This window comes from Streptomyces sp. NPDC102402 (assembly GCF_044765765.1).
Taxonomy (GTDB): Bacteria; Actinomycetota; Actinomycetes; order Streptomycetales; family Streptomycetaceae; genus Streptomyces.
This window is the reverse complement of the sequence record NZ_JBIWKR010000008.1, coordinates 170,286-227,796: the sequence shown is the minus strand read 5'-3', so window position 1 is coordinate 227,796 and position 57,511 is coordinate 170,286. Positions and strand designations below refer to the sequence as shown.

Here is a 57,511-nt window from a genome sequence, read left to right as displayed (position 1 = left end):
GCCGCCGCAGGTGGGCGCCGTCCGGGCCGGACCGCGGCCGGACCGCCGGGAACGCTCCGAGAAGGCGGGGGAACCCGGCGCGCCGGACCCCTGACCCGCCCGCCTAGACTTGCCCGCCATGAGCAGCGAGCCCGTCGTACAGGCCAGGGGCCTTGTCAAGCGGTACGGCACGAAGACCGCGGTCGACGGCCTCGACCTGGAGGTCGCGGCGGGCGCGGTGACCGCGGTCCTGGGGCCCAACGGCGCCGGCAAGACCACCACGATCGAGACCTGCGAGGGATACCGCCGCCCGGACGGCGGGACCGTACGGGTCCTCGGTCTCGACCCGGTCGCGGACGCCGCCGCGCTCCGCCCCCGCATCGGCGTGATGCTCCAGTCCGGGGGCGTCTACCCGGGCGCCCGCGCCGACGAGATGCTGCGCCACATGGCCAGGCTCCACGCCCATCCGCTGGACGTCGACGCCCTCGTCGAACGCCTCGGCCTCGGCAGCTGCGGCCGTACCGCCTACCGCCGCCTCTCCGGCGGCCAGCAGCAGCGCCTCGCGCTGGCCATGGCCGTCGTCGGCCGCCCCGAGCTGGTCTTCCTGGACGAGCCGACGGCGGGCCTCGACCCACAGGCGCGCCGCTCGACCTGGGACCTGATCCGGGAGCTGCGCGCCGACGGGGCGTCGGTCGTCCTCACGACACACTTCATGGACGAGGCCGAGAAGCTCGCCGACGACGTCGCCGTCATCGACGCGGGCCGGGTCATCGCCCAGGGCAGCCCGGAGCAGCTGTGCCGCGGGGGCGCCGAGAACACCCTGCGCTTCACCGGCCGCCCGGGCCTGGACCTCGGCTCGCTGCTGAAGGCGCTGCCCGACGGCAGCGGGGCGGCGGAGCTCACCACCGGCGCCTACCGCATCACGGGGCAGATCGACCCGGAGCTGCTCGCGACCGTCACCTCCTGGTGCGCCCAGCACGGCGTGATGCCGGACGGCATCGCCGTGGAGCGCCACACCCTCGAGGACGTCTTCCTGGAACTGACCGGCAAGGAGCTGCGCGCATGAGCGCCGGTACGTACACCCCGCGCCCCGGCGCCGCCCCGCTGCCCCGCATGATCGCCGCGCAGGCCGCGCTGGAGACGCGGATGCTCCTGCGCAACGGCGAGCAGCTGCTGCTCACGGTGGTCATCCCCACGCTGCTGCTCGTGCTGTTCAGCGCGGTCGACATCGTCGACACCGGCGCGGGTGAGCCGGTCGACTTCCTGGCGCCCGGCGTCCTGGCGCTCGCGGTGATGTCGACGGCCTTCACCGGCCAGGCCATCGCGACCGGCTTCGAACGGCGCTACGGGGTACTCAAGCGGCTGGGGGCCTCTCCCCTGCCCCGCTGGGGCCTGATGACGGCGAAGACCCTCTCGGTGCTGGTCACGGAGGTCCTGCAGATCGTCCTGCTGACGGTGATCGCCTTCGCCCTGGGCTGGTCGCCCGAGGGGAACCCGTTCGCCGTGCTGCTGCTCCTGGTGCTGGGCACCGTGGCCTTCTCCGGGCTGGGGCTGCTGATGGCGGGGACGCTGAAGGCGGAGGCGACGCTGGCCGCGGCCAACCTGGTCTTCCTGCTGCTGCTGGTCGGCGGCGGCGTCATCGTGCCGCTGGACAAGTTCCCGGACGCGGCGCAGTCCGTGCTGGGCCTGCTGCCGATCTCGGCGCTCTCCGACGGACTCAGGGACGTCCTCCAGCACGGCGCGGCGATGCCCTGGGGCGACGCGGCGGTCCTGGCCGTCTGGGCGGTCCTGGGGCTGGGCGCGGCGGCCCGCTTCTTCCGCTGGGAGTGAGTGGGCGGGGCCACACGGATGTCCGGCCCATCCCGAATGCCACCCCTCGTGAAAACATGCACAAGCCGTTCCTTACGATGGTGCGCGTGGAAACCCCCATCTCCTACATCGCCAAGCGCTGGACTCCGTCGGTGAGGACGGCCAAGCGCGCCGCACTCACCGCGGTGGTGATGAGCGTGTTCATCATCATCACCGGCGGCGCGGTCCGGCTGACCGGTTCCGGCCTGGGCTGCGACACCTGGCCCAAGTGCACCGACGACAGCCTCTTCGCGACGCCCGAGCAGGGACTGCACGGCGCGATCGAGTTCGGCAACCGGATGCTCACCTACGTCCTGTCGGCCGCGGTCGGCTGGGCGATCATCGCGGCGCGCTCCCTGAAGCCCCGGCGGCGCGGACTGACCCGCCTGGCCTGGTCGCAGTTCTGGCTCGTGATGGGGAACGCCGTCATCGGCGGGATCACGGTCTGGGCCGGCCTGAACCCGTGGTCGGTGGCCGGGCACTTCCTGCTGGCCAACTGCCTGCTCACGGTGACCGTCGTCACCTGGGTACGGATCGGCGAGGGTGAGGGCGCCCCGCGCCCTCGCGCCCCGAAGCCGGTGCGGCAGCTGTCCTGGGCCGTGGTCGCCACCTCGGTCGTCCTGATCGCGCTCGGCACCACCGTGACCGGCTCCGGCAAGCACGCCGGCGACAGCAGCGACGTGCCGCGGATGCCGTGGGACTGGAGCGCCGCCGCCCACGTGCACGCGATCGCCGCCTGGGTGGTCTGCGCCCTGGCCGTCGCGATGTGGTTCGCCCTGCGCGTCGTCGACGCGCCGGCCGACACCCGGGCGCGCGCCCGTGACCTGCTGGTCGTGCTGCTCGCGCAGGGCTTCATCGGCTACGTCCAGTACTTCAACGACGTACCGGAGATCCTGGTCGGCCTCCACATGCTGGGCTCGTCCCTGATGTGGATCTCGGTGCTGCGCCTGCTGCTGTCGATGCGCGAGCGCCCGGCCGTCGGCACGGGCCCGGTGCCCGGCCAGGCGGCCGGACTGCCCGAGCCCGTGACGGCGGCCGGCTGAGCCGGTCCCCCTGCCGGGCGGTGACCCCGCCCGGCTTCAGCGGTCCCCCGCCCACTCCCGCGGCGTCGCGTCCAGCAGCCCGGCGATCCGGTCGGGGTCCGGCAGCGGGCCGTGGTCGCCGGTGACGCCCAGCGCGGCACCGGCGGTGATGTGCCCGAGCCTCAGCGCCCGGACGGTGGACTCCCCTCGGAGCAGCCCGGCGAGGAACCCGGCGGCGAACGCGTCGCCCGCGCCCACCGGCTCGACCACCTCGACCCTGCGCGCGGGGACCCGGTGCACCCCGGTCCCGTCGAACGCGGTGGCGTCCGTTCCGCCGTCCTTGACGACCAGGACGCCCGGCTCGGGCAGCAGCGCCCGCACGGCCTCCGCGTCCTCCAACCCCTCGCCCCACAGGGCCTGGGCCTCGTCGAGGCCGACGAAGGTGATGTCCGCCCGGCGGGCGAAGTCCAGCAGCACGGCCGGCGCGGTGCCGTCCGGCCAGAGGGCCGGGCGGTGGTTCACGTCGAAGCTGACCGGCCGGGGCCGCTCGGCGGACGGGGGGTCCAGCAGTGCGGCGACCAGCTCCCGGCAGCCCGGTGAGAGGGCCGGGGTGACGCCGCTGAGGTGGACGAGCCCGGCGGTGCGCACCGCGTCCTCCTCCAGCACGTCCGCCGTCAGGGCCGAGGCCGCGGAGCCACGGCGGTAGTAGTGGACCCGGGTCCCGTCGGGGCCGGGATCCTTGACCAGGAGCCCCGTGGGCCGGTCCGGGTCGGTGCGGACCCCGCTGACATCGACACCTGCCGCGGCGACCTCTCCGCGGATCCGGCGGCCGAACGGGTCGTCGCCGAGAGCGGAGACCCAGCGCGCGGGCACGCCGTGGTCCGCGAGGTACACCGCCACATTGGATTCGGCACCCGCGATCCGTACGCCGAGCGCGGCCGCCTCCTCCAGCGGGGCGGCGGGATCCGGCACCAGCGCGGCCATGGTCTCCCCGACGCAGGCCACCGGAGGCGACACGTGGGATGCCGCGGTCATGCGGGACCTCCCCGCCGGCGGGCGGCGGCGCTCATCGCCCGGCGTCCGGGGCGAGGCGTACGGCGTCGAGGAAGGCGCGGGCCCGCTCGCGCAGCGCGTCCAGGCCGCCCCCGTCCGCGGCGTCGCCGATCAGCGGCGATCCGACGCCCACGGCGGTGGCCCCGTGTGCCAGGTAGGTGCGCGCCAGTTCGGCGTCCACTCCCCCGACGGGCACGAACGGCGCGTCGGGGAACGGCCCGCGCAGCGCCTTGAGGAAGCCGGGCCCGCCGGCCTGGGCGGCGGGGAAGATCTTGTACCCGTCGGCGCCGAGCCGCTGCGCGGCGACGATGTCGGTGGGGGTCATCACTCCGGCGAGCACCGGAAGCCCCAGGCGCTTCGACTCCGTGACGCCCTCGCAGACGGCGGGGGTGACGACGAAGTCGGCGCCGGCGTCGGCGACCGTCCGGGCGTCCCGTGCGGTCAGGACGGTGCCCGCGCCGAGCGGCGCGGCCGGCCCGAGTTCGGCGCGGGCCCGGCGGATGACGCCGGGGGCGTCCTCGCCGCTCAGGGAGACCTCGATGAGCGCGATGCCCTCCTCGGCCAGGGTGAGGACGGTCCTGAGTGAGGCGTCCGCGTCGGTGCCGCGCACGATGGCGACGATCCGGTGGGTACGCAGCGCGGTGAGCAGTTCCACGTCCGGGTTCCCTCCTTCTTCTGGGGTGCGTGTGGTGCTGCCTCCATGGTGGTCCCCGCAGTTCCGAGGGCCACCGCGGGGTACCCGGAGGCCGGAACGGCCCGCGGCCGGACACACGGAAGCGCCCCGCGGCACGGAGCCGCGGGGCGGACGGGTGACGGGGCTCAGCGCCTGCCGGACGGCCCGCCGACCTGGATCCCGGCCATCCGCGACCACTCGTACGGGCCGGTGCGGACCTTCGCGGCGAACTCGCCGTCGAAGTCCTCGTGCATCGTGATCCCGGCCTTCGCCGCCGCGCTCTCGGCGACCGCGTACGACGGGGCGACCAGGTCGCCCCAGCCTCCGTCCTCGCCGACGAGGACGATGCGGGTGCCGGCCTGGCCGAGGTGGGCGAGCTGCCCCTCGGCACCGCCGTGCGCCTTCGCGAAGGCGCCGATCTGCTTGGCCAGCCGGGCCGCCCTGCGCTCCGCGCGCGCCGCCTGCTTGCCGTCCACCTGGTGGGTCTCAGCCGTCTCTGCCATGGACAGGATGCTACCGACGGGTAGGAGACGTGGCGACGGGCGGGGTGCGTGGCGTGGGCCACGCACCCCGCCCGTCGGCGGAGCTCCGGTCGTGCGGGACTACCTCAGGAAGGGGTCCACGGCCACGGCGACGAAGAGGAGCGAGACATAGGTGATGGACCAGTGGAACAGCCGCATCTCCTTGAGCCTGGCACCGGTGACGCCGGCCTTCGCCCGGTTCTGCAGGCCGTGCGCCTCCCAGAGCCAGAAGCCGCCGGTCAGCAGGGCCACGGCCGTGTAGAACCAGCCGGTGTAGCCCAGCGGGGTGAGCAGCAGCGAGACCGCGACCATCACCCAGCTGTAGACGACGATCTGGCGGGCCACCACCCGGTTGGAGGCGACCACGGGCAGCATCGGGACGCCGACGCGGGCGTAGTCGTCCTTGACCTTCATCGACAGCGGCCAGTAGTGCGGCGGTGTCCAGAAGAAGATCACGGCGAAAAGAATGACCGCGGCCCAGCTCATCGAATTGGTCACGGCGGACCAGCCGATGAGCACCGGCATGCACCCGGCGATTCCGCCCCAGACGATGTTCTGCGAGGTGCGGCGCTTCAGCAGCATCGTGTAGACGACGACGTAGAACAGGAGTGCGCCGAGTGAGAGCGCGGCGGAGAGCCAGTTGACGAGCAGTCCGAAGAAGACCGTGGAAATCACCGCGAGGGCGATTCCGAAGGCGAGGCACTCCCTGGGGCTCACCATGCCGGTGACCAGCGGACGCTGGGACGTACGGTCCATCAGCGCGTCGATGTCACGGTCGATATACATGTTGAGCGCATTGGCACCGCCCGCGGAGAGATATCCGCCGATGGTGGTGGTCACTACGAGCCAAAGATCGGGCACGCCCTGAGCCGCGAGGAACATCACCGGAACGGTGGTGATCAGCAGCAGCTCGATGATGCGCGGCTTGGTAAGAGCCACGAATGCCTTGATGCGGGCCCCGAACGGGCGATGGCCCCTTGGGCTCGGAGTCAAGGCGACCCCTGCGGGTCGGGACTCGACGGCCGTCACGCACACCCCTGACAGAGAAATCCCAGCAAGCTCCGGGCATGAAGGCCCGGTAAAGACTTGCGCGAACCAGACCACTGTAGACGTTGGGCACACGCCGCTCTTCGCGGGGGTGGGGTCGTGTTGGGGTGGCGCAGAAGTGAACGGGAGCGCTCATACGGGAGGCGAACTCCGCAGGTCGCCCGCACTGTGGAAAGGGCAGAAGTACGGCCTTCCGGCGGGGGTAGGCTCGACAATGCCCGGTGCGGTTACAGCCACCGGTTTACGAACAGTGGAGAGGAGCCCTGACTCAGGGTGAGCACCAAGCCGACCACCACAGACCTCCAGTGGACCGAATTGGACCAGCGGGCCGTGGACACCGTCCGCGTCCTCGCCGCGGACGCCGTACAGAAGGTCGGAAACGGCCACCCGGGTACGGCGATGAGCCTCGCTCCTGCCGCGTACACCCTCTTCCAGAAGGTGATGCGCCACGACCCGGCGGACGCGGAGTGGACCGGACGCGACCGGTTCGTACTCTCCGCGGGCCACTCCAGCCTGACGCTGTACATCCAGCTCTACCTCGCCGGGTACGGCCTGGAACTGGACGACCTCAAGGCGTTCCGCACCTGGGGCTCCAGGACGCCGGGCCACCCGGAGTACGGCCACACCACGGGTGTCGAGACGACGACCGGCCCGCTCGGCCAGGGTGTCGCCAACGCCGTGGGCATGGCGATGGCCTCCCGCTACGAGCGCGGTCTCTTCGACCCGCAGGCGGCCCCCGGCACCTCCCCGTTCGACCACACCGTCTGGGTCGTCGCCGGTGACGGCTGCCTCCAGGAGGGCATCTCGGCCGAGGCGTCCTCGCTCGCCGGGCACCAGAAGCTCGGCAACCTGGTGCTGCTGTGGGACGACAACCACATCTCGATCGAGGGCGACACGGAGACCGCGGTCTCCGAGGACACCATGAAGCGCTACGAGTCCTACGGCTGGCACGTCCAGCGCGTGGACCAGCTGCCCAACGGTGACCTGGACCCCGAGGGCCTGCACCTCGCGCTCCTGGCCGCCAAGGCCGAGACGGAGCGCCCCTCGTTCATCGCGGCCCGCTCGATCATCGCCTGGCCGGCGCCGAACGCCCAGAACACCGAGGCCGCGCACGGCTCGGCGCTCGGCGACGACGAGATCGCGGCCACCAAGCGGGTCCTCGGCTTCGACCCCGAGAAGACCTTCGAGGTCTCCGACGAGGTCATCGCGCACACCCGTGAGGCGCTGGACCGGGGCCGTGAGGCCAAGGCCGAGTGGGAGAAGACCTTCGCCGCCTGGCGCACCGCCAACCCGGAGCGCGCCGCCGACTTCGACCGGATCGCCGCGGGCGAGCTGCCGGCCGGCTGGGAGGACGAGCTCCCCGTCTTCGAGGCGGGCCACGGCGTCGCCACGCGTGCCGCCTCCGGCAAGGTCCTCCAGGCGCTCGGCGGTGTCATCCCCGAGCTGTGGGGCGGCTCCGCCGACCTCGCCGGCTCGAACAACACCACGATCGACAAGACGTCGTCGTTCCTCCCGGCCGGCAACCCGCTGCCCGAGGCCGACCCGTACGGCCGGACGATCCACTTCGGCATCCGCGAGCACTCCATGGCCGCGGCCATGAACGGCATCGCGCTGCACGGCAACACCCGCGTCTACGGCGGCACCTTCCTGGTGTTCTCCGACTACATGCGCAACGCCGTGCGCCTCTCCGCGCTGATGCACCTCCCGGTCACGTACGTGTGGACGCACGACTCGGTCGGTCTCGGTGAGGACGGTCCGACCCACCAGCCGGTCGAGCACCTCGCCTCGCTGCGCGCCATCCCGGGCCTGAACGTCGTCCGCCCCGCCGACGCCAACGAGACGGTCATCGCCTGGCGCGAGATCCTCAAGCGCGGCAAGAAGGACTTCGGCACGAGCGCCCCGCACGGTCTGGCGCTGTCCCGCCAGGGCCTGCCCACCTACGCGGCGAACGAGAACACCGCCAAGGGCGGCTACGTGCTCCTCGACGCCGAGGGCGGCGAGGCGCAGGCCGTTCTGATCGCCACGGGCTCCGAGGTCCAGCTGGCCGTCGAGGCCCGCGACGAGCTCCAGGCGGCCGGTGTTCCGACCCGTGTGGTCTCCATGCCGTGTGTCGAGTGGTTCGAGGAGCAGGACCAGGCGTACAAGGACAGCGTGCTGCCGCCGTCCGTGAAGGCCAGGGTCGCCGTCGAGGCGGGCATCGGACTCACCTGGCACCGGTACGTGGGTGACGCCGGCCGGATCGTCTCGCTGGAGCACTTCGGTGCGTCGGCCGACGCCAAGGTCCTCTTCCGCGAGTTCGGCTTCACCGCCGCGCACGTGGCGGAAGCCGCCCGGGAATCTCTCGCCGCCGCCGCGCGCTGACGCGGTCATACGACTAGTAGGAGATGCAATTCTCATGACAGACGCACTCAAGCGCCTCTCCGACGAGGGCGTGGCGATCTGGCTGGACGACCTGTCGCGCAAGCGGATCACGTCCGGCAACCTCGCCGAGCTGATCGACCAGAGCCACGTCGTGGGCGTCACGACCAACCCGTCGATCTTCCAGAAGGCGATCTCCCAGGGCGACGGTTACGACCAGCAGCTCACCGACCTCGCCGCCCGCAAGGTGACGGTCGAGGAGGCGATCCGCATGATCACGACCGCGGACGTCCGTGACGCCGCCGACATCCTGCGCCCGGTCTTCGACGCGACGGACGGCCAGGACGGCCGGGTCTCCATCGAGGTCGACCCGCGCCTGGCCCACAACACCCTGGCCACGGTCGCCGAGGCCAGGCAGCTGGCGTGGCTGGTGGACCGGCCGAACACGCTCATCAAGATCCCGGCGACCAAGGCCGGGCTGCCGGCGATCACCGAGACCATCGGGCGGGGCATCAGCGTCAACGTCACGCTGATCTTCTCGCTGGAGCGGTACCGCGAGGTCATGGACGCCTACCTGGCGGGCCTGGAGAAGGCGAAGGCCGCGGGCCTGGACCTCTCCAAGATCCACTCCGTGGCGTCCTTCTTCGTGTCCCGCGTGGACACCGAGATCGACAAGCGCCTGGACGCCGTCGGCAGCGACGAGGCGAAGGCCGCGAAGGGCAAGTCCGCCCTCGCCAACGCCCGTCTGGCCTACGAGGCGTACGAGGAGGTCTTCGGGAGCGACCGCTGGGCCGCCCTGGACAAGGCGCAGGCCAACAAGCAGCGCCCGCTGTGGGCCTCCACCGGCGTGAAGGACCCGTCCCTCAAGGACACCCTGTACGTCGACGACCTCGTCGCCCCCAACACGGTCAACACCATGCCGGAGGCGACGCTGGACGCCGTGGCCGACCATGGTGAGATCACCGGCAACACCGTCGCCGGACGTTACGACCAGGCTCGTGCCGACCTCGACGCGATCAAGAAGCTCGGGGTCAGCTACGACGAAGTCGTCCAGGTACTGGAGGACGAGGGCGTCGATAAGTTCGAGGCCGCCTGGATCGACCTGCTCAACTCCACCGAGGCGGAGCTCAAGCGCCTCGCTCCTTCGGAGGGCTGACCACCTTGTCTGGTGTTCCCGGAGCCAACCCGCTCCGTGACGCACAGGACCGACGGCTCCCGCGTATCGCGGGGCCGTCGGGCCTGGTGATCTTTGGCGTCACGGGCGATTTGTCCCGCAAAAAGCTGATGCCCGCTGTCTACGACCTGGCCAACCGCGGCCTGTTGCCGCCGGGCTTCTCGCTCATCGGCTTCGCGCGCCGCGACTGGGAGGACGAGGACTTCGCCCAGGTCGTACACGACGCCGTCAAAGAGCATTCCCGCACCCCGTTCCGCGAAGAGGTCTGGCAGCAGCTCAGCCAGGGCATGCGCTTCGTCCAGGGCACCTTCGACGACGACGCGGCGTTCGAGACCCTCAAGGGCACGATCGAGGAGCTCGACAAGGCACAGGGGACGGGCGGCAACTTCGCCTTCTACCTCTCCGTGCCGCCGAAGTTCTTCCCCAAGGTCGTCGAGCAGCTCAAGAAGCACGGGCTGGCCGACCAGAAGGAAGGCAGCTGGCGCAGGGCCGTCATCGAGAAGCCGTTCGGTCACGACCTGGAGAGCGCGCAGGAGCTGAACCAGCTCGTGCACGACGTCTTCCCGCCGAACGAGGTCTTCCGCATCGACCACTACCTCGGCAAGGAGACGGTCCAGAACATCCTGGCGCTGCGCTTCGCCAACACGATGTGGGAGCCGATCTGGAACAGGTCGTACGTCGACCACGTCCAGATCACGATGGCCGAGGACATCGGCATCGGCGGCCGGGCCGGCTACTACGACGGCATCGGCGCCGCCCGCGACGTCATCCAGAACCACCTGCTCCAGCTGCTGGCGCTGACGGCGATGGAGGAGCCCGGCTCCTTCCACCCCAAGGCCCTGGTCGCCGAGAAGCTGAAGGTGCTCACCGCGGTGGAGCTGCCCGAGGACCTGGGCAGGCACACGGTGCGCGGTCAGTACGCGCACGCCTGGCAGGGCGGCGAGGAAGCGCTCGGCTATCTGGAGGAGGACGGCATCGACCCCAAGTCGAAGACCGACACCTTCGCCGCGATCAAGCTGACGATCAACAACCGCCGCTGGGCGGGCGTGCCGTTCTACCTCCGTACGGGCAAGCGCCTCGGGCGCCGGGTCACCGAGATCGCGGTCGTCTTCAAGCGTGCCCCCTACCTCCCCTTCGAGTCCGGTGCGACGGAGGAGCTCGGCGGCAACGCCCTGGTCATCCGGGTGCAGCCGGACGAGGGTGTCACCGTCCGGTTCGGCTCCAAGGTGCCCGGTACCTCCATGGAGGTACGGGACGTCACGATGGACTTCGCCTACGGCGAGTCCTTCACGGAGTCCAGCCCGGAGGCGTACGAGCGGCTCATCCTCGACGTCCTGCTCGGCGACGCCAACCTCTTCCCGCGCCACCAGGAGGTCGAGCTCTCCTGGAACATCCTCGACCCGATCGAGGAGTACTGGGACAAGCACGGCAAGCCCGCCCAGTACCAGGCCGGCACGTGGGGCCCGGCCGAGGCCGACGAGATGCTCGCACGCGACGGACGGAGCTGGCGCCGGCCATGAAGATCGATCTCACGGAAACCACGTCCAGCAAGATCAACCAGGCGCTGGTCTCGGCGCGCCGTTCCATCGGCACGCCGGCCATCGGCATGGTGCTCACCCTCGTCATCGTCACCGACGAGGAGAACGCCTACGACGCGCTCAGGGCGGCGAGCGACTCGTCCCGCGAGCACCCGTCGCGGATCATCGCGGTGATCAAGCGGGTCAGCAAGTCGCCGCGCGCCCGGCGCGACGCACGGCTCGACGCCGAGATCCGGGTCGGTTCCGACGCGGGCTCGGGCGAGACCGTCGTACTGCGTCTCCATGGTGAACTGGCCAACCACGCCCAGTCGGTCGTCCTGCCGCTGCTGCTGCCGGACGCCCCGGTCGTCGTGTGGTGGCCCGAGGACGCTCCGGCGGACCCGGCCAGGGACCCGCTGGGCGCGCTCGCCCAGCGCCGTATCACCGACACCTACTCGGCCGAGCACCCGCTCGACGAGCTGTCGGTGCGCGCGGCGACGTACCGGCCCGGTGACACGGACCTGGCCTGGACGCGCATCACGCCGTGGCGCTCGATGCTGGCGGCGGCGCTCGACCAGCAGCCCGCGCAGGTCGTCTCGGCGACGGTCGAGGGCGAGTCCGACAACCCGAGCTGCGAACTGCTGGCCATGTGGCTCGCGGACCGGCTGGGGGTCCCCGTGGAGCGCACCCTGTCCGGTGGTCCCGGCCTGACGGCCGTGCGGCTGGAGACCAAGAACGGCGTGATCGTCCTGGACCGTCCCGACGGCTCCCTGGCGACGCTGAGCATGGCCGGCCAGCCGGACCGCGCGGTCGCTCTGAAGCGGCGGGAGACCGCCGAGCTCCTCGCGGAGGAGCTGCGCCGTCTGGACCCGGACAACATCTACGAGGCCACGGTGAAGTTCGGCGTGGAGCGCCTCGGCGGGCCCGCCGAGGCGTCGTCGGTCGGTACGGGGCAGAAGCGGCCGGAGCCCACGGGTTCCGCCGCCCCTGCCGCGAAGAAGGCGGCGGCCAAGAAGGCGGCGTCGAAGTGAGTGCACCGCAACTCGTCGTGCACCGCGACAAGGAGCTGATGGCACAGGCCGCGGCGGCCCGGCTGATCACGAAGATCGTGGACGCCCAGGCCGCCCGCGGTTCCGCCTCGGTGGTCCTCACCGGGGGCCGCAACGGCAACGGCCTGCTGGCCGCGCTCGCCGCCTCCCCGGCACGCGACGCGATCGACTGGTCGCGGCTCGACCTGTGGTGGGGCGACGAGCGGTTCCTGCCCGAGGGCGACCCGGAGCGCAATGTCACGCAGGCCCGTGAGGCCCTGCTGGACTCGGTGGACCTGGACCCCTCCCGGGTCCACGCGATGCCCGCTTCGGACGGCCCGTACGGCGGCGACGCCGACTCCGCGGCCGCGGGGTACGCGGCGGAGCTCGCCGCCGCCGCGGGGCCGGAGGACCACGGGCACGTACCGGCGTTCGACGTGCTGATGCTGGGCGTCGGCCCTGACACCCATGTCGCGTCGCTCTTCCCGGAGCTGCCCGCGGTGCGGGAGACCGAGCGCACCGTCGTCGGTGTGCACGGCGCCCCCAAGCCGCCGCCCACCCGCGTCTCGCTCACGCTCCCCGCCATCCGGGCGGCGCGTGAGGTGTGGCTGCTGGCCGCGGGTGAGGACAAGGCGGAGGCCGCGGAGATCGCGCTGTCCGGGGCCGGGGAGATCCAGGCACCGGCGGCGGGGGCGTACGGCCGCAGCCGCACGCTGTGGCTGCTGGACGCCGCGGCGGCCTCGAAGCTGCCGCGGGCCCTGTACCCGCCGGCGTCCGCGTAGCGCGTACCTGGAGGCCCGGCCCCCCGCTCCCCGAGCGGAGGGCCGGGCCTCTGGGTATGCGCGGCCGGACGGGTGCTCAGTCGGTGGCCTCCGAGGCGTCGGCGCAGTCGGGCGGCCCTGCCGTCGCGGGGTCGAGGGCGTCGCTCACCAGACGCAGGACCACGGGGTCGTACGGGCTCCCCATGTGGCCCGTCCGGTCCTGCGGGCACACGTCCTGGACGGTGACGGCGGTGACGCGGTCGGTGGGGCGCGCAGGGCGGAGGTACTGGCGCTCGTAGGGGGTGACGATCCTGTCCCGCCGGGTGACCACGGTCGTGTACCGCACGCCCGGCATGGTGTCACCACCCGCGTCGAGCCTGCGGTTCACGGGTGAGCCGATGGTCTGGTCGGCCAGTGCCTGGCCGCCGAACTCGGCCGCGGGGGCGAGGATGCGCAACCGCTGGGCGAGAGTGGCCAGCCCGGAGACGGTGCTGCCGTGGTTGGCCGGGGCGATGCCGATCAGGTGGTGCACCTTGTTGCGGGCGGGCTCGCCCGGTACGGCACCGCCCGCGAACTTCAGGTAGTAGCGCGGCAGGATGCCACCTCCCTGGGAGTGGCCCACCATGTCGACCTGCCGGGCACCGGTCCGGTCGAGGACCCGGTCGACGAATCGGGCCACCTCGTCGGCGGACCGCGGGACGGCGGCTCTGCCCTTGTTGACGTCGCCGCGCGGGGCACCGAAGTTGACGGCGAAGACGCAGTAGCCCTCAGCCCTCAGCCGGGGCGAGAGGGCACTCCAGTTGCTGGAGGCGTTCTCGTACGTTCCGTGCACGAGCACGACGGGCCGGGGATGCCGTGCGCCTGGCACACAGTTCCAGTCGTTGGCCCCGCGAGGCGGGGCGTCGGGATGGTCCACGGAGGCGAGGAAGGCCTGCTTCCAGCGCAGCCGTCCGTTGTCCACGGCCCCGGCCTCCGCCGAGGCGGCGGTATCCAGGGGACGGCCGGCCGGAGCGGACCACAGGACGTGGAGAAGGAGAAGGAGGCCGAGGACGCCCGGCAGGACCGCCCTGCGGGCCGGGCCGCGGTGACCGCGGCCCGGGGGACGGGTCCTGCGGCCCGGCCGCGCCGGGGTGTCGGGGACGGTGAGGCCGGTGGTGCGGAGATGCGGGACCTGCATGGGGGTACCTCCCGGATGGTTCTCAGGGGTGCGTCGGAACGCGAGCTGAAGTGGTGTCACCCGTCTCGGTCGCGGGGTCCTTGCCGGGCGGGCCCCGGGCCCGCCGGAGGCCTCCGCCGGCCGGCCGGCCCAGCGGCGGCCGGAGCACGGACCCACCCGCTTTCGGGTGACACCACCCCCAGAGGTGTTCACGCAGAGTGATCGCACCGGTACGGTGGAGGAAGTCCTGTGCGGGCCTTTGCGGCCGCCCCCTCACCTGACGCGCCACGCCGCCTCGTGCCCGGGCGCAAGGAGATGGCATGCCCCCGAAGTCGGTTGTCCTAGGTGCCGGTGGCTTCATCGGCCGCTCCCTCGTGGCGGAACTCCTGAGCCGGGGCCAGGGCGTCGCCGCGGCCGTGCACGGGCACGGCGACCGGCTGACCCGGTGGCTCGAGGAGCAGCGGGTGGACACCAGCGGCCTCACGGTCGTCCGGGCCGACATCACCCGGACCGGGCTGGGACTGCCGGAGCAGGGCATGGACGACGTGCGCGACGTGTACAACGCGGCGGCACGCTTCGCCTTCGGCATGGATCCGGCCGAGGCCAGGGCGGTCAATGTGGACGGGGCCGCGCACGTGGTCGAGTGGGCCGCCGCCCGCCCGCTGCTGCGCCGGGTGGTGCACATCAGCGGCTACCGCATGGCCGCGGCCGACGCGGGCTCGCCCGACTACCGGCGGGACGGCGCCTACGAGGCCTCCAAGCGCCAGGGCGACGCGACGGTCCGCGAGCGGGCGCGGGAGCTGGGCGTCCCGCTGACGGTGGCCAACCCCAGCACGGTGATCGGCCCGGGACAGTACGTCGGCCTGGCGGACCTCGCCGGGGAGCTCTGGCGGGGCCGTCTGGCCGCACTGCCCGGCGGCCCGGACGTCTTCCTTCCCGTCGTCGAGTTGAACTACTTCGTCCGGTTCCTGGCCTCCCTCCCCGAGCACCAGGAGAGCGCCGGCCGCACCTACTGGGTGCTGGACGACACCACACCCCCGCTGCCGGAACTGGTGGCCCTGCTCGCCGGGCACATGGGTGTGCGCGCTCCGCGCCGTTCCGTCCCCGTCGGGCTCGTGAAGCGGCTTCCCCGTGCCCTCACCAGGGCGGATCCGGAGACCCTGTCCTTCCTCTCCACCGACCGTTACGACACGTCGTCCGCACGGAAGTTCGCGGCGTCCTGCGGGCTGGAGATGCCGCCGGTCGACGACGCCCTGCGGGAGTGGGCGGACCATCTGGTCGCCGCCCGCTTCGGGCGGGGGCGGGCACCGCGGGTGCCGTGCGGATTCCAGCAGGTCGGCACGGACAGGACCTGGGTGGCCGGTGACCGGGAGCGGCCGGACTACGTCTTCCTCCACGGGCTTCCCGTCGACGCCGACTCCTGGTCGCCCGTGACCGAACGGCTGGACGCCGCCACCCTGGCGGCCGACCTGCCGGGGTTCGGCCGGTCGGCACCCGTACCGCGCCGGTCCCACGACGAGTGGCTGGCGGACCTCCTCGCACCGGTCCGGGGCAGGCCCGTCCTGGTGGCGCACTCCTACTCCTGCGGACCTGCCCTGCGTTACGCGCTCAGGTATCCGGGACGCGTGGGTGCCGTGGTCCTCGTCTCCCCCGCGTTCCTCCAGCCCGCGTCCTCGTGGCTGACGCGCTCTCCTCTCGCCGTCCCGGTCCTGCGCCGGATGTCCGCCGAGCAGTTGGCGAAGTCGCTCGAACTGCCGGACGACAGCTGTCTCGAAGGCCCCGTGGCAAACCTCGGGAGAGCGGGGGCCGCGGTCCGCGTGGTCGCCGCCCTGCGCTCCGCGTACGGACAGCGCGCCGCGCTGCGGAGCCTTCTGCCGCGCGTCACGGTGCCGGTGGAACTCGTCGTCGGCGCACGGGATCCGCTGGAGGAGCCGAGCGGACTGCCGGTCACCGAGATCGCCGCGGCCGGTCACTACCCCCAGCTCACACATCCCGACGACCTCGCCGCCCACCTGGTCCGGGTGAGGGAGCGGGCAGCGGCACGCTAGCGGCCGCCGGCCCGTACCAGGAGGCCGCACCGGGGCCGCTGCCGCGGCGGACCGCCTCCGCGCCGCCGGTGCGCCCGTTGGGCACTCAGTCACGGGTGAAGGCCAGCACCACGTTGTGTCCGCCGAATCCGAAGGAGGTCGACAGGGCCGCCGTCGCGACGGCCCTCCGCGGTGCGCCGGTGACCAGGTCGAGGTCGATGCCGTCCCCGGCCTTCTCCAGGTTGCGCACCGGAGGCACGAGCGACTCCTTGAGGGCGAGCACCGTGAGGATCGCCTCCACCGCGCCCGAGGCGCCCAGCAAATGCCCCGTGGAGGATTTCGCCGCCGTGACCGCCGGATGACGGCCCACCGCGGCCGCCAACGCCCGGGACTCGGCGACATCCCCCTGAGGCGTCCCGGTCGCGTGCGCGTTGACGTGGCCGATGTCGCCGCCGGTGAGCCCGGCGTCGCGCAGCGCCTCCTCGATGGCGCGTACCTGGCCGACGGCATCGGGCAGGGTGAGGTCGTGGGCGTCGGAGGTGACACCCGCGCCCGCCAGTGCCGCATGGGCGCGCGCCCCCCGCGCACGTGCGAAGTCGCCCCGTTCCAGGACGACCATCCCCGCGCCCTCGGACATCACGAAGCCGTCGCGCTCCCGGTCGAACGGCCTGGACGCGCGGTCGGGCGCGTCGTTGCGCAGCGACAGGGCCCTCATCTGCGCGAAGGCCCCGAGCGAGAGGGGGTGGATGCAGGCGTCCGTTCCTCCCGCCACCACGACGTCGGCCCGGCCGGCGCGGATGAGCAGGGCGCCGACCGCGATCGCCTCGGCACCCGAGGCGCAGGCGCTGGTCGGCGCATGGGTCCCCGCCCGCGCCCCGAGCAGCAGACTGACCACGGCCGAGGCGCCGTTGGGCATCAGCCGGGGGACCGTGTAGGGCGATACGGCGCGCCGGCCGCGTTCCCCCATACGGTCGTGCTGGTCGAGCATCGTGAGCGCGCCGCCGATGCCGGTGCCCACGACGACGGCCAGCCGTTCGGGTTCGACCTCCGGCGGTCCGGCGTCGGACCACGCCTCCCTGGCCGCGACCATCGCCGCCGCCTGGCTCCGGTCCAGCCGGCGCCTCTGCACCCTGTCCACCTCGTCGTACGGGTCCTGGAGCATGGCGCCGGCGATGTGCACCGGTAGCCGCGTGACCCAGGGTTCGACGATCGGCGAGATGCCGGAGCGGCCCGCCAGCAGTCCCTCCCAGGTGCCCGCGACGTCGGCGCCGAGCGGGGTGGTGGCCCCCATGCCCGTCACGAGGACGTCGTTGCCCGGCACGCCCCTGCCCTGCGCACCGCTGCTCGGCGCACCGTGGTGGCGCGCGGTTTCACCCGCCGTACGCGGCACGACGGCCCCTCTCACCGAAGCCGCCGGAGGAAACGGCGTACGCGCTCAGTCCCGCCGCGGCGAGCCGCGCCACGGCGAGCATCAGATCGCGGGTGCCGGCCACCTGGGCGGGGTTGTCGTGGGCGCCCGGGCCGGCCGCGGCCGGCGGGGCCGTACGGCTCTCCGCCGGGCCCGGGGTCCGGGTGCAGGGCGCGGCGGTCGCACTGTTCGGGCCGCTTCTCCGCGCGGGCTCCCCCGCATCGTGAAATGCATTAATTTCCACAGTCACACACGCTCCCCATTCCTTTGCGCCGAGCGTGGCTTGAAAATGCCGTAGAGCCCGGACGGGCGCACGGAATGCCACGGAGGCACTGTCGAGTTACCGGCCGAGGATTCCTCTCCGCGACCGCACCCAACCTATGCGGCACCACTCACCCTCGCCTCGCCTATCCTGTCGAATTATCGACTCCCCCTTTTAGAGGATCCTCCGCCACAAGGGGGGCGCAAGGGAGCGGAAACCCCGACAAGAGAGCGCTTCACCCCTCTCTACGCGTACAGTATGCCCAGCTCCGAACCATGATCAAATTTTTTCTGACTTGTCTTACAATGCCTTCGACTATTGCTTATTGCCACCACGCTCAGGAATGCTGCATAGTAAAGAAAGAGGCTGCAGAGAACGGTTTTTCAGCACCTACCCCGCACCCCCGATTCACTTTAACGGTGAATTAACGCACTACAGGGGCAGGGACTCAGGGGCGACTTTCCTGTTTTTCTGCAAAATCCGGAAAGAGAGAGCAATGCCGCACACCAAAATGCCTCCGCCCTCCTCGGCCGAGGAGCAGGTCCAAGTAGTCCGCTGGCCCCTCGAAGCATCGAAGCTGGAACACTTCAGGCAGAAGGGCGTCCTCCGCCTTCTCGTGATCGAGAACGGGGCCACTCCCCCTGTGTCGACAGACATGCGGGAGGACTGGGTCCGGTCGCCGATCACCCGGGAGGACTTCGCCGCGCGCGTGTCGGCACTGCGCGCCAGGGCCTCGTCCCACGACGTACCGGTGCTCGACCACGACGGCCTGCTCAGGTACGGCACCCGCGTGGTGCCCGTGTCCCCGACCGAGATGTACCTGTTACGGCCTCTGGTGCAGCGCTTCGGGAGTCTGGTGGCCCGGGACGAACTGCTCACGCTGCTGAGCAGCGGTGGCAACACGGCCAGCCGCAACGCCCTTGACCTGCATGTGATGAGGATCCGGCGCCGTGTCCTGCCCCTCGGTCTTCGGGTACGCACCGCCAGTCGGCGCGGCTACCTGCTGGAAGGTCCGGGCTGACCAAGGAGCCCCTGCCGGACATCGGTCCGGCAGGGGCTCCGTGGGTGGGCCCGGCCCATGGGCACGCGGCCTCCGGCCCCGCTCACCGCACTCCGGTCAGCGGCGGCCCGGAGCAGGCGCAGACCGGGGGCGCGATCCCCGCGCGGTGTGCGTAGATCACGGCGTGCACCCGGTTGCGCAGGTGCAGCTTGTCGAGCAGGTTCTGCACGTGCGACTTCACGGTGCTCTCGCTCACCACGAGTTCGGCCGACATCTCGGCGTTGCTGAGGCCGCGGGCGAGGAGTTGCAGTACTTCGCGCTCACGCCTGGTCAGCGGGTCGCGGGCGGCGCGGTCCGAGTCCGGCTCCGCGCCGGGCGCGATCACGGGCCACGCTCCCTCGCCGCCCGCGGTGTTCCGGATGCCTGGGGCCGCGAAGAGGGCGTACCCCGCCGCGACCATGTGGACGGCGAAGAGCAGCTGCTCCGGAGTGGCGTCGCTGAGCACCACCCCCTTGGCGCCGGCCCGGAGGGCCTTCCGGGCGGCGCCGTCGGTGCTGTGGGCCGTGAGCAGCACCGACGGCATGGTGTCCCCCAACCGGGCGGCCAGCGCGGAGACCAGGCGGGCGGCGTCGAGGCGGGGTGAGTGGGCGTCGGCGAGCACCACTGCGGGGCGGAGGCGCAGTGCCTCACGCTCGGCGTCCACCGCGTCGGCGGCCTCCCCGACCACCTCGACGGCATCGTCACGGTCGAGAACGGCCCGGATACCGGCCCGGGTGATGGCGCGGTCGTCGACGAGCAGGACGCGGACGGGTGCGGCGATCGGACTTCTCCTTCCAGCGGGGCGTGTGCACACGCCGGGGTGGGCCGGTTCACCGGCCATGGGCTGCCGGCCGGGGTCAGGCCCGCGCGCTCCCGGCGCCGGGCACCGTCAGGCCCGCGTCCTTTCCCTCGGCGCGGGCGGCGGCGGGCCGTCTCGGCGTCATGAGAACGGCGAGTGCGCCGACGGCGATGAGGCAGGCCCCCGTCCACAGAGCGGGGACCATGCCGTCGGTGAAGCCGTCCGGTGTGGCGAGGTCGCCGTGCGCGGTGAACACGGAGGCCAGCACGGCGACGCCGAACACCCCGCCCAGCTCCCGCAGGGAGTTCACCGCGCCGGAGGCCATCCCCCGGTCCTGTGCGTCGACCGAGCTCATCACCAGGTTCGCGGTCGGTGAGAAGTAGAAGGTCATTCCGAGTCCGCACAGGACGAGTGCCGGCACCAGGGACAGGTAGTCCACGTCCGGTGAGACGCGTGCGGCGATCCAGCCCAGCCCGCAGGCCTGGAAGAGCAGGCCGACGGCCACGATGGGCCGGCCGCCGATCCGGTCGGAGAGGAATCCGACCAGTGGCGCGACGAAGATCGGCACCGCGGTCCAGGGCAGGATGCGCAGGCCCGCCTCCATCGGGGAGTAGCCGCGCGGCCCCTGGAAGAACTGGGTGAGGAGGAAGACCGAACCGAACATGCCCGCGAACATCAGCAGCCCGGCGGCGTTCATCCCGCTGAAGGTCCGGTGGCGGAAGAGCCGCATCGGGAACATGGGCATGTCGGTGCGCAGTTCCCAGGTCACGAAGGCGGCCAGGAGCAGGGTTCCCCCGCCCAGCGCGGTCAGCACCGAGGGAGCGGTCCAGCCGTCGGTGGGTCCCTGGATGAGGCCGAACACGATTCCGAACAGGCCGGCACCGGCCAGTACGGTCCCGGGCAGATCCAGCCGGGAGTTGGGGCCTCTGCTCTCGGCGAGCTTCCACCGGCCGAGCGGCAGCAGGAGCAGCCCGATCGGCACGTTGATCCAGAAGATCCACTGCCAGGCCAGGTGTTCGACCATCACCCCGCCGACGAGGGGACCCATCGCGATGGCGAGCCCCTCGACGGCGCTGAGCGCCCCGAGAACGGCTCCGCGGCGGGCCGCCGGAGCGACCGCGGTGAGCAGGGTCAGGTTGAGCGGCATCAGCGCGGCGGCCCCGAGGCCCTGCAGTGCGCGGGCGGCGATGAGCGCGCCGATGCCGGGCGCGAGAGCCGCCGCCGCCGACGCGGCGGTGAACACACCCAGGCCCACCACGAACATCCTCCGCCGTCCGAACCGGTCACCGAGGGCGGCGCCGGGGAGCATCAGGACGGCGTAGGTGAGGGTGTAGGCGTTGACCGTCCATTCGAGTTGCTGGATGTCACCGCCGAGGCTCTCGCGGATCGCGGGGAGGGCGGTGATGACCACCAGGTTGTCGAGGGACACCATGGCCACGCCGAGGCCACAGCACAGGAACGTCCACAGGACGCTCCGCTTGGAATCTTGCATGACTGCCTTCTCGTGGAGGACGGGACGCGGACCGGACGGCGGCGGCGTCCCCGCGGAAGCCCGCGGGCACGCCGCCGGCAGGGGCGCTGTCGTGCTCAGCGGGCGTTCGGACGGCGCATGAGGTGGAGCATCGGCGGCACCAGGGCGGCCAGTTCGAACGGCCACCGCATCCGGTTCAGCCATCGCTCACCGAGCGGCCGGGCCATCTGGTGCACGTCCAGGCTGATCTCCTGACGCACCCGTTCCCCGGCCAGGACGCGTAGCGCCATGTAGGAGCTGAGCACCCCGAAGGCGGTCGCTGTGTAGGCGACCTGCGGGAAGCTGTAGTCCGGCCTCGTGTGGTTCGCCCGGATCTCCGCCAGCATCTCGACGGGCACGCGGCGCAGCGGCACCGCACGGCGCAGGAGTTCCCAGGTGTCCACGCTCTCGATGTCGTCCGGGAGGATGGCGCCGTCGAAGGGTTCCCGGATGCGCCGGTAGTCGTAGCAGCGCGCGTACTGGGTTCCGGCCATGTCCCAGCCGGTGATGAGCGGCAGCCTCCGCTGGACCGCCACCCGGTGCAGGAGGTGTTTCGCCCGCCATCCGTCGATGGTGGTGACGTCCACCCCGTCGATGATGATCTGGCTGGGCGCCGTGAGCCTCTGCACCGTCGACGCGGTCACCCCCTCGGTGAACACCGTCACCCTGGCGTGGGGGTTGATCGACATGATGCGTTCCGCCGCACCGGCGGCCTTGTTCTGGTCGATGTCGGCCGCGACCGCGCTCTGCCGGTTGAGGTTGTTCAGTTCGAACGTCCCGGGGTCCGCCAGGAGGAAGCGCTGTACGCCGAGGCGCGTCAGCGGCTCCACGGCCGCCCCGCCGATCGACCCGCAACCCGCCACGAGGATCGTGGCGTTGCGCAGCGCGGACTGCGCGCCGGCCGGGACGACGCCGGCGTTCCGGGTGATCAGCTCCTCGTAGAACTCCCTGTGCGGCCCCGACTCCCCGGTGGTTGTGGGCGGGAGGCCCGTGCTGTCCGCGCTCATCCGGCACCTCCACGCTGGCGGGGGATCGTCGAGCCGCCGTCCGCCTGCCTTCGTCCGGCGAGCCGGGCGACCATCGCGTGGTACGAGGTCAGGTCGCTGCTGCCGTCGAGGTAGGAACGGACCACGTCCCGGTACCAGGGGAGGTCCTCGGGCACCGGTGCGACGAACGGCTTGGCGAGGACGTCCTGGTGGTAGATCGGTGCCAGCGGATCCGACGTGGGCAGGCTCGGCGAGGTGTCCTCGACGACCCGCAGGTCGAAGCCGGCCAGGCGCAGATGCCGCAGGGCCACGTGTTCCTTGGCGTCGCCCAGCACGAGGCGGATCGCGTCACCGAGCTGGATCATCGCCTCGCCCATGCCGAGCATGAGGTGCCACGGCACCCGGTCGTGCTGGACGCCTCGCGGCATCGTCTGGTCCCGCAGGAAGCGTTTGAGTTCGAAGACCTGGTGGGTTCCCAGGCCTGGGCGTGCGTACTGTCCCAGGAGGTCGATGCCGTGGGCCGCCTCGGTCGGGAACAGCGCGCGCCGTGGCGAGTCGAGGGGCAGGCTCACCGTGTCCGCCGAGCAGCTGAGCCCGACGTAGCCCCGGATCCTCCCGGTGCGCGAGCAGAGCGTCACGGTGTGGACGCTCTCCATCTGCCCTGAGCGGGGCAGCGGCTCGTGGAAGGCCGCCGTGCGGTAGACGAGGTCGGCCGAGATCCAGCTGAGCCGCAGGTACTGGGCCAGCCGGAACCCGAGGATGCCCCTGAGGTAGCGGGCCGGGAACTGGCTGTCGCGTGCGGTGAGGGTGACCAGACCGCTGTGCGCGTCCTCCGCGTGGTAGAGCGGTGGCCCGTCGATCTCGGAGGGGAGCTGCCGGTAGGTCAGCCTCTCGTGCAGTTCGAGGATGTCGGCGACGTAGCGCAGGGCGCGGGAGCCCGCGGGGTCGGCCGAGACGGGGATGGTGGTGCGGGCGTGCCCGTCACCGCCCGCGAGCGGGGAGGTGGTGCTCATTCGTCGTCCTCCGTGTAGAGGCTCTCGGTGATCGTGAGCGCCAGCACCTCGGGGGTCCCCTCGTAGACGCGGGTTCCGTAGGCGTCGCGGAGCATCTTCTCCACCCCGTGGGACCGCAGGTAGCCGCGCGCGCCGACCAGGGAGAGAGCGGTGTCGGCCACGTCGATCGCGGCCCGGTCGGCGAACAGCTTGGCGATCGCCGGCTCGTAGGCGGGTGGTGGCAGCTGGGTGTCCACGGTGTTCGCCGCGTGCAGGTACAGCAGGCGGGACGCCTCCACCTTGGCGCTCATGTCGGCGAGCTTCGCCGCGGTGAACTGGTGCCGGTGCAGCGGCTGACCGCCCTGTACGCGTTCACCGGCCCAGGTCACGGCCGCTTCCAGGGCCCCGCGGGCCACACCGGTGGAGATGCCGGCGACCGCGGCCCGGGCCATGTTGCTCTGGGCCATGTTGATGGGCATGCCCTCGCCCTCGCCGCCGATCATGTTCTCGGCGGGCACCCGGACCTCGTCGAACTCCAGCTCGCTCCCCAGGCAGGCCCGGTAGCCCATCTTGTCGGCGACGGGACCGCGGACCACTCCGGGGAGGCCCAGGGGCACGATGAAGGAGGTGAGGCCGGTGGCGCCGGGGCTTCCCTCCATGTTCGCGAAGACGGAGGCGAAGGACGCGAAGCGGGCGTTGGTGATGAACCGCTTCCTGCCGGTCAGGACGTACTGGTCACCCTCCCTGCGCGCGGTCATGACGTTGCGTGCGTGATGCGCGTTGGCCGGGATGATCAGGTCGCACCCGGCGTCCTCCTCCGTCACCGCGTTGCAGGCGAGGACCGGGTCGTCGCCCGAGAACTGGGGAAGGTACCGCGCCTGGAGCCGGGGATCGCCGGAGAGCAGGAGCGGAGCCTGGCCGAGCATCGTGGCCCCGAAGACGAGCGCGGTTCCGGGACACACCGCGGCCACCTCCTCCAGTGCGGTGGCGACCCCCAGCATCCCGAGGCCGAGGCCGCCGTAGTCGGTGGGGACCGCGGCCCGGGTCAGGCCGATCCGGTGGCCCCGGCGCACCACGTCCCAGTCGAATTCCTCCGCCGGCGCCTGGTCGAGCCGGCGGACCAGAGGCCTGACGGTCTCCTGCGCGAACTGTCGCGCGGCCTCCTTGAGCCGCTGCACGTCCGGGGGCAGCGTGTCGAAGTTCAGTTCCGGGACGAGATCTGCCGGTACGTCGGTGGTCATGTCTTTCGTGGCTCCTTGGGCACAGGTGTCGTCGGGCAGGTGCGCGGGATGTCAGGCACCGACGCCGGACTCGGCGGCGATCGTCGGGTAGCTGTCGAAGGCGGGCTGGAGCATCGGCACCAGTTCCAGCACCTTGGCGATGCGGCCGCGGATCCGGAGCTTGCCGGTGGCGATCGCGGCGGGCACCAGAAGGCGTCCCATCCACAGCGCGTGCGCGGTGTCGCAGGACATCTTGAGAGTGATCGCGGCCTTGGACGGCGCCTCGTCGCCGAGGACGACGCCCTCGGACGAGACGAAGATCCGGCAGTCCGGTTTGGTGTGCACCAGCTGCACCGACAGCCCTTCGTCGCGTGCCTTCGTCACGAACTGCTCGTCCTCCAGCAGCACACCGAAAAGCCGGCCGAACACATCGGAGGCCATTTCACTGGACGGAAATACGGTCATGCTTCCCCTTCACGATTTCAGCGGCCCGACGCCCCGCCCGCGAAGAACGAAGGCTTCACTTCCGGGTGTCACCGCACGATGGGAATCATCCGGAGCGGACTTTCCCGTCCGCCCGGCGATATGTACGCCCCGTCTTCGAGCGTCGATGTCCGCACGCTATGCCACCTGCGGGACGGCTTCACCCGCATCGAAAGGTCGCCGAAAAAAGCCTGAAAGAAATGAGTAAGCAGTCACGGAAGAACGCCCTGACCTGCACCGATACCCTCATCACCCTCTTCGTTTCACAGCTGGCCACATCAGGGCCCGCATCTCCCGCAGGCAAGCGGAAGCACACACCCCGGCCCGCCGGCCGTATACGAAACGCACTGACGGCGCGTAATTTCCTTCCCCATGAATGCGACTCGACGAATAAACGAAGGCCACGGGTTCACCTCGAAGGAGTGACGGAGGAATTCACCTCTTGCATATCGCGGTTCCGTATTGCGTCATGGAGAAGTCGCCGCTGCGAGAAGCCGGCGCGACGCATGGTGAGCACGTGACATCGGAAGGAGGTGACGAAGTAATGCGCAGGATCGAGATGAAGCACCGGACCGCCGTCCGCACCGACCGCCCCAAGGCCGGTGAGGGTTCCTCATGGAACTGGACGTGGGCCTACCGCCAGGCCTGACCCGGCAGCGTGGGGCCGGGCTCCCCTCCCCGGCCCCACGCGTACGTCCGGCCCCCCGTCCCTCCCTGCCCCACGTCGAGGAGTCACCTTGCGCCTACGCCGCTCCCGGTGCCTGACCTGCTACTGGCACGACGGCGCCTTCGTCGTCCATCCCCACCCCCACGGCACGCCCACCGCACTGCATCCGGCCGCCGCGGAGATCCTGGCCGCCTTCGAGGACTGGAGCACTCCCGGTGAGGTGGCCGGCCTCCTCGGCCACCTCACCCCGGACACCGTCGAGGAGGCCGTCACGGCTCTGGCCGGAAGCGGAGCCCTGCTGACCAGCGGCAGCGAGGCCGCACACCGCGACGAGCGGATCGCCACGCAGTGGGGGGCGTGGATGCCCGAGGCGTCGTTCTTCCACTACGCGACCCAGGACGTGTACGACACCCCCTCCGGCGAGGGCGAACCCTCCGCCGGGGGCGAACCGTCCGGCGCCGGCAAGTCCGTGGGGGCGGGAGGCGAGCGGGCCCCGCTGCCGCCGCTGTTCACGGGGTACCCGGAGGCTCCCCGGATCCTCCTGCCCCGCAGGCCGGCGGAGCTCGGGGCACCCTTCGAACGCGTCCTGTACGACCGCCGCACCCACCGCGACTTCACCGGCGCGCCGGTGCCGCTGGACACGCTGGCCGCCCTGCTGGCGGTGGCCTTCGGTCCGGTCGACTTCATCGACTGCGGGCGGGGCGCCCTCTACCGGCGTACGAGTCCTCAGGGTGGGTCCCGCCAGGAGATCGACGCCTACGTCGGCGTCCTGGGCGTCAGTGGCCTCTCCCCGGGCTGGTACCACTACAACGGCTTGCAGCACGCCCTGGAACTGCTCTCCGAGGGCCTCACGCCCGCGGAGTCCGCCCGTCTCTGCGCCGGTCAGTCGTGGGCCGCCCGGCCGGCCTTCCTCGTCGTACTCGCCGCGCGGCTGGAGCGGATGAGCGTCAAATACCCGACGCCGCGCGCCTACCGTGTCTGCCTGCTCGACGCGGGGCACCTGGGCCAGACGTTCGCCCTCACCGCCACGGCACTCGGGCTCGGCCCTGCCCAGACCGGCGCCTTCAGGGACGCCGCGGTCGCCGACCGCTGCGGCCTGGACAACACCGGCCACACCCCTCTGTACGTCCTGGCCGCCGGGCACCCCGCTCCGGTGCCGCAGGACGCTCCCCCGCCGGCCGGCATCGCCGCCTTCGGCTCCACCGCGCTGCTCGCCCCGTGAGCCCGCGGGCTCACGGGGCGAGGACTCCGCGCGATGCCGCGCCCGCCCGGTGACTCAGCCGCGCTCCAGGAAGGGCTCCAGGAGCCCCGGGACGGCCTCGGAGGCGAAGGCGAGGCCTTCGGAGGCGTCCGCGTCGTGCGCCGTGTAGGCACCGCCTCCGGCGGCCGTCGTGGCGGTGACGCTCAGCAGCCCGGCCCGCCGCTGGAAGAAGGACTGCTTCACCGTCCAGCCGATCACGCCCGCACGCCGCAGGGCCGCCGTCGAGCGCCGGACGGTACCGGAGCGCGTCACCAGGTAGCCGCCGCTGAGCGTGTGCCCCAGCGACCGGTACGCGTCGAGGGCCAGGAGCACTCCGACGGGCACGGAGACCACGGCGCAGCCGAGCGCGGTCCACAGCAGCACGGGCGTCAGCAGGACCCCCAGGAGGACCTGGACCAGCACGGGCACCAGGGTCACGGCCAGGGCGCGGCGCAGCCGCCGGCCCCGGGCGGCGCGGGGATGCGCGGTCAGGAGCGCGCCGGTCGGGGCTGCCGTCTCCCGCAGCACCACGGCGGCGATCGTGCCGGCCAGCGCGCGGGGAACGGCCGGCAACAGGGTGTTGTGGTCGGCGGCCCGTTCCTCGCCCTTGGCCAGGCCGGTCGCGATCGCGTCGACCCGTGCGGCGCCCGCGAGCCGCACGCCCAGGGGTTCCACGAGGTCGACCCCGCGCAGCCGCCGTTCCTCGACGGACAGGGAGCGCGAGGTGAACAGTCCGCGCCGCACCCGCAGGGTGCCGCCCGGTTCGCGCTCCAGGCGGTAGTTCCACCACATCTCGATCCAGAGCCCGAGGGCTCCGGCCACACCGGCGGCCAGGGCCGCCACGGCCAGCACCGCGATCGTCCAGACCAGCGGGGTGTCCCGGAAGCGGCCGGCGATCCAGTGGATCACCTCGGCCTGCGCCCCGACCCAGTCACTGACCTGCATCACACCGCCTGCGGCGGCGCCGGCGAGCACGGGCGTGGCGAAGGAGACCGGCGCGTAGCGGATCCACCGGGTGTCGAGCGTGGCCAGCACGCCCTCGCCGTGCGTCCCGGAGACCTCCGCGACGGCGCGGTCGAGAAGGTCACGCCGCAGCCGCTCGCCCTCCGCGCGGGAGACGGGGTCGAGTTCCAGTGTGGAGTCGCCGCCCGTGTGCTCACCGGTGCCGATACGGACCGAGACCAGCCCCAGCATCCGCAGCAGGGGGTGGGCGGTGAGGTCGACACTGCGGATCCGCTCGCGGGCCAGCGAGCGGCGCTTCACCAGAAGGAGCCCGGTGTGCAGATCCACGCGCTCGGCGCCGACGCGGTAGCGGGTGCGCCGCCACCGCACGTGGTCGCCGGCGGCCGCACCGCCGATCAGCAGGACCGCTCCGGCCAGCGCCCATCCGACGGCTGCCGCGTACCCGAAGCGGCCGGCCAGAGCGACCGTGACCGGAACCGCGGCACCCGCGGCGACCCCCGCCGTGACCAGCGCGGTGACCAGGACCGTGCGGGGGTGGAGGCGCCGCCAGCCGGCGCCGCTGTCGGCTGCCGTGCTCACGTGGCGTCCCCGGGTGTGTCCTGGGTGATCCGGGTCAGCCGCTCGGCGAGCTCGGCGGCCGCCTCATGGGTGAGCCCCTCGATCTCCAGAGCGCCCTTGGCCGACGCGGTGGTGACGGTGACCGTGGCAAGCCCGAAGAGCTGTTCCAGGGGGCCCCGCACGGTGTCCACGGTCTGGATGCGGGACATCGGCGCGATCCGCCATTCCCGCAGGAAGGCCCCGGTGCTCACGTACACCGCGTCGTCGGTGACCTCCCAGCGGTGCGTGCGGAACCACCAGAGGGGGAGGAGGACGGCGCACAGGAGGCCCGCGCCCGCGAGAACCGCGGCGGGCACCAGCAGCCAGGGCCTCGCCGGAGCGATGAGCGCCCCCAGGAGGCCCAGCACCGCCACCGGCGCCGCCGTCAGCAGCAGCCACCGGGCACGCCACCAGCCGACGGCCCGTGGGGCCGGCGGGTTGCGCGGCGGCCTGAGCCGTATGGTCCCCTCCCCCTCCGCCATGGCTCAGCGGCCCCGCAGCGAGCGGTACGCCGAGACCAGCGCCGCGGTGGAGCTGTCCAGCTGGTCCCCGCCGGTGCCCTCGGTCAGGACGGGCTCGATCTTCTTGGCGAGGACCTTGCCCAGCTCGACGCCCCACTGGTCGAAGGAGTCGATGTTCCAGACGGCGCCCTGGACGAAGACCTTGTGCTCGTACAGCGCGATGAGCTGGCCGAGTACCGAGGGGGTGAGCCGCTCGGCGAGGATCGTCGTCGTCGGGTGGTTGCCGAGGAACGTCTTGTGCGGCACGAGCTCCTCCGCGACGCCTTCCGCGCGGACCTCGTCGGGCGTCTTGCCGAAGGCGAGGGCCTGGGTCTGCGCGAAGAAGTTGGCCATCAGCAGGTCGTGCTGGGCGATCAGCCCGGGCAGCAGGTCCTGGACCGGCGCGGCGAAGCCGATGAAGTCGGCCGGGATGACCTTCGTGCCCTGGTGGATGAGCTGGTAGTAGGCGTGCTGCCCGTTGGTGCCCGGCGTTCCCCAGACGACCGGGCCCGTCTCCCACTCGACCGGGTTGCCGTCCCGGTCCACGGACTTGCCGTTGGACTCCATGTCCAGCTGCTGCAAGTACGCGGTGAACTTGGAGAGATAGTGGCTGTAGGGCAGGACCGCGTGTGACTGCGCGCCGAAGAACTGGCCGTACCAGACCCCCAGCAGGCCCAGCAGCAGAGGGGCGTTCTCCTCGGCCGGGGCGGTGCGGAAGTGCTCGTCGACGAGGTGGAAGCCGTCGAGCATCTCGCGGAAGCGCCCGGGTCCGATGGCGATCATCAGCGAGAGGCCGATCGCCGAGTCGAAGGAGTAGCGGCCGCCGACCCAGTCCCAGAACTCGAACATGTTGGCCGTGTCGATGCCGAAGTCCGTGACCTTGTCGGCGTTGGTCGAGAGCGCCACGAAGTGCTTGGCGACGGCCTCCTGACCGGCCCTCAGCCCGGTGAGGAGCCAGTCGCGGGCGGACGTGGCGTTGGTGATGGTCTCGATGGTCGTGAAGGTCTTGGACGCGACGATGAACAGCGTCTCGGCCGGGTCCAGGTCACGGACGGCCTCGTGGAGGTCCGCGCCGTCGACGTTGGACACGAAGCGGACGGTGAGCGAGCGGTCCGTGAAGGAGCGCAGCACCTCGTAGGCCATGGCCGGCCCGAGGTCGGAACCGCCGATTCCGATGTTCACGATGTTCTTGACCGGCTTGCCGGTGTGCCCGGTCCACTCGCCGGCCCTGACCCGGTCGGCGAAGGACGCCATCCTGTCCAGGACGGCGTGCACGGCGGGCACCACGTTCTCGCCGTCGACCTCGATCACGGCGTCGCGCGGGGCGCGCAGCGCGGTGTGCAGGACGGCACGGTCCTCGGTGGTGTTGATCTTCTCGCCGCGGAACATGGCGTCCCGCAGCCCGGCCACTCCGGTGGCGTCCGCGAGGTCACGCAGCAGACGCAGCGTCTCGTCGGTGACCAGGTGCTTGGAGTAGTCGATGTGGAGGTCGCCGACCCGGAGGGTGTACGCCGTCCCACGGTCCGGCGCGTCGGCGAACAGCCGGCGCAGTTGGGTGTCGCCGAACTCCTCACGGTGCTTGCCGAGCGCCGCCCACTCGGGCGTCTGGTTCAGCTTGGTTCGGCTCTGTGCGTTCATCCCGGAAATCGCCCACTTCTTCTCGTACTGCAACCTTCCCCGCTGCCCCTCCAACCTAATTGATCTGAAGGGTGCGCCGGGGCAACGGCGGGCTACGAGGGGGCATACGGATTCCGGCCGGGCACCCAGGGGGTGACCGGCCGGTGAACAACGTCTAGATCTCGCCGCGGAGTTTGGCGAGGGCTTCGGCGAGGATCGCTTCGCCGTCCGCGTCGCTGCGCCGCTCGCGTACGTACGCCAGATGCGTCTTGTACGGCTCGGTGCGGGGCGGAGCCGGGGGGCTGTCCCGGTCCTGACCGGCCGGGAAGCCGCAGCGCGGGCAGTCCCACGTCTCCGGTACCTGCGCGTCATGGGCGAAGCTCGGCTGCGTCTCGTGCCCGTTCGAGCACCAGAAGGAGATGCGGAGGCGCGGCGCGGACTCGCCCCGCTCGGCCTCGCCCATCGGCCCCGCTCCGACCCGGCTTCCCCGGATCGCGTTGCCACTTGCCACGGTCGTAACTCCCTGCGTGATGGTGCTCGAAGATGCGCCAGTCTACGTAAGGCCCAACGCGCGTCCGGTGAAAGGAGTTACACCATCACCGGGATTCGCGGACGACGGGTCAGCTGTCCAGCTTGATGAGCAGAGCGAGGACGACGATGCATGCGAACCAGCCCAGGCCGACCACGACGGTGATGCGGTCGAGGTTCCGTTCGGCGACCGACGAGCCGCCCACGGAGGACTGCATCCCGCCACCGAACATGTCGGACAGGCCGCCGCCCTTCCCCTTGTGCATCAGCACCAGCAGCATCAGCAGCAGGCTGAAGACGATCAGGGCGATCTCGAACGCCAAAACCACGGCTGGTCCCTACTTTCCGGAATTCCTAGGACTGCATGTACGAACAGCGGGGGCCCGGGGGTACACCCCCCTGGCCCCCGCAAGGGTACGACGGATCCGCGCCACCGCATACTCACCGGCCGCGGAAGCGGACGATCCTACTGGTCGCGGAAGCGGACGATCTTGACGAACTCGTCGGCGTCGAGCGCGGCACCGCCGATGAGGGCACCGTCCACATCGGGCTGCGCCATGATGGCGGCGACGTTGCCGGACTTCACCGAACCGCCGTACTGGATGCGGACGGCGTCGGCCAGCTCCTGCGAGTACAGCTCGGCGAGCCGGCGGCGGATCGCGCCGCAGACCTCCTGCGCGTCCTCGGGGGTCGCGACCTCGCCGGTACCGATGGCCCAGACCGGCTCGTAGGCGATCACGATGGACTCGGCCTGCTCGGCCGGGATGTCCTTCAGCGCGCCGTCGAGCTGCGCCAGCGTGTAGGAGACCTGGTCACCGGCCTTGCGGATGTCCAGTCCCTCGCCGACGCAGAGGATCGGGGTCAGGCCGTGCTTGTACGCGGCCTTCACCTTGGCGTTGCAGATCTCGTCGTTCTCGCCGTGGTACTGGCGGCGCTCGCTGTGACCGACGGCGACGAAGGCGCACTTCAGCTTGGCGAGCATGGGGCCGGAGATCTCACCGGTGTACGCGCCGGAGTCGTGCGCCGAGATGTCCTGGGCACCGTACTTGATCTTCAGCTTGTCGCCGTCGACCAGCGTCTGCACGGACCGCAGGTCCGTGAAGGGCGGCAGGACGGCGACCTCGACCGCGTCGTAGTCCTTGTCGGCCAGGGCGAAGGCGAGCTTCTGGACGTGCGCGATGGCCTCGAGGTGGTTGAGGTTCATCTTCCAGTTGCCCGCCATGAGCGGGATACGGCCTTGTGCGGGGGCAGTCATTGAGGGTCAGTCCTCCAGTGCGGCGAGTCCGGGAAGCGTCTTGCCCTCGAGGTATTCGAGGCTGGCGCCGCCGCCGGTCGAGATGTGGCCGAATGCGTTCTCGTCGAAGCCCAGGATCCGGACGGCGGCGGCGGAGTCCCCGCCTCCGACGACGCTGAAGGCCTGGGAGTCGACGAGGGCCTGGGCGACCGCCTTGGTGCCCTCGGCGTAGTCGGGGTGCTCGAAGACGCCCATCGGGCCGTTCCAGAACACGGTGGCCGCGTCGGCGAGCTTCGAGGCGTACAGCTTGTTGGTCTCCGGGCCGTTGTCCAGCCCCATCGCGCCGGCGGGCATGGCGTCGGCGGCGACGGTGGCGGGGCTGCCCGGGGTCTTCGCCTTGAGGTCGGGGAACTGCTCCGAGACGACGACGTCGACGGGGAGCACGAACTCCACACCCTTCTCCTCGGCGCGCTTGAGGTACTCGAGCACCGCGGGGATCTGGTCCTCCTGGAGGAGGGAGCTGCCGACCTCGTACCCCTTGGCCTTGAGGAAGGTGTACGCCATGCCGCCGCCGATCAGGATGCGGTCGGCCTTCTCCAGCAGGTGGTCGATGACCCCGAGCTTGTCGGAGACCTTGGCGCCGCCGAGGACCACGGCGTAGGGGCGCGCGACGTCCTCGGTGAGCTTCTTCAGGACGCCGACCTCGGTGGCGATCAGGCCGCCGGCCGCGTGCGGCAGCCGGGCCGGGAGGTCGAACACGGAGGCGTGCTTGCGGTGGACGGCGCCGAAGCCGTCGCCCACGTACACGTCTGCGAGTTCGGCGAGCCGGTCGGCGAAGGCGCCGCGCTCGGCGTCGTCCTTGGACGTCTCGCCTGCGTTGAAGCGGAGGTTCTCGATGACGGCGACCTGGCCGTCCGTGAGGGCCGCGACCGTGGCGCGGGCGGACTCGCCGACCGTGTCCGTCGCGAAGGCGGCCTCGCTGCCGAGCAGCTCACCCAGGCGGGCGGCGGCCGGAGCCAGCGAGAAGGCCGGGTCCGGGGCTCCCTTGGGGCGGCCGAGGTGCGAGGCGACGATGACCCGCGCACCGGCAGAGGCGAGCCGGGCGACCGTCGGCAGGACGGCGCGGATCCGGCCGTCGTCGGTGATCGTGGTGCCGTCCAGCGGCACGTTGAGGTCGGCGCGGACGAATACCCGCTTGCCCGCGACCCCTTCGGCGAGAAGTTCGTCGATCGTCTTCATCTGTTCCCATACTCCTTGGAAGGACTGATGAGCATGCGAGGGGGCTCGAACGGCGCCACGTCGCGCCGTCCGAGCCCCTCACATCACACCTGGATGCCTGCCGATCCTAGGATCAGAGCTGGGCGCCGACGAAGACGGTCAGGTCGACGAGGCGGTTGGAGTAACCCCACTCGTTGTCGTACCAGCCGAGGATCTTCACCGAGTTGCCCTCCTGGACCATGGTCAGGGAGGAGTCGAAGGTGCAGGACGACGGGTCACCCACGATGTCCGAGGACACGATCGGGTCCTCGGTGTAGGTCAGGAAGCCCTTGAGGTCGCCGTCGTCGGACGCCTTCTTGAACGCGGCGTTGACCTCGTCCTTGGTGACCTCGCGCTGCAGCGTCACGACGAGGTCGGTGGCGGAACCGGTCGGGACCGGGACGCGCATCGCGATGCCGTCGAGCTTGCCCTTGAGCTGCGGGAGGACCAGGGCGGTCGCCTTGGCGGCGCCCGTCGTGGTCGGGATGATGTTCTCGGCGGCGGCGCGGGCGCGGCGCAGGTCCGAGTGCGGGAAGTCCAGGATGCGCTGGTCGTTCGTGTACGCGTGGACCGTCGTCATCAGGCCCTTGACGATGCCGAAGTTCTCGTCGAGAACCTTGGCCATCGGCGCCACACAGTTGGTGGTGCAGGAGGCGTTGGAGATGACGTGGTGGTTGGCCGCGTCGTACTTGTCCTGGTTGACGCCCATCACGATGGTGATGTCCTCGTCCTTGGCCGGAGCCGAGATGAGGACCTTCTTGGCGCCACCGGCGATGTGCTTCGCGGCGTCGGCCTTCTTGGTGAAGATGCCGGTCGACTCGATGACGACGTCGACGCCCAGCTCACCCCAGGGGATGTCGGCCGGGTTGCGCTCGGAGAGCACCTTGATGGTGTGACCGTCGACGGTGATGGTGTCGGCGGTGTGGCTGACCTCTGCCTTGAGACGACCCAGGATGGTGTCGTACTTCAGCAGGTGAGCCGTGGTCGCAGTGTCACCCAGGTCGTTGACAGCCACGATCTCGATGTCCGCACCCTGCTCCAGCAGCGCGCGGAAGTAGTTACGACCGATGCGGCCAAAGCCGTTGATGCCTACGCGGATCGTCACGAACCGATCTCCTCGTTAGGAACGCCGGTTTCGATGCCGGCGAGTTTATTAGGGATGTCCCCGACCGCCTCCGACCCTACCTCTCCGAAGGCCCCGGAGTGACATCGAGAGAGGCGGTACGGAGAGGGATCCCCTTACTGCCGAGTAGGAGTGCGGGCTTCCGACCGGAAAGTGCGGCAGGGGCGTCCGCCACGCGCGGCCCGGTCACCGAGTGTGTCCATCCATCGGAGTCGCGCGCCCTGCGAGGGCAGGGCGGACGGCGCCACCCGCCCGGAACAGTCACCGGGAGTCATGGAAACGGATTCGGCTCCACGGATTCGGCAACGGGCTGTCCCGGCGGGCTCCGCCGCGGGGCCCGCGCGGAGTGCACCACCAGAACGGCGCTCAATCGTGCGGCGTCGCACTCAATCGATAAAAGTGCCCGGCCGTCCGCTTATCGCCACGGCACACGGACGGCGGGGCCGGGGAAGCGCGCGGCGCTCATTCGTGCGGGGTGGTACTCGAAATTTCGAGAATGGCTCTCGGTCGAATTCGGGGAATGGCTCCTGCCCCGGCACGGAAAACGCCGGCGAACGCCGCGTCTCGGGGGTCCCGGCGGCCACAGCCGTCCGGAGTCCCCGCGCCGGAGCCCCGGCCCGCGCCGGAGGGCGGGCCGGGGCTCCGGCGGAGCGTTTCCGGGGCGTTCTCGCGGAGCTCTCAGCCCACGAGGCCGTCGGCCAGCTCCTCGCTGAGGGTCGCTTCCGTACCGGGGATACCGAGGTCCTGGGCACGCTTGTCGGCCATGGCCAGCAGACGCCTGATCCGGCCCGCGACCGCGTCCTTGGTCAGCGGCGGGTCGGCCAGCGCCCCCAGCTCCTCCAGGGATGCCTGCTTGTGCTCCATCCGCAGGCGCCCGGCGGCCGCCAGGTGCTCGGGGACCTCCTCGCCCAGGATCTCCAGCGCGCGCCCCACGCGAGCGCCCGCCGCCACCGCGGCACGGGCGGAGCGGCGGAGGTTGGCGTCGTCGAAGTTGGCGAGCCGGTTGGCGGTGGCACGGACCTCGCGCCGCATCCGGCGCTCCTCCCAGGCCAGCACCGACTCGTGCGCGCCGAGGCGGGTCAGCAGGGCTCCGATGGCGTCGCCGTCGCGGACGACGACACGGTCGACCCCACGCACCTCCCGGGCCTTGGCCGCGATCGAGAGCCTGCGTGCGGCACCGACCAGAGCGAGAGCGGCCTCCGGACCGGGGCACGTCACCTCGAGCGAGGAGGAACGGCCCGGCTCGGTGAGCGAGCCGTGCGCCAGGAAGGCACCGCGCCAGGCCGCCTCCGCGTCGCAGGTGGCCCCCGAGACCACCTGCGGGGGCAGCCCGCGGATCGGCCGGCCCCGCCCGTCCACCAGCCCGGTCTGGCGCGCGAGCTGGTCGCCGCCCGCCACCACCCGCACGACGTAGCGGGAGCCACGGCGCAGTCCGCCGGGGGCCATCACGATCAGCTCGGAGCTGTGGCCGAAGATCTCGAGGATGTCCCGCTTGAGCCGGCGGGCGGCCATCGCCGTGTCCAGCTCGGCCTCGATCACGATCCGGCCGCTCACCAGGTGCAGCCCGCCCGCGAACCGAAGAATCGCCGAGACCTCTGCCTTTCTGCAGCAGGTCCGGGTCACGGGAAGCCGAGAGACTTCGTCCTTCACCGCTGGCGTCATCGCCATGGGCCGATCCTTCCATGCATCCGAAAAATACGGTCGTACGCGGCGGCCAACAGCTCCGGATCATGAATCGGAACGCCGTCGGGTGAGGCCACGGGGGCCAGCTCGACCGCGGCTCCGAGCCGCTGTGCGGCGTCGGCGAGCGACTCACGGTCGGGCACGGCGGCCTCGTCGGCCAGCACCACGTCCATGGCGAGTTTAGGGGCGTGTCGTCCCAAAACCTCCAAATGACGCTGCGGTGAGAAGCCTTCTGTTTCACCGGGCTGCGGTGCGAGGTTCAGCGAGAGGACCTTACGGGCCTTCGTGGTCACGAGTGCGTCGAGCAGTTCGGGCACCAGCAGATGCGGAATCACGGAGGAGAACCACGATCCGGGGCCGAGCACCACCCAGTCGGCGTCGAGCACCGCGGCCACCGCTTCGGGAACCGCCGGCGGGTCGGCCGGGACGACGTGGACGGACTGCACCTCGCCGGGGGTCAGTGCGACCGTGGCCTGCCCCCGGACCGTGACGACGTCCTCGGGGCGACCGGGGTCGTGTCCTCGTACGAGCGCCTGGAGCTCCAGGGGGACCGCGGACATCGGCAGCACCCTGCCGTGCGCCCCGAGCAGCTTGCCGACCAGGTCCAGGGCCTGGACGTGGTCTCCCAGCTGTTCCCAGAGGGCGACGATGAGCAGGTTGCCCACCGCGTGCTCGTGCAGGTCGCCCTTGGACTCGAAGCGGTGCTGGATGACCTGGGCCCACGTCTGGCCCCATTCGTCGTCCCCGCAGAGCGCTGCGAGCGCCTTGCGCAGGTCGCCCGGCGGGAGGACACCGAGCTCCTCACGGAGACGGCCGCTGGAGCCGCCGTCGTCGGCGACGGTGACCACCGCCGTGAGGTCGCCGGTGATCCGGCGCAGCGCCGTCAGCGAGGCGGACAGCCCCATGCCGCCGCCGAGGGCGACGACCTTGGGCTGTGCACCGCGCTTGCGGCCGGAGAGCGCGGCCGTGGCCCTGCTCAGCCGGCGCTGACGCAGATGGCGACTGGTCACTCGCGCCCCATGTCCCGGTGGACGAGGACGGTCTCGATCCCTTCGCCGGCCAGTCGGCCGGCCAGCTTCTCCGACATCGCGACGGAACGGTGCTTGCCGCCCGTGCAGCCGACGGCGATGGTCACGTACCGCTTGCCCTCGCGGCGGTAACCCGCGGCGATCAGCTGGAGCAGCTCCGTGTACTGGTTGAGGAACTCCTTGGCACCCGGCTGGTCGAAGACGTAGTCGGACACCTCCTCGTTGAGCCCGGTGAAGGGGCGGAGTTCCGGGACCCAGTGCGGGTTGGGCAGGAAGCGGCAGTCGACGACGAGGTCGGCGTCGACCGGCAGCCCGTACTTGAAGCCGAAGGACATCACCGTCGCCCGCAGCTCCGGTTCCTCGTCCCCGGCGAACTGGGCGTCCATCTTGGCGCGCAGCTCGTGCACGTTGAGGCTGGAGGTGTCGATGACCAGGTCGGCGTCGCCCCGCAGCTCGCGCAGCAGATCACGCTCGGCCGCGATGCCGTCGACGATGCGGCCGTCACCCTGGAGCGGGTGCGGGCGGCGGACCGATTCGAAACGGCGCACGAGGGCGTCGTCGGAGGACTCCAGGAAGACGATCCGCCGGGTGACGTGCTTGGCCTCCAGATCCGCGAGCGACTCCCGGAGGTTGTCGAAGAAGCGGCGGCCGCGCACATCGACGACGACGGCGATACGGGCGACGTTGCCCTGGGACCGGGCGCCGAGCTCCACCATCGTGGGGATCAGCGCGGGCGGCAGGTTGTCCACGACGAACCAGCCGAGGTCCTCCAGACACTTGGCGGCCGTGCTGCGCCCGGCGCCGGACATGCCGGAGATGATCACCAGCTCGGGGATGGCGGGCGTGGTGGCCTCGGCCTCCTCCGTGGTGCTTCCCGTACTCACGTGTGCTGCTCCGTCTGCTCGGCCGCGCTCGTCGTGGTGTTCCTGGTGTTCGTGCGCGTGTTCGGTCATGTCCTGCTGCCCCCGTCGTCCTCTTCGATGATCTCTCCTGTGGCCGTGTTCACGGCGGGCGCTGCCGGGGCGGCCGCGGCGAACGCGGCGGCGACCGATTCCGCGGTCCTGCGCCCTATGCCCGGCACCTCGCAGATCTCGTCGATTGTCGCCTGCCGGAGCTTCTTCACGGAGCCGAAATGCTTGATCAGCGCCTGCTTCCGGGTCTCGCCGAGCCCCGGGACGTCGTCCAGGGGGCTGCTGCGGATCCGCTTGGCGCGCTTGGCCCGCTGGTAGGTGATGGCGAAGCGGTGGGCCTCGTCCCGGATGCGCTGCAGGAGATAGAGGCCCTCGCTGGAGCGCGGCAGGACCACCGGGTCGTCGTCGTCGGGCAGCCAGACCTCTTCGAGGCGCTTGGCGAGGCCGCAGACGGCGATGTCGTCGATGCCCAGCTCGTCCAGGGCCCGCTTGGCGGCGGCGACCTGCGGCTGCCCTCCGTCGACGACGACGAGCTGCGGCGGGTAGGCGAAGCGCTTGGGACGACCGTCGTCCTCGCGGGGATCCTCCCGGGCGGGATCGGTGGACCGGGCGTCGGGCGCGACCGCACCGGCTGCGGGCTCCCCGGGTGCGAGTGCCCCGGGTGCTAGTGCCCCGGGTGCTGCCTCCACGGCGGCAAGCTCCCCGACGACGGGCTCCTGGGTGGCGGGCTCCCCGGTGGCGGCGGGAGCGGGTGGGGCGGGGGCGGGCACGGGGCCCGTGGGTGCCGGGGTCTCCTCCCACTCCCCCGTCCGCTCCCTCTCCTGCAGATAGCGCTTGAAGCGCCGGCCGATGACCTCGTGCATCGACCGGACGTCGTCCTGGCCCTCGAAGCCCTTGATCTGGAAGCGGCGGTATTCGCTCTTGCGCGCGAGGCCGTCCTCGAAGACCACCATCGACGCGACGACGTCGTCACCCTGCAGGTGCGAGATGTCGAAGCACTCGACGCGCAGCGGAGCGCTGTCGAGACCGAGCGCCTCGGCGATCTCCTCCAGGGCGCGGGAGCGGGTCGTGAGGTCGGAGGCGCGCTTGGTCTTGTGGAGACCCAGCGCCTGCTGGGCGTTGCGCTGGACCGTGACCATCAGGTCCTTCTTGTCGCCCCGCTGCGGGATGCGCAGGCTGACCTGGGACCCCCTGCGGTCCGCGAGCCACTGGGACACGGCGTCGGGGTCCTCGGGGAGCGCCGGCACCAGCACCTCCTTGGGGACGGAGTCACCCGACTCCTCCCCGTACAGCTGCTGGAGCGCGTGTTCGACCAGGCCCGCCGTGTCGACGGCCTCGACCTTGTCGGTGACCCAGCCGCGCTGGCCCCGCACCCGTCCGCCGCGGACGTGGAAGATCTGGACCGCCGCTTCGAGCTCGTCCTCGGCCACGGCGATCAGGTCGGCGTCGGTGGCGTCGGCGAGGACGACGGCGCTCTTCTCCATGGCCCGCTTGAGCGCCTCGGCGTCGTCGCGCAGCCGCGCCGCCCGCTCGTACTCCATCTCCTCGGCCGCCTGCGTCATGTCCTTCTCGAGGCGGCGGATGTACGTCCCGGTACGGCCTGCCATGAAGTCGCAGAAGTCCTCGGCGAGATCCCGGTGCTCCTCGGGAGTGACCCGGCCGACGCAGGGGGCGGAGCACTTGCCGATGTAGCCGAGGAGGCAGGGCCGGCCGCTCCGCTCGGCGTTCTTGAAGACTCCCGCGGAACAGGTCCGCACGGGGAAGACCCGGAGCATCAGGTCGACCGTCTCGCGGATCGCCCAGGCGTGGCCGTACGGACCGAAGTAGCGCACGCCCTTCTTCTTGGCGCCGCGCATGACCTGGACGCGCGGGAAATCCTCGTTGAGTGTGACCGCGAGGTAGGGATAGCTCTTGTCGTCGCGGTACTTGACGTTGAACCGGGGGTCGAACTCCTTGATCCAGGAGTACTCCAGCTGAAGTGCCTCGACCTCGGTGGAGACCACGGTCCATTCCACGGAGGCAGCCGTGGTGACCATCGTGCGGGTGCGCGGGTGCAGGCCGGCCAGGTCCTGGAAGTAGTTGGCCAGGCGCTGGCGGAGATTCTTGGCCTTCCCGACGTAGATCACCCGGCGGTGCTCGTCGCGGAATTTGTAGACCCCCGGGGAGTCGGGGATCTGTCCCGGCTTGGGGCGGTAGCTGGAGGGGTCTGCCATGTCTCACACCCTACTTGCGGACGGTGACAGAGCGGGATCTCCGGGGCTGGGGAGACCTGCGGCAGGCCTCCCGGCCGGGACGTGGGTCATCGCGCGGACAGACCCCGGGGCGCCGGCGCCGGAAGGTCAGGCCCCGGGGCCCGCGACGAGCTTCCCGTTCTCGAGCTTCAGCGGGACGGACGGCAGCGGCACCGTGGCCGGCCCCCGCAGCGCCTTGCCCGTGGTCACGTCGAAACGGCTGCCGTGGCAGGGGCAGTTGCCCTCCGTGCCCTCGACCTTGTCGAGGAGGCATCCGGCGTGGGTGCACTGGGCACTGAACGCCTTGTACCGGCCGGCGGCCGGGCAGCTCACGACGACCCGCTGCTCGCGGTAGAGCTTCGCCCCGCCGACCGGGACCTCGTCCGCGGCACCGAGCTCCACGGGCGCGGTGGGCGTCGGGGTCTGCGCGTGGCCGAGCTTCGATTCGGTCGAGCAGGCTGCCGCTCCCAGCCCGGCGGCACCGGCGAGCGCGGCACCCTTCAGTACGGTACGGCGGGCGGCGGGCAGGCCGGACATGCGGTCTCCACTGGTCGGGGGGACAGAGAGCCGCCGTCACCGTCCGGGGCACCGGGTGCCACGGACGTGGGACACGGAGCGTGGAGCACGGACCGCACCTGAAGCGTGGGCGACAGACCCGACCATACCCACGAAGAACGCCGCGCCGTCGACCGGCCCCGGAGAGACCCCGGCCCCGGAGGACACCGCGGTGGGCGGGCGGACGGCGGTCCCGGCGGACAGGCGCCCGCCCGGCCGGCGGGTGCGGCCGCCGCCGGAGGGCCGGCACGAGGGCAGGCGGACGGGAGGACCGGGCGACGGCGGGGCGGGCCCCGGGTGCCGCGGGACCGCCCCGTCCGCCTGGTGTCAGGCCTTCCGCGCGCGGGTGGCCTTCTTCGGCGCGGGCTCGGCCGCGGCCTTTCCGGCCGTCCTGGCGGTGGCCGTCCTGCGGGCCGTGGACGCCTTCGCGGCGACGGCCTTCTTCGCCGGTGCCTTTCGGGCCTTCCTGGCCGCGGGCACCGCCGCCTCACCGATCCGGTCCGCGCCCAGGATGTCCTGGAGGAACTTCCCGGTGTGACTGGCCGGCACCGAGGCGATGTGCTCCGGGGTGCCCTCGGCGACGACGAGACCGCCGCCGCTGCCACCCTCGGGGCCCATGTCGACGACCCAGTCGGCGGTCTTGACGACATCGAGGTTGTGCTCGATGACGATCACGGTGTTGCCCTTGTCGACCAGGCCGGACAGCACCGAGATGAGCTTGCTGATGTCCTCGAAGTGCAGACCGGTCGTCGGCTCGTCCAGGACGTAGACCGTGCGGCCCGTGGAGCGCTTCTGCAGCTCGCTCGCCAGCTTCACCCGCTGCGCCTCACCCCCGGAGAGAGTCGGCGCGGACTGGCCGAGCCTGACGTATCCGAGGCCCACCTCGTTGAGCGTGCGCAGGTGACGGGCGATCGTCGGGACGGCCTCGAAGAACTCGAGCCCCTCCTCGATCGGCATGTCCAGCACCTCGGCGATGGACTTGCCCTTGTAGTGGACCTCCAGCGTCTCCCGGTTGTAGCGCGCACCGTGACAGACCTCGCACGGGACGTACACGTCGGGCAGGAAGTTCATCTCGATCTTGATCGTGCCGTCGCCGGAGCAGTTCTCGCAGCGGCCGCCCTTGACGTTGAAGGAGAAGCGGCCCGGCAGGTAGCCGCGCACCTTCGCCTCCATCGTCTCGGCGAACAGCCTGCGGACATGGTCGAAGACTCCGGTGTACGTGGCCGGGTTGGACCGGGGCGTACGGCCGATCGGCGACTGGTCGACGTGCACGACCTTGTCGACGAGGTCGTCGCCGTCGACCCGGGTGTGCCGTCCGGGGACCGACTTGGCGCCGTTGAGCTCACGCGCGAGGTGGGTGTAGAGGATGTCGTTGACCAGGGTGGACTTCCCCGAGCCGGAGACACCGGTCACGGCTGTGAGCACGCCGAGCGGGAAGGAGACGTCGATGTCCTGGAGGTTGTTCTCCCGGGCGCCGTGCACCGTGAGCCGGCGCTTCGGGTCGACGGGACGCCGGATGTCCGGCATCTCGATCTCCCTCTTGCCCGAGAGGTACTGCCCGGTGATCGACTCCTTGTTGGCCAGCAGCTCCTCGAGCGAGCCGGAGTGGACGACCTTGCCGCCGTGCTCACCCGCGCCGGGACCGATGTCGACGACCCAGTCGGCGACCTTGATGGTGTCCTCGTCGTGCTCGACGACGATGAGCGTGTTGCCCATGTCCCGGAGCCGGACCAGGGTCTCGATCAGCCGGTGGTTGTCACGCTGGTGCAGGCCGATGGACGGCTCGTCCAGCACGTACAGCACACCGACGAGTCCGGAACCGATCTGCGTGGCGAGCCGGATGCGCTGCGCCTCGCCGCCGGACAGAGTGCCCGCGGCACGGTTCAGCGAGAGGTAGTCGAGGCCGACGTCCACGAGGAACCTCAGCCGTTCGTTGACCTCCTTGAGGACCCGCTCGGCGATCTTCTTGTCACGGGCGTTCAGCTTGAGACGGCCGAGGAATTCGGCGCACTCGCTGATCGACATGGCGGCGACCTCGGCGATGGACTTCTCCATCACCGTCACCGCGAGGACCAGCGGCTTGAGCCGGGTGCCCTCACAGGTCGGGCAGGCCACCTCGCGCATGTACCCCTCGAAGCGCTCCCTGCTGGAGTCGCTCTCGGCCTCGGAGTGCCGCCGCTTGACGTACTGGACGGCGCCCTCGAAGCGAGGGGTGGTGTAGGCGCGCTCACGGCCGTACCTGTTGCGGTAGCGCACCTCGGTCTGGATCTTGTGGCCGTGGAGCAGTGCCTTCCTGGCGCGCTGCGGCAGGCCGGCCCACGGGATGTCCGTGCGGAATCCGAGGGCCTCGGACAGCGCGGTGATCTGGCGGCCGAAGTACTCCTTGGTGTGACCGTGCGACCAGGGGTGGATCGCACCCTCGTCCAGGGACTTGTCCTCGTCCGGGACGATCAGCTCCGGGTCGACCTCCATCCGCGTGCCGATGCCCGTGCAGTCGGGGCAGGCACCGAACGGGGAGTTGAAGGAGAAGGAGCGGGGCTCCAGCTCCTCGAAGGAGAGGTCGTCGTACGGGCAGTAGAGGTGCTCGGAGTACATCCGCTCACGCTCGGGGTCGTCCGCCTCGAGGTCGACGAAGTCGAGCACGACCATTCCGCCGGAGAGGCCGAGCGCCGTCTCGACGGAGTCGGTCAGACGGCGCTTCGCGCTGTCCTTCACGGTGAGGCGGTCGATGACCACCTCGATGGTGTGCTTCTCCTGCTTCTTCAGCTTGGGGGGTTCGGACAGCTGGATCGTCTCGCCGTCGACCCGGGCCCTGCTGTAGCCCTTGGTCTGGAGATCGGCGAAGAGGTCGACGAACTCTCCCTTGCGCTCGCGCACCAGCGGGGAGAGGACCTGGAAGCGGCTGCCCTCGGGCAGGCCGAGCACCTTGTCGACGATGGCCTGCGGCGACTGGCGCGCGATGGGCCTGGAGCACTCGGGACAGTGCGGCTTGCCGATCCTGGCGAAGAGCAGCCGGAGGTAGTCGTAGACCTCGGTGATGGTGCCGACCGTCGAGCGCGGGTTGCGCGAGGTCGACTTCTGGTCGATGGAGACGGCGGGCGAGAGGCCTTCGATGAAGTCCACGTCCGGCTTGTCCATCTGGCCGAGGAACTGCCGGGCGTACGAGGAGAGCGATTCCACGTAGCGCCGCTGGCCCTCGGCGAAGATCGTGTCGAACGCGAGCGAGGACTTGCCCGATCCGGAGAGCCCGGTGAAGACGATGAGGGAGTCACGGGGGAGATCGAGCGAGACGTTCTTCAGGTTGTGCTCGCGCGCGCCACGGACGATGAGACGGTCGGCCACGCCGGTCCGCACCTTTCTGGAGAGAAGTGGGGGAACTGAGCCCTTGTCCCAGGGTATGGGGGGCGCCACAGCGATGTAGGAGGCTTTCGACTCCGAGCGTATAGCACGCGCATTCGATTTACGGTCGGCCGAAGACTCCATCACCCGAATGAGTGGCGAGGTCTACGCTCGGCCCATGACTGATCATGCGCACGACCTGGAAGCTGTACGTGAAGCGACCGATCGGCTGCTCGGTGCCATGGGCAAGCGGGACGACGGCGCCGTTGCCGAGCCGTCGCGTCTGCCGGGCTGGAGCCGCGGCCATGTTCTTGCCCACCTTTCACGTAACGCCGACGCCCTCGTAAATGTTCTCCGAGGGCGGCCGATGTACGCGAACAGCGAAACCCGGGACGCCGACATCGCCCGCGACGCACCGCGGCCCCTGGCCGAGCAGCTCGCCGACGTGCGCGCGAGCGGAGACGCCTTCCTGTCCGCGGCCGAGGAGCCGGCCGACTGGTCGCGCACGGTCACGTTGCGCAACGGTGTGACGGATTCCGCCTCCCGGATCCCCTTCCGCCGCCTCGTCGAGGTCGAGCTGCACCACGTCGACCTGGGGGTGGGATACGAGCTGGAGGACCTGCCCGAGGAGTTCGTGACCCGGGAGAACGACTTCCTGGCCGAGCGGTTCGCCGGACATCCCGACGTCGTCCCCACGACCGCGGTGACGGAGGACGGCCGCCTGTGGACCACGGGCGGCGGCGCCGACGGCGCTCCGGTCACCGTCCGGGGCACGGCCCCCGAGATCCTCGGCTGGCTCTGCGGGCGCCGTGACGGCTCGGCGCTCACCGTCGACGGCGGCGGCCTTCCCCCGCTGCCCCCGCTATAGGCTGCGTCACATGACGTACAGCGGAACGGTCAGGGTCGGCGGCCCTGCGGACGTGCACGAGCTGACGGATCTGATGATCTCCAAGGTCGCCGTCGGACCGATGAACAACAACGCCTACCTGTTGCGCTGCCGGGCCACCGGCGAGCAGCTCCTGATCGACGCGGCGAACGAGGCGGGGACCCTGCTGCGGCTGATCGGTGAGGACGGCATCGCGTCCGTCGTCACGACGCACCAGCACGGTGACCACTGGCAGGCGCTCGGCGAGATCGTGGCGGCCACCGGGGCGCGGACGTACGCGGGGAGGTACGACGCCGAGGGCATCCCGGTCCCGACCGACGAGCTCGTCGAGGACGAGGGCACGGTCCGGGTGGGCCGCGTCTCGCTGACCGCGAGGCACCTGACGGGCCACACGCCGGGGTCCATCGCCCTCGTCTACGACGACCCGCACGGGGCGCCGCACCTGTTCACGGGGGACTGCCTCTTCCCCGGCGGGGTGGGCAATACGCGCAAGGACCCGGAGGCGTTCGCGAGCCTGCTCCACGACGTGGAGACGAAGCTCTTCGACCGGCTGCCGGACGAGACGTGGGTCTACCCGGGACACGGTCACGACACCACGCTCGGCGCCGAGCGCCCCCACCTGCCGGAGTGGCGCGAGCGCGGCTGGTGAACCGGCGGACACACCGACGGCCGGGCGCCCCCTCAGGGGCCCCGGCCGTCGGCGTACGCCTGTCCCGCGCTACTTCTCCGCGGTGACGTTCTCGCTGTCGTCCTTCTCCGCGGCCTCCCGGGCCGCCGTCTTCTTGTTGGCGATCAGGCTGGTGATCGTGGTGACCACCAGGACGGCGCAGATGAAGGTGAGGGAGAACGGGATGGAGATCTCCGGGACGTGCACCCCGGACTCGTGCAGGGCGTGCAGCACCAGCTTGACGCCGATGAACCCGAGGATCACCGAGAGCCCGTAGCTGAGGTGGACCAGCTTCTTCAGCAGACCGCCGATGAGGAAGTACAGCTGACGCAGGCCCATCAGGGCGAAGGCGTTGGCGGTGAAGACGATGTACGGGTCCTGGGTCAGACCGAAGATCGCCGGGATGGAGTCGAGCGCGAACAGCACATCGGTGGTGCCGATGGCGAGCATGACCACCATGAGGGGGGTCATGACGCGCTTGCCGTTGTTCCGGATGAAGAGCTTCGTCCCGTGGTAGCGGTCGGCGACACCGAAGCGGTGCTCGATCGACTTCAGGAGACGGTTCTCCTCCCAGTCCTCCTCGTCCTCGTCGGCCCTGGCCTCCTGGATCAGCTTCCAGGCGGTGTAGATCAGGAACGCGCCGAAGATGTAGAAGATCCACGAGAAGTTGGCGATGACCGCGGCGCCGGCGGCGATGAAGATCGCACGCAGCACCAGGGCGATCAGCACACCGACGAGCAGCACCCGCTGCTGGAGGTGGGAGGGCACCGAGAACTTCGCCATGATCAGGACGAAGACGAAGAGGTTGTCGACACTGAGTGACTTCTCGGTGATGAAGCCGGCGAAGAATTCGCCCGAGGCCTGGCTCTCGCCGAAGACCAGCAGACCCAGCCCGAAGAGCCCGGCCAGCGCGATCCAGACGATGGTCCAGATCCCGGCTTCCTTGGTCGACACGTCATGGGGTTTGCGCCCGATGAAGAAGTCGACGGAGATGAGGGCGACGAGACCGAGAATGGTCAGCGTCCAGAGAGTCCATGAAACGTCCACTGCGCCTCCGGCAGTTCGCTACGGCTATAGATCAGCGTCGTCGCTGCCGGAGGTCTCTTCCACCCGGGAGCGCGGGATGCGCGCCGGGCCGACGCCCCGGGACCGGTCACAGTCCGTACTGACGGGAACGCCGCGATCGGGAGTACTCCCCTCCGCACCAAGAACAGTACATGAAGCACCAAGAAACGGTAAAGTCCGCGCCAAGGCATGATCAAAAGGCCAGTTCAGTGGCTATGTGAGCCCCACCTGATCGGCCGTCACCGAGGTCAGCGGAAGCCCCCGCGCCGGGCCGCCGCCACCAGGGCGAGAACCTGCTCCAGGACGTTGCTGCCCTGTGGGGCCCTCAGCGGCTCGTACGTCCACGCGTGCCCCACCCACGGGTCGGCGAGGTGGTCGTCCGCCACGGGGGTGATCCGCAGCAGGGACCGCCACAGCGGGTCGAGCACGGGGCCGTAGGCCCGGGCGTCCTCGCGGTCGGCCACCATCAGCAGGTGGACGCCGACCGAGGGCCCCTCATCGGCCAGATAGCGCAACTGGGTGACGGCCCTGTCGTCGAAGCCGTGCGGGAAGTCGTTGACGATGAGCAGCTGCTCCCCCGTGTCGAGATCCGGGGGCAGCGCGTCCGAGGCGCCGGCCCTGAGCGCCATCTGCACCAGGTCCACACGCCGGGTGAGGCGGGCGAGGACCGAGGACACGCCTTCCGCGCCCGCGGCGGGCGGCCCGGCGAGCACCCCGGAGCGCACGAGGGGTGCGAGGGCTCCGGCGGCGGCGCCGGCCGGGTCGATGACGTGGACGGAGAACTCGTCCGCCGGATAGACGGCGAGCAGCCGTGCCGCCAGGGCGACCGCGGTCTCCATGGCCAGCCCCCGCAGCCGGTCGCCGGACGCCGTCGCGGCCTCCTCGGAGGCGGTCCGGCCGCTGTCCACCCAGATCCCGCGCTCCAGGGGCAGCCGCACCAGCAGCGGGATGCGCAGGTCGGCTCCCTCGGGCAGACGGAGGTCGCCGATGCGCAGGGCCATCGGGATCTCCATCGGCACGCGGTAGCCGTGCCAGACGGGGTTGTCCCAGCCCGCGTAGGAGGCGGGCAGGGCCGGCTCCACCACGGCGGACTCGGCGGCGAGCTGGGCGAGATCGCGCTCGAGCGCCTCGCGCGCCCGTCCGGTGAGCTCGTCCCGCTTGGCCCTGGCCTCCTCCCGGGCGCGGTCGCCGGTACCGCCGATGCGGCTGCGCGGGTCGGAGAGCGTCCGCTCGAGTTCCTGGTCCATCCGGGACTCGGCGAAGTCGACGGCGCTGCGATAGGCGGCGACGGCGCGGGCGAGGTCCTCGAACATGCCCCAGATCTGGTTGTAGAGCCGCTCGTCCATGGACCAGCCGGTGGCATCACCGGCGACGGGCTGCGCGGGCCGGCCGGGTTCGGCGGGCGGCGCCGCCGGAGGGGGCGGGGGCGGCGCCGAGGTCTGGCGCCGAGGGTGCGCGTAGTCGATGGGCCCGCCCGGGGTCTCCGTGTGCGGTGGAGTGGGGCCGCTCAGCGGCTCGGGGGCAGGCGGGGAGGCGGGCTGACGAGCGCTGTCTCCGGGCGCCGTGGGGCCCGCGGGGTGGTGTACCCGCTCGCTGTCAGGTGAACGGGGCGGGGGCGTCACGGAGCGGGCGAGCCCGGAGGCAACGGCCTCCTGTATCGCGGCGGCCAGTTCCACCGCCCCGGCCACGCCCTGGTCGGCCAGCATCTCGGCGAGCCCGGCGGCGTAACCCTGACCGACGGCGCGGACCTTCCAGACACCCTGGCGGCGGTAGAGCTCCAGGGCCGAGACGGCCGACTCGGTGTCCAGCCCGGTGAGGGTGAAGGTGGCGATCTCGGCACCGTCGAGTCCGGTGACGGCGACGAAGGGAGCGGCCACCGCGCCGAATCTGACCGGCCTCCCGGCCCCCGCGGGCAGGGCGAGGAGCACGGTGACGCGGTGGACCGCGTCGGGCAGGGCGTCCAGGTCCACGGCCAGCCGGTGATCGGCGGCCGCCTGCCTGGAGACTTCGAGGCCGGGCAGGCGGTGCGATCCGGGGTGGGCGATCCACTCGGCGCCGTGGACCGTGCCCCGCTCGTCCCCGAGCGTTGCCCCGGCCACGACGGGTGAACCCGCCGACACCCTGATCTCCAGACGGGTCTGGGGCAAGGTGTGGTTCTGCCCCCGGACCAGCTCGGCCGTCATAGCCCTGTCCCCTCGACGTTCGGTGTGGTGCCCTGCCCATGGGCGCAGCTCCCGGCGGCCGTGCCTCCGGGAGCTGCTCGTACTGGTCTGTGGACCGGGTGTCGCCCGTGCCCGGCCGCGCCTACAGGTGCGGCAGGATCGCCGGCATCAGGTCCTGGAAGGTCCGGCCGTTCGCCGGGTTGCCGAGCGCGGTCATCTGCCATCCGCTGCCCACGCGGTGCACCTTCGCCATGATCTGCGCCGTGTACTGGCCGCCGCCGTCCAGCGTGTAGCGGGCGAGCTCCTGGCCGTTGGTCTCGTCGACGATGCGGCAGAAGGCGTGCCGCACCTCCTGGAACGTCTGGCCGGTGAAGGAGTTCACCGTGAAGACGATCTGGTCGATGTGGACCGGGACCCGCTGCAGGTCGACGAGGATCGCCTCGTCGTCGCCGCCCGAGCCGGCGCCGCCGACCAGGTTGTCGCCGGTGTGCTTGACCGAGCCGTCGTCGCTGACGAGGTGGCGGAAGAACACGACGTCCACGGGCTGCTTGTCGGCGAAGAGCACCGCCGAGGCGTCCAGGTCGATCTCCCGGGTGCGCGAGCCGAACAGCCCGCGGCGCGGGGCCGCCTGCCAGCCGAGCCCCATCCGTACCGCGGTCAGGGTCCCCCCGTCGCTCTTCTGCAGGCTGATGGCCTGGCCCTTGGTCATGTTGACCGTCACGCGCTGTCCCCTCTCCGCTTGCCCCGCAACCGTCGGTGTGCGGTATCCCCGCACCCTACGCAGTCCCCGCAGGCGAGAAGGAGTGATGGGCCGTTTTTGTGTCGGTCCTGCAACACTGCGGGCCCCACACGTCAGGCCAGCCCCGCTTCCCTCATCTGACGCAGTTCCTTCTTCAGCTCCCCCACCTCGTCACGCAGCCGGGCGGCCACCTCGAACTGCAGGTCCGCGGCGGCGGCACGCATGCGGTCGGTCATCTCCTCGATGATCCCCGCGAGCTCCGTGGCGGGCCGGTCCGTGACGACCGCGCCGTCCTTCTTCCCCTTGCCACCGGCGGCGGCCTTGCCACCCAGCGAGGGGACGGGAGCCTTGGACTCCTTGGCCTGGCGGTAGCCGGTGCCGAGCAGCTGCTCGGTGTCGATCTCCTCCCGGGCGATGGAGGCCACGATGTCGTTGATCTTCTTGCGGAGCGGCTGCGGATCGACCCCGCGCTCCGTGTTGTAGGCGATCTGCTTCTCGCGGCGGCGGTTGGTCTCGTCGATGGCCTGCGCCATCGCGGGGGTGATCTTGTCGGCGTACATGTGGACCTGCCCGGAGACGTTACGGGCGGCACGTCCGATGGTCTGGATCAGCGACGTGCCCGAGCGCAGGAAGCCCTGCTTGTCCGCGTCGAGGATCGCGACGAGCGAGACCTCGGGCAGGTCGAGGCCCTCACGCAGGAGGTTGATGCCGACCAGGACGTCGTACTCGCCGGAGCGCAGCTCCCGCAGCAGCTCGATGCGGCGCAGGGTGTCGACGTCGCTGTGCAGGTAGCGGACCTGGATGCCCAGTTCGAGGAAGTAGTCCGTGAGGTCCTCGGACATCTTCTTGGTGAGGGTGGTGACCAGGACGCGCTCGTCCTTCTCGGTCCGCTTGCGGATCTCGTGGACCAGGTCGTCGATCTGGCCCTCGGTGGGCTTGACGACGACCTCCGGGTCGACGAGTCCGGTGGGCCGGATGATCTGCTCGACGAATCCGTCGCCCCGGGACAGCTCGTACTTCCCGGGTGTGGCGGAGAGGTAGACCGTCTGGTTGATCCGGCCCAGGAACTCCTCCCACTTCAGCGGCCGGTTGTCCAGGGCGGAGGGCAGCCGGAAGCCGTGGTCGACGAGGGTCCGCTTCCGGGAGGCGTCGCCCTCGTACATCGCGCCGATCTGCGGCACGGTGACGTGCGACTCGTCCAGGACGAGGAGGAAGTCCTCGGGGAAGTAGTCGAGGAGGGTGTTCGGGGCCGTTCCCGGCGAACGGTCGTCGAAGTGCATCGAGTAGTTCTCGACGCCGGAGCAGGTGCCGATCTGGCGGAGCATCTCGATGTCGTACGTGGTGCGCATGCGGAGCCGCTGGGCCTCCAGCATCTTGCCCTGCTTCTCCAGCTCGGCGAGGCGCTGTCCCAGCTCCTGCTCGATGCCGGTGACCGCCTTCTCCATGCGCTCGGGACCCGCGACGTAGTGGCTGGCGGGGAAGACGTGGAGTGCGGCGTCCTCGCTGATGACCTCGCCGGTGAGGGGGTGGAGCGTGGAGAGCGCCTCGATCTCGTCGCCGAACATCTCGATGCGGACGGCCAGCTCCTCGTACACCGGGAAGATCTCGATGGTGTCGCCGCGCACCCGGAAGGTGCCGCGGGTGAACGCGAGGTCGTTCCGGGTGTACTGGATCTCGACGAAGCGGCGGAGCAGCTGGTCGCGGTCGACCTCGTCACCCACCTTGAGCTGGACCATCCGGTCCACGTACTCCTGCGGGGTGCCCAGGCCGTAGATGCAGGAGACGGAGGCGACCACCACGACGTCACGCCGGGTGAGCAGCGAATTCGTGGCGGAGTGCCGCAGCCGCTCGACCTCCTCGTTGATCGAGGAGTCCTTCTCGATGTAGGTGTCCGACTGCGGGACGTACGCCTCGGGCTGGTAGTAGTCGTAGTACGAGACGAAGTACTCCACGGCGTTGTTCGGGAGGAGCTCGCGGAACTCGTTGGCCAGCTGCGCGGCCAGCGTCTTGTTCGGCGCCATCACGAGGGTGGGGCGCTGCAGCTTCTCGATCATCCAGGCGGTCGTCGCCGACTTGCCCGTGCCGGTCGCACCGAGCAGGACCACGTCCTTCTCACCCGCGCGGACACGCCGGTCCAGCTCGGCGATGGCCGCGGGCTGGTCACCGCTGGGCTGGTAGGGACTGACGACCTCGAAAGGCGCCACCGAACGTTCGATCTTCGAGACTGGCCGCATGCAACCACGGTACGACCCCCCACTGACAACGGCTGGCGATCAGCGGCTGCGCGGCTGCCGGTACGCCCGGCGCGAGGCGGTCTCGTAGGGCGGGGTGTGGCGGCGCTGGACGGGGATCGAGGTCATCTGCCCGCCGCTCCGGAGGTGGCGGGCGGCCGGCCCGGCCGCCCGCTGCGGGGTGCCGCTCACCACCAGGGGGTCGATCATCACGACCACCGCCGCGAGCAGCAGGAAGCAGCCGGGTCCGATCATCATCGGCAGCAGCAGCGAGGTGGGGTCCTCGCCCGGGGGCGCCGGCGCGGCGTCGGGGTGGAGGTGCACCTGGAGCGCGGCCATGCCCGTGTAGTGCATCCCGCTCACGGCGACGCCCATGACGACGCTGGCGCAGAGGCTCGGGAGGAAGCCGTGGACGGAGACGGCCGCCCACAGCGCGGCGGTCGCGGCCACCACGGCGATCACGACGGAGAGCGCGACGGTGAGCGTGTCGTACTCGAACACTCCCCCGAAGTTCATTCCGGCCATGCCGAGGTAGTGCATGGAGGCGACCCCGAGACCGGTGATCGTCCCGCCGGTGACCAGCGCCATGCGGGTCGCGCCCCGGTAGCCGACGAGGAAGATGCCGATCCCGACCATCCCGACGCCCACGGCGAGGCTGGCGTAGGTGAGGGGCCTGTCGTAGCTGACCGGCGCCTCCCTGACGCTGAAGCCCAGCATCGCGATGAAGTGCATCGTCCAGATGCCGGATCCGATGGAGGTCGCGCCGAGGGCCAGCCAGCCGGCTCTGGACACGCCCCTCGTGCGCAGGGACCGCGCGGTGCACCGGAGACCGAGCGCGGCGCCGAGGCACGCCATGAGGAACGCCGTGACGGGGGTCACGGCGCCGTAGGTGAATCCGTCAACTGTGCCCTGCATGCTGGTACGCCCTTCGCGGTGTGCCCGGGTTCGGGGTGACCCTAAAGGGCAAGGCCCGGCAAGCAAACATAAGAGCGGCATTTTATCCGCCTCCGGGGCCTCCGAGGATTCGGTACCCAACATTCCGTTCACAACATGGCCATCATCGTCCTCCCGTCCGTTGGGCATCGGATGCGAATCTCTGCATGTCCGCATCTCGACGCGAGGAGTACACGTGTCCGTACGCACAGCAACCGCCTCCGGTGCCGTCGCCGCCCTGCTCGGCGCCTGTGTCCTGTTGCCCGCCACCCAGGCGCAGGCTTCGGGAACCCAGGACGGCCCGGTCGTCTACGCCCACCGCGGCGCCTCGGCCTACGCCCCGGAGAACACCCTGGCAGCGGTGGACGCCGCCGACGACCTGGGCATCGACTGGGTGGAGAACGACGTACAGCTCACCAAGGACGGTGTGCTGGTCGTCGTGCACGACACCACCCTGAGCAGGACCACCGACGCCGAGGAGGTCTACCCCGGCCGCGCACCCTGGGCGGTCAAGGACTTCACCGCGGCCGAGATCGCGAGGCTGGACGCGGGCAGCTGGTTCGGCGCCCGCTTCGCGGGGGCCCGGGTGCCGACGCTCACGCAGTACGTGCACCGTCTCGAGCGCAACCACCAGAAGCTGCTCCTGGAGATCAAGAGCCCCGAGATCTACCCGGGCATCGAGAAGGAGACCCTGCGCGTCCTGCGTCAGGAGGGGTGGCTCGACCGCCGTCACGTGAAGCACAGCCTGATCATCCAGAGCTTCGGTGCAGAGAGTGTGAAAACTGTCCACGCGCAGCGTCCGGACGTCGTGACGGGCTTCCTGGGCACCCCGGCGGTGGCCGAACTTCCGTCGTACGCGGCGTTCACCGACCAGATCAATCCGTCGTACACGACCATCGGCGCCGACTACGTCGCCGCGGTGCGGAAGCTGAAGGGCGCCCACGGGAAGCCGCTCCGGGTGAACACGTGGACGGTGAACGACGCGGCGAAGGCGGCGGAGGTGGCCGGGTTCGGCGTGGACGGCATCATCACCAACAACCCCGACACCGTGCGGGACGCCACCCGCCGTTGACCGGGCGGGACGGCGTTGTCGGTGGCCGGCCGTACGGTGGTCGCATGGAGAGTGACGAGCAGGTCGTGGAGTGGTGCGTCGTGCCGAGCGACATCGGCCCGCTCCTGCTCGCCGCGACCCGTACGGGCCTGGTGACCGTCGGCTTCCACGCCCGCCCGGCGGTCCGGGAGAAGGCGTTGGGGCAGCTGCGGGCGCGGTTGGGCGCGGAGCCCCTGGAAGCACCGGACTCCGCCCTGCTCGCCGCACCGGTGCGCCAGCTCTCGGCGTACTTCGCCGGAGAGCTGCGGGAGTTCTCCCTCCGACTGGACTGGTCGCTGATCTCCGGCTTCCACCGCGAGGTGCTCCGGGAGCTGGCCTCCGGGGTGCCCTACGGGACGGTCGTGGGGTACGGCGATCTGGCGAGCCGGGCCGGCCGGCCCGGCGCCGCCCAGGCCGTGGGGGCCGCCATGGGCTCCAATCCGCTGCCGGTGGTCGTTCCGTGTCACCGGGTGGTGGAGAGCGACGGAGGGCTGGGCGGGTTCGGCGGCGGGCTGGAGACGAAGCGGCGGTTGCTGGCGCTGGAGGGGATACTCCCGCAGCCGCTGTTCTGAGGCGGCGGCCGGCAGCACTCCACTCCTTTCCGCACCTGCGTGCGAGCTGGCACACTGCGGCAGTGACGACTGCCCTCCCCGCCCACCGGTTCACGGCCGCGGACCTGCCGGCGCTTCAGCGCAGAACCTCCGCCGTCCTCATCGGCAGCCAGATACTCGGCGGCCTCGGCGTGGCCATCGGCATCGCACTCGCACCGGTCCTCGCGGCCGAGGTGAGCGGCTCCGAGGCTCTGTCCGGCCTGGCGCCGACGGCCTCCGTGGCGGGCACGGCACTGCTGTCGCTGCCGCTGGCCGCGCTGATGACCTCCCGGGGCAGGCGGCCCGGGCTGGTCCTGGCCTATCTGATCGGGGCGCTCGGGGCCGCCCTGGTGGTGACCGCCACGGTCGTGGGCAGCTTCCCGCTGCTCCTCCTCGGAATGGCGGGGTTCGGCGCCGGCTCCTCCGCGAACCTCCAGGCGAGGTTCGCGGCGGCCGACCTCGCACAGCCGGACCGCCGTGCCCGGGCGATCTCCACGGTCATCTGGGCCACCACCATCGGTTCGGTGCTCGGCCCGAACATCGCCGCCCCGGCGGGCCGGGCCTTCCGCGGTACCGCGGTGCCCGAGACGGCGGGCCCGTTCGCCTGGGCGGCCGGCATCTTCCTGCTGACCGGCGTCCTGGTCGCCGTGCTGCTGCGTCCCGATCCCCTTCTCACCGCCCGGGCGCTCTCCCCCGAGGACTCGGGTTCGGCGGCGAACCGCTCGCTGCGGGCGGGAATCGCGGCCGTCAGGGCTTCTCCGATGGCCCGGCTCGCGCTGGTGACGGTCGCGGTGTCCCACACCGCGATGGTCTCCATCATGGTCATGACCCCCGTCCACCTGGGGCACCACGGCGCGGACATCCAGCTGATCGGGCTGGTCATCAGCGGCCACATCGCGGGCATGTACGCCTTCTCCCCCCTGATGGGCCGGCTCGCCGACAAGGCAGGACGGCTCGCCGTCATCGGGCTGGCCGCCGGGCTGCTGTGCTGTGCCGCTGCGCTCGCCGGAACGTCGGGCGGCGGACACGCCAGGACGGCCGCGGGCCTGTTCGTCCTGGGCCTGGGGTGGTCGGCCGGACTGGTCGGCGGCTCGGCGCTGCTGACCGAGTCGGTCCCGCAGGCCGCCCGGGCCGCCGCGCAGGGGTTCTCCGACCTCACGATGAACACCGCGGCCGGGGTCGGCGGGGCGGTCGCCGGAGTGATCGTCTCCCGTCTGGGATACGGGTGGCTCAACGCGATCGCCGCCTGCCTGCTCCTCCCCATGGCCGGACTCGCCCTGCGCCGGGCACTCGCCCGTCCGGTGCCGAAGCCCGAGGACGCCTGACGCCTGACGCCTGACGCCGCACGGAACCGCGCAGACGGACGGACCGCACGGCCCCGGACGAACGAGGGCGGTCCGGACGGACCGGAGGGCCGCACCGTGCCGGACCGCGCCGTCAGGGTTTGGGTCCGCGGCACCCGCGACAGAGATGGGGCATGCCTCTCAATCCATCGGCACCCCTGTCGCAGGAAAACGGCCGTCACGCACCCGTGCTCTCCGAGGAGGTGCGGGAGGCCGTCGAGGAACAACGGCCCGTGGTCGCGCTGGAGTCGACGATCATCGCGCACGGGCTGCCGCGGCCCCGCAATCTCCAGGTCGCCCAGGAGCTGGAGGAGCTCGTGCGGAAGGCGGACGCCGTGCCCGCCACGATCGCCGTGCTGGACGGTCACGCCCATGTGGGCCTGTCCGCCGTCCAGTTGGAACGGGTCGCGGGGGACCCCGGGATGCGCAAGCTGGGCCACCGCGACCTCGCGCCCGCTCTGGCCCTGGGCGCCGACGGGGCCACCACCGTGTCCGCGACGGCCTTCCTCGCGGCACGGGCCGGCCTGAGCGTCTTCGCCACGGGCGGGCTCGGCGGCGTACACCGCGGGTGGACCGAGACACAGGACGAGTCCGCGGACCTCGGGCTGCTCGCCCGGACCGGGATCACGGTGGTGTGCGCGGGCGTGAAGTCGATCCTGGACGTGCCCGCGACACTCCAGCGCCTGGAGACCCTCGGTGTCGGCGTGCTCGGCTACGGCACGGAGCGGTTCCCCGGCTTCTACCTGAGCAGCTCCGGTGAGCCGGTCGACTGGACGGTCCGTACGCCGCGGGAGGTGGCGGCCGTGATGCGGGCCCGGAAGGAGCTGGGCGGCCCTGCCGCGGCACTGATCGTCGCCAACCCCGTGCCACGGGAGGAGCAGTTGGACCCGGTGGTGCACGACCGGGTGCTCGCCACGGCTCTGGAGGAGTGCCGGACCCGGGGGATCACGGGCCAGGGCGTCACCCCGTTCCTGCTGGCGTACCTGACGCGGGAGACCGGCGGCGCCTCCCTGGAGGCCAATCTGGCGGCCGTACGCGGGAATGTGCGGCTGGCCGCGCGGATCGCCGTGGAGGCGGCGCGATGAGCGGGGGCGGCCTGCTCGTGGTCGGGGAGGTGGTCACCGATGTGGTCGTACGGCATGGGTCCGCGCCGCTCCACGGCACGGACACGCCCGCGAGGATCACCACGCTGCCGGGCGGCGCCGGTGCCAACGCGGCATGCTGGGCGGCGCGTTCGGGATGCGAGGACGTACGGCTCCTGGCGCGGGCGGGAGCCGGTTCGGTGGACTGGCACCGGGACGCGCTGCGGCGGGCGGGGGTGCGGCCCCTCCTGTCCGTGGACGAGGACGCCCCGACGGGCACGGTGGTGGCGCTGGTCGACTCCTCGGCCGAGCGCACCTTCCTCACGGACAGCGGGGCGGTCCTGCGCCTCTCCCCCGGCGACTGGTCGTCCTCGTTCCTGGACGGCG

At 71.2% G+C, this 57,511-nt stretch carries 50 protein-coding genes (1 of these 50 running past the window's edge); 18 read left to right on the top strand and 32 right to left on the bottom strand.

The window, feature by feature from the left end; all coding sequences use genetic code 11:
- Window positions 1-118 precede the first annotated feature (118 nt).
- From ACIRJR_RS23770 to ACIRJR_RS23760, 3 genes are all read left to right on the top strand, one after another.
- Window positions 119-1,045 (top strand): ABC transporter ATP-binding protein, encoded by a 927-nt coding sequence (locus ACIRJR_RS23770; protein ID WP_403784011.1) that lies wholly within the window; start codon window positions 119-121, stop codon window positions 1,043-1,045.
- On the top strand, window positions 1,042-1,809 hold the full coding sequence (locus tag ACIRJR_RS23765; RefSeq protein ID WP_393387686.1) for an ABC transporter permease: 768 nt from the start codon (window positions 1,042-1,044) through the stop codon (window positions 1,807-1,809). Before ACIRJR_RS23770 ends, ACIRJR_RS23765 begins: the two co-directional genes overlap by 4 nt.
- A 77-nt stretch (window positions 1,810-1,886) precedes the next feature.
- Window positions 1,887-2,870 (top strand): heme A synthase, encoded by a 984-nt coding sequence (locus ACIRJR_RS23760; protein WP_403784009.1) that lies wholly within the window; start codon window positions 1,887-1,889, stop codon window positions 2,868-2,870.
- A 36-nt stretch (window positions 2,871-2,906) separates the two neighbouring features.
- Here ACIRJR_RS23760 and ACIRJR_RS23755 read toward each other — a convergent pair whose 3' ends face one another.
- The 4 genes from ACIRJR_RS23755 to ACIRJR_RS23740 all read right to left on the bottom strand — a co-directional run bounded on the left by ACIRJR_RS23755 (window position 2,907) and on the right by ACIRJR_RS23740 (window position 6,131).
- A complete protein-coding gene (locus tag ACIRJR_RS23755; RefSeq protein ID WP_403784007.1) occupies window positions 2,907-3,884 on the bottom strand; it encodes a sugar kinase in 978 nt (325 codons plus the stop codon).
- Window positions 3,885-3,915: 31 nt separating this feature from the next.
- Window positions 3,916-4,557: a bifunctional 4-hydroxy-2-oxoglutarate aldolase/2-dehydro-3-deoxy-phosphogluconate aldolase gene (locus ACIRJR_RS23750; RefSeq protein ID WP_403784005.1), complete on the bottom strand. Its 642-nt coding sequence runs from the start codon at window positions 4,555-4,557 to the stop codon at window positions 3,916-3,918.
- Window positions 4,558-4,721: 164 nt separating this feature from the next.
- A complete protein-coding gene (locus ACIRJR_RS23745) occupies window positions 4,722-5,078 on the bottom strand; it encodes a hypothetical protein (protein WP_403784003.1) in 357 nt (118 codons plus the stop codon).
- Between the two features lie 99 nt (window positions 5,079-5,177).
- On the bottom strand, window positions 5,178-6,131 hold the full coding sequence (locus ACIRJR_RS23740) for a heme o synthase (protein WP_403784001.1): 954 nt from the start codon (window positions 6,129-6,131) through the stop codon (window positions 5,178-5,180).
- Window positions 6,132-6,416: 285 nt separating this feature from the next.
- On the opposite strand from ACIRJR_RS23740, the gene tkt reads away from it, so the two are divergent.
- Genes tkt through pgl form a run of 5 tightly spaced genes read left to right on the top strand, consistent with a single transcriptional unit; the run spans window position 6,417 to window position 13,002 of the window.
- Complete coding sequence (tkt, locus tag ACIRJR_RS23735) at window positions 6,417-8,504, top strand: transketolase (RefSeq protein WP_403783999.1); 2,088 nt, start codon at window positions 6,417-6,419, stop codon at window positions 8,502-8,504.
- A gap of 34 nt (window positions 8,505-8,538) precedes the next feature.
- Complete coding sequence (tal, locus tag ACIRJR_RS23730) at window positions 8,539-9,657, top strand: transaldolase (protein WP_403783997.1); 1,119 nt, start codon at window positions 8,539-8,541, stop codon at window positions 9,655-9,657.
- Window positions 9,658-9,662: 5 nt separating this feature from the next.
- Entirely contained in the window at window positions 9,663-11,195 is a 1,533-nt protein-coding gene (gene zwf / locus ACIRJR_RS23725) for a glucose-6-phosphate dehydrogenase (RefSeq protein ID WP_403783995.1), read from the top strand.
- Window positions 11,192-12,223: a glucose-6-phosphate dehydrogenase assembly protein OpcA gene (gene opcA / locus ACIRJR_RS23720; protein ID WP_403783993.1), complete on the top strand. Its 1,032-nt coding sequence runs from the start codon at window positions 11,192-11,194 to the stop codon at window positions 12,221-12,223. Before zwf ends, opcA begins: the two co-directional genes overlap by 4 nt.
- Window positions 12,220-13,002, top strand: coding sequence for a 6-phosphogluconolactonase (gene pgl / locus ACIRJR_RS23715; protein ID WP_403783992.1), 783 nt, complete (start codon window positions 12,220-12,222; stop codon window positions 13,000-13,002). The genes opcA and pgl overlap by 4 nt, the downstream gene beginning before the upstream one ends.
- 76 nt (window positions 13,003-13,078) lie before the next feature.
- On the opposite strand, the gene ACIRJR_RS23710 is transcribed toward pgl, so the two are convergent.
- On the bottom strand, window positions 13,079-14,158 hold the full coding sequence (locus ACIRJR_RS23710) for an esterase/lipase family protein (RefSeq protein WP_403783990.1): 1,080 nt from the start codon (window positions 14,156-14,158) through the stop codon (window positions 13,079-13,081).
- Window positions 14,159-14,457: 299 nt separating this feature from the next.
- Between ACIRJR_RS23710 and ACIRJR_RS23705 the strand changes: the two genes are divergently transcribed.
- On the top strand, window positions 14,458-16,185 hold the full coding sequence (locus tag ACIRJR_RS23705; RefSeq protein WP_403783988.1) for an alpha/beta fold hydrolase: 1,728 nt from the start codon (window positions 14,458-14,460) through the stop codon (window positions 16,183-16,185).
- A gap of 85 nt (window positions 16,186-16,270) precedes the next feature.
- Here ACIRJR_RS23705 and ACIRJR_RS23700 read toward each other — a convergent pair whose 3' ends face one another.
- Window positions 16,271-17,485, bottom strand: coding sequence for a beta-ketoacyl-[acyl-carrier-protein] synthase family protein (locus ACIRJR_RS23700; protein WP_403784270.1), 1,215 nt, complete (start codon window positions 17,483-17,485; stop codon window positions 16,271-16,273).
- 49 nt (window positions 17,486-17,534) lie between these two features.
- Window positions 17,535-17,822 carry a hypothetical protein gene (locus tag ACIRJR_RS23695; RefSeq protein WP_403783986.1) on the bottom strand — a complete coding sequence of 96 codons (288 nt, stop codon included), beginning with the start codon at window positions 17,820-17,822 and terminating at the stop codon, window positions 17,535-17,537.
- Between the two features lie 508 nt (window positions 17,823-18,330).
- On the opposite strand from ACIRJR_RS23695, the gene ACIRJR_RS23690 reads away from it, so the two are divergent.
- Window positions 18,331-18,855, top strand: a complete 525-nt coding sequence (locus ACIRJR_RS23690) for a transcriptional regulator (RefSeq protein WP_403783984.1) — start codon at window positions 18,331-18,333, stop codon at window positions 18,853-18,855.
- 82 nt (window positions 18,856-18,937) lie between these two features.
- Here ACIRJR_RS23690 and ACIRJR_RS23685 read toward each other — a convergent pair whose 3' ends face one another.
- The 6 genes from ACIRJR_RS23685 to ACIRJR_RS23660 all read right to left on the bottom strand — a co-directional run bounded on the left by ACIRJR_RS23685 (window position 18,938) and on the right by ACIRJR_RS23660 (window position 24,845).
- On the bottom strand, window positions 18,938-19,714 hold the full coding sequence (locus tag ACIRJR_RS23685) for a LuxR C-terminal-related transcriptional regulator (protein WP_403783982.1): 777 nt from the start codon (window positions 19,712-19,714) through the stop codon (window positions 18,938-18,940).
- Window positions 19,715-19,730: 16 nt separating this feature from the next.
- The gene (locus ACIRJR_RS23680) at window positions 19,731-21,164 is read right to left on the bottom strand and encodes an MFS transporter (RefSeq protein ID WP_403783980.1); all 1,434 of its coding nucleotides are present in this window, start codon (window positions 21,162-21,164) and stop codon (window positions 19,731-19,733) included.
- 95 nt (window positions 21,165-21,259) lie between these two features.
- Complete coding sequence (locus ACIRJR_RS23675; RefSeq protein ID WP_403783978.1) at window positions 21,260-22,189, bottom strand: ThiF family adenylyltransferase; 930 nt, start codon at window positions 22,187-22,189, stop codon at window positions 21,260-21,262.
- On the bottom strand, window positions 22,186-23,181 hold the full coding sequence (locus ACIRJR_RS23670) for a hypothetical protein (RefSeq protein ID WP_403783976.1): 996 nt from the start codon (window positions 23,179-23,181) through the stop codon (window positions 22,186-22,188). The genes ACIRJR_RS23675 and ACIRJR_RS23670 overlap by 4 nt, the downstream gene beginning before the upstream one ends.
- Window positions 23,178-24,401 (bottom strand): acyl-CoA dehydrogenase family protein, encoded by a 1,224-nt coding sequence (locus tag ACIRJR_RS23665; protein WP_403783974.1) that lies wholly within the window; start codon window positions 24,399-24,401, stop codon window positions 23,178-23,180. The genes ACIRJR_RS23670 and ACIRJR_RS23665 overlap by 4 nt, the downstream gene beginning before the upstream one ends.
- A gap of 51 nt (window positions 24,402-24,452) precedes the next feature.
- Window positions 24,453-24,845: an SCP2 sterol-binding domain-containing protein gene (locus ACIRJR_RS23660; protein ID WP_403783972.1), complete on the bottom strand. Its 393-nt coding sequence runs from the start codon at window positions 24,843-24,845 to the stop codon at window positions 24,453-24,455.
- A gap of 755 nt (window positions 24,846-25,600) precedes the next feature.
- On the opposite strand from ACIRJR_RS23660, the gene ACIRJR_RS23655 reads away from it, so the two are divergent.
- A complete protein-coding gene (locus ACIRJR_RS23655) occupies window positions 25,601-26,752 on the top strand; it encodes a SagB/ThcOx family dehydrogenase (protein WP_403783970.1) in 1,152 nt (383 codons plus the stop codon).
- 54 nt (window positions 26,753-26,806) lie between these two features.
- Here the strand turns inward: ACIRJR_RS23655 and ACIRJR_RS23650 are convergent, their stop codons facing one another.
- From ACIRJR_RS23650 to uvrA, 14 genes are all read right to left on the bottom strand, one after another.
- A complete protein-coding gene (locus tag ACIRJR_RS23650) occupies window positions 26,807-28,312 on the bottom strand; it encodes a PH domain-containing protein (RefSeq protein WP_403783968.1) in 1,506 nt (501 codons plus the stop codon).
- Window positions 28,309-28,812 carry a PH domain-containing protein gene (locus tag ACIRJR_RS23645; RefSeq protein ID WP_403783966.1) on the bottom strand — a complete coding sequence of 168 codons (504 nt, stop codon included), beginning with the start codon at window positions 28,810-28,812 and terminating at the stop codon, window positions 28,309-28,311. The genes ACIRJR_RS23650 and ACIRJR_RS23645 overlap by 4 nt, the downstream gene beginning before the upstream one ends.
- Before the next feature lie 3 nt (window positions 28,813-28,815).
- On the bottom strand, window positions 28,816-30,468 hold the full coding sequence (gene pgi, locus ACIRJR_RS23640) for a glucose-6-phosphate isomerase (RefSeq protein WP_403783964.1): 1,653 nt from the start codon (window positions 30,466-30,468) through the stop codon (window positions 28,816-28,818).
- Between the two features lie 154 nt (window positions 30,469-30,622).
- Window positions 30,623-30,958, bottom strand: a complete 336-nt coding sequence (locus tag ACIRJR_RS23635; protein ID WP_078598194.1) for an RNA polymerase-binding protein RbpA — start codon at window positions 30,956-30,958, stop codon at window positions 30,623-30,625.
- 109 nt (window positions 30,959-31,067) lie between these two features.
- Window positions 31,068-31,304: a preprotein translocase subunit SecG gene (gene secG / locus ACIRJR_RS23630; protein WP_031094498.1), complete on the bottom strand. Its 237-nt coding sequence runs from the start codon at window positions 31,302-31,304 to the stop codon at window positions 31,068-31,070.
- A gap of 137 nt (window positions 31,305-31,441) precedes the next feature.
- Window positions 31,442-32,230, bottom strand: coding sequence for a triose-phosphate isomerase (tpiA, locus tag ACIRJR_RS23625; protein ID WP_403783962.1), 789 nt, complete (start codon window positions 32,228-32,230; stop codon window positions 31,442-31,444).
- 6 nt (window positions 32,231-32,236) lie between these two features.
- A complete protein-coding gene (locus tag ACIRJR_RS23620) occupies window positions 32,237-33,448 on the bottom strand; it encodes a phosphoglycerate kinase (RefSeq protein WP_403783960.1) in 1,212 nt (403 codons plus the stop codon).
- Window positions 33,449-33,560: 112 nt separating this feature from the next.
- On the bottom strand, window positions 33,561-34,571 hold the full coding sequence (gap, locus tag ACIRJR_RS23615; RefSeq protein WP_403783958.1) for a type I glyceraldehyde-3-phosphate dehydrogenase: 1,011 nt from the start codon (window positions 34,569-34,571) through the stop codon (window positions 33,561-33,563).
- A gap of 696 nt (window positions 34,572-35,267) precedes the next feature.
- Window positions 35,268-36,257: a DNA-binding protein WhiA gene (gene whiA / locus ACIRJR_RS23610; protein WP_329227568.1), complete on the bottom strand. Its 990-nt coding sequence runs from the start codon at window positions 36,255-36,257 to the stop codon at window positions 35,268-35,270.
- Window positions 36,248-37,282, bottom strand: a complete 1,035-nt coding sequence (yvcK, locus tag ACIRJR_RS23605) for a uridine diphosphate-N-acetylglucosamine-binding protein YvcK (RefSeq protein WP_403783956.1) — start codon at window positions 37,280-37,282, stop codon at window positions 36,248-36,250. The genes whiA and yvcK overlap by 10 nt, the downstream gene beginning before the upstream one ends.
- The gene (gene rapZ, locus ACIRJR_RS23600) at window positions 37,279-38,253 is read right to left on the bottom strand and encodes an RNase adapter RapZ (RefSeq protein WP_403783954.1); all 975 of its coding nucleotides are present in this window, start codon (window positions 38,251-38,253) and stop codon (window positions 37,279-37,281) included. The genes yvcK and rapZ overlap by 4 nt, the downstream gene beginning before the upstream one ends.
- Window positions 38,250-40,424, bottom strand: coding sequence for an excinuclease ABC subunit UvrC (gene uvrC / locus ACIRJR_RS23595; RefSeq protein WP_403783952.1), 2,175 nt, complete (start codon window positions 40,422-40,424; stop codon window positions 38,250-38,252). The genes rapZ and uvrC overlap by 4 nt, the downstream gene beginning before the upstream one ends.
- Before the next feature lie 126 nt (window positions 40,425-40,550).
- A complete protein-coding gene (locus tag ACIRJR_RS23590) occupies window positions 40,551-40,979 on the bottom strand; it encodes a Rieske (2Fe-2S) protein (RefSeq protein ID WP_403783950.1) in 429 nt (142 codons plus the stop codon).
- 345 nt (window positions 40,980-41,324) lie between these two features.
- On the bottom strand, window positions 41,325-44,339 hold the full coding sequence (gene uvrA, locus ACIRJR_RS23585; RefSeq protein WP_403783948.1) for an excinuclease ABC subunit UvrA: 3,015 nt from the start codon (window positions 44,337-44,339) through the stop codon (window positions 41,325-41,327).
- Window positions 44,340-44,514: 175 nt separating this feature from the next.
- Between uvrA and ACIRJR_RS23580 the strand changes: the two genes are divergently transcribed.
- Together ACIRJR_RS23580 and ACIRJR_RS23575 are read left to right on the top strand one after the other, a co-directional pair.
- The gene (locus tag ACIRJR_RS23580; protein WP_403783946.1) at window positions 44,515-45,204 is read left to right on the top strand and encodes a maleylpyruvate isomerase family mycothiol-dependent enzyme; all 690 of its coding nucleotides are present in this window, start codon (window positions 44,515-44,517) and stop codon (window positions 45,202-45,204) included.
- Window positions 45,205-45,214: 10 nt separating this feature from the next.
- A complete protein-coding gene (locus ACIRJR_RS23575) occupies window positions 45,215-45,871 on the top strand; it encodes an MBL fold metallo-hydrolase (RefSeq protein ID WP_403783944.1) in 657 nt (218 codons plus the stop codon).
- A 69-nt stretch (window positions 45,872-45,940) separates the two neighbouring features.
- On the opposite strand, the gene ACIRJR_RS23570 is transcribed toward ACIRJR_RS23575, so the two are convergent.
- From ACIRJR_RS23570 to ACIRJR_RS23550, 5 genes are all read right to left on the bottom strand, one after another.
- Window positions 45,941-46,936, bottom strand: a complete 996-nt coding sequence (locus tag ACIRJR_RS23570; protein WP_403783942.1) for a TerC family protein — start codon at window positions 46,934-46,936, stop codon at window positions 45,941-45,943.
- Window positions 46,937-47,202: 266 nt separating this feature from the next.
- A complete protein-coding gene (locus tag ACIRJR_RS23565; protein ID WP_403783940.1) occupies window positions 47,203-49,137 on the bottom strand; it encodes a TerD family protein in 1,935 nt (644 codons plus the stop codon).
- 121 nt (window positions 49,138-49,258) lie between these two features.
- The gene (locus tag ACIRJR_RS23560; RefSeq protein ID WP_403783938.1) at window positions 49,259-49,837 is read right to left on the bottom strand and encodes a TerD family protein; all 579 of its coding nucleotides are present in this window, start codon (window positions 49,835-49,837) and stop codon (window positions 49,259-49,261) included.
- A 131-nt stretch (window positions 49,838-49,968) separates the two neighbouring features.
- Window positions 49,969-52,089, bottom strand: coding sequence for an excinuclease ABC subunit UvrB (gene uvrB / locus ACIRJR_RS23555; protein WP_403783936.1), 2,121 nt, complete (start codon window positions 52,087-52,089; stop codon window positions 49,969-49,971).
- Between the two features lie 39 nt (window positions 52,090-52,128).
- Entirely contained in the window at window positions 52,129-53,001 is an 873-nt protein-coding gene (locus ACIRJR_RS23550) for an MHYT domain-containing protein (protein ID WP_403783934.1), read from the bottom strand.
- A 214-nt stretch (window positions 53,002-53,215) separates the two neighbouring features.
- On the opposite strand from ACIRJR_RS23550, the gene ACIRJR_RS23545 reads away from it, so the two are divergent.
- The 5 genes from ACIRJR_RS23545 to ACIRJR_RS23525 all read left to right on the top strand — a co-directional run.
- On the top strand, window positions 53,216-54,091 hold the full coding sequence (locus tag ACIRJR_RS23545; RefSeq protein WP_403783932.1) for a glycerophosphodiester phosphodiesterase: 876 nt from the start codon (window positions 53,216-53,218) through the stop codon (window positions 54,089-54,091).
- 44 nt (window positions 54,092-54,135) lie between these two features.
- Window positions 54,136-54,681 carry a methylated-DNA--[protein]-cysteine S-methyltransferase gene (locus tag ACIRJR_RS23540; RefSeq protein ID WP_403783930.1) on the top strand — a complete coding sequence of 182 codons (546 nt, stop codon included), beginning with the start codon at window positions 54,136-54,138 and terminating at the stop codon, window positions 54,679-54,681.
- A gap of 62 nt (window positions 54,682-54,743) precedes the next feature.
- Window positions 54,744-56,024 (top strand): MFS transporter, encoded by a 1,281-nt coding sequence (locus ACIRJR_RS23535; RefSeq protein WP_403783928.1) that lies wholly within the window; start codon window positions 54,744-54,746, stop codon window positions 56,022-56,024.
- A gap of 152 nt (window positions 56,025-56,176) precedes the next feature.
- Complete coding sequence (locus tag ACIRJR_RS23530; protein WP_403783926.1) at window positions 56,177-57,127, top strand: pseudouridine-5'-phosphate glycosidase; 951 nt, start codon at window positions 56,177-56,179, stop codon at window positions 57,125-57,127.
- Window positions 57,124-57,511: the 5' portion of a carbohydrate kinase family protein gene (locus ACIRJR_RS23525; protein WP_403783924.1), read on the top strand. Its footprint extends 506 nt past the window's final position; only the first 388 of its 894 coding nucleotides appear in the window; the start codon lies at window positions 57,124-57,126; its stop codon lies beyond the right edge, outside the window. The genes ACIRJR_RS23530 and ACIRJR_RS23525 overlap by 4 nt, the downstream gene beginning before the upstream one ends.

Coding starts and splice junctions, on each gene's coding strand:
- tal (WP_403783997.1), top strand. CDS start 8,539: ATGACAGACGCACTCAAGCGCCTCTCCGACGAGGGCGTGGCGATCTGG.
- ACIRJR_RS23660 (WP_403783972.1), bottom strand. CDS start 24,845: ATGACCGTATTTCCGTCCAGTGAAATGGCCTCCGATGTGTTCGGCCGG.
- ACIRJR_RS23580 (WP_403783946.1), top strand. CDS start 44,515: ATGACTGATCATGCGCACGACCTGGAAGCTGTACGTGAAGCGACCGAT.
- ACIRJR_RS23665 (WP_403783974.1), bottom strand. CDS start 24,401: ATGACCACCGACGTACCGGCAGATCTCGTCCCGGAACTGAACTTCGAC.
- ACIRJR_RS23530 (WP_403783926.1), top strand. CDS start 56,177: ATGCCTCTCAATCCATCGGCACCCCTGTCGCAGGAAAACGGCCGTCAC.
- ACIRJR_RS23590 (WP_403783950.1), bottom strand. CDS start 40,979: ATGTCCGGCCTGCCCGCCGCCCGCCGTACCGTACTGAAGGGTGCCGCG.
- ACIRJR_RS23705 (WP_403783988.1), top strand. CDS start 14,458: ATGCCCCCGAAGTCGGTTGTCCTAGGTGCCGGTGGCTTCATCGGCCGC.
- uvrB (WP_403783936.1), bottom strand. CDS start 52,089: ATGCGGCCAGTCTCGAAGATCGAACGTTCGGTGGCGCCTTTCGAGGTC.
- ACIRJR_RS23680 (WP_403783980.1), bottom strand. CDS start 21,164: ATGCAAGATTCCAAGCGGAGCGTCCTGTGGACGTTCCTGTGCTGTGGC.
- tpiA (WP_403783962.1), bottom strand. CDS start 32,230: ATGACTGCCCCCGCACAAGGCCGTATCCCGCTCATGGCGGGCAACTGG.
- ACIRJR_RS23575 (WP_403783944.1), top strand. CDS start 45,215: ATGACGTACAGCGGAACGGTCAGGGTCGGCGGCCCTGCGGACGTGCAC.
- ACIRJR_RS23765 (WP_393387686.1), top strand. CDS start 1,042: ATGAGCGCCGGTACGTACACCCCGCGCCCCGGCGCCGCCCCGCTGCCC.
- ACIRJR_RS23565 (WP_403783940.1), bottom strand. CDS start 49,137: ATGACGGCCGAGCTGGTCCGGGGGCAGAACCACACCTTGCCCCAGACC.
- ACIRJR_RS23645 (WP_403783966.1), bottom strand. CDS start 28,812: ATGGCGGAGGGGGAGGGGACCATACGGCTCAGGCCGCCGCGCAACCCG.
- rapZ (WP_403783954.1), bottom strand. CDS start 38,253: ATGACCGAACACGCGCACGAACACCAGGAACACCACGACGAGCGCGGC.
- ACIRJR_RS23770 (WP_403784011.1), top strand. CDS start 119: ATGAGCAGCGAGCCCGTCGTACAGGCCAGGGGCCTTGTCAAGCGGTAC.
- opcA (WP_403783993.1), top strand. CDS start 11,192: ATGAAGATCGATCTCACGGAAACCACGTCCAGCAAGATCAACCAGGCG.
- whiA (WP_329227568.1), bottom strand. CDS start 36,257: ATGGCGATGACGCCAGCGGTGAAGGACGAAGTCTCTCGGCTTCCCGTG.
- ACIRJR_RS23540 (WP_403783930.1), top strand. CDS start 54,136: ATGGAGAGTGACGAGCAGGTCGTGGAGTGGTGCGTCGTGCCGAGCGAC.
- ACIRJR_RS23760 (WP_403784009.1), top strand. CDS start 1,887: ATGGTGCGCGTGGAAACCCCCATCTCCTACATCGCCAAGCGCTGGACT.
- pgi (WP_403783964.1), bottom strand. CDS start 30,468: ATGAACGCACAGAGCCGAACCAAGCTGAACCAGACGCCCGAGTGGGCG.
- ACIRJR_RS23620 (WP_403783960.1), bottom strand. CDS start 33,448: ATGAAGACGATCGACGAACTTCTCGCCGAAGGGGTCGCGGGCAAGCGG.
- ACIRJR_RS23755 (WP_403784007.1), bottom strand. CDS start 3,884: ATGACCGCGGCATCCCACGTGTCGCCTCCGGTGGCCTGCGTCGGGGAG.
- ACIRJR_RS23550 (WP_403783934.1), bottom strand. CDS start 53,001: ATGCAGGGCACAGTTGACGGATTCACCTACGGCGCCGTGACCCCCGTC.
- ACIRJR_RS23745 (WP_403784003.1), bottom strand. CDS start 5,078: ATGGCAGAGACGGCTGAGACCCACCAGGTGGACGGCAAGCAGGCGGCG.
- ACIRJR_RS23710 (WP_403783990.1), bottom strand. CDS start 14,158: ATGCAGGTCCCGCATCTCCGCACCACCGGCCTCACCGTCCCCGACACC.
- uvrC (WP_403783952.1), bottom strand. CDS start 40,424: ATGGCAGACCCCTCCAGCTACCGCCCCAAGCCGGGACAGATCCCCGAC.
- ACIRJR_RS23675 (WP_403783978.1), bottom strand. CDS start 22,189: ATGAGCGCGGACAGCACGGGCCTCCCGCCCACAACCACCGGGGAGTCG.
- ACIRJR_RS23690 (WP_403783984.1), top strand. CDS start 18,331: ATGCCGCACACCAAAATGCCTCCGCCCTCCTCGGCCGAGGAGCAGGTC.
- ACIRJR_RS23670 (WP_403783976.1), bottom strand. CDS start 23,181: ATGAGCACCACCTCCCCGCTCGCGGGCGGTGACGGGCACGCCCGCACC.
- ACIRJR_RS23685 (WP_403783982.1), bottom strand. CDS start 19,714: ATGGCCGGTGAACCGGCCCACCCCGGCGTGTGCACACGCCCCGCTGGA.